The organism is Staphylococcus agnetis (assembly GCF_002901865.1).
Lineage (GTDB): Bacteria > Bacillota > Bacilli > Staphylococcales > Staphylococcaceae > Staphylococcus > Staphylococcus agnetis.
The window spans coordinates 1-57,091 of the sequence record NZ_PPQF01000025.1; the positions used below are offsets into that span (position 1 = coordinate 1).

The following is a 57,091-nucleotide window of genomic DNA, read 5'->3' on the forward strand; positions in this document are numbered from 1 at the left end:
ATGTGATACTTACAATTCCATTTTGTATGTGCTAAACTGTTTGTGTCGTTAGACATTATGGCATCTCCTCGTATAGTTAATTTTGGTTGGCTGACCAAATTTTATTCTATAATAAGGAGGTGTCTATTTTAATACAACGGTGGAACCTCTCCGGAACCATACGCATAGCGCATGGTTTACTTTTATAAAAAAAACACTTCTCGACAAGTTTCGAGAAGTGTTTTTGATATAAAAACGATATTAACGTTTTGAGAATTGTGGTGAACGACGTGCTTTTTTAAGACCTGGTTTTTTACGTTCTTTCATACGTGGGTCACGTGTAAGTAATCCAGCGCGTTTTAAAGAACCTCTGTACTCAGGATCTGCTTCTAATAATGCACGTGCGATACCATGACGGATAGCTTGTGCTTGTCCAGTGAAACCGCCACCGTGTACGTTAACTAATACATCGTAGTTACCTTTAGTTTCAGTAACGTCAAATGGTTGGTTTAAGTCTAAGATTAATGATTCGAATGGTAAGTACTCACGTACGTCACGGTCGTTAACTTTAATGTTACCTTCACCTGGTACTAAACGTACACGTGCTACTGAGTTTTTACGACGGCCTGTGCCTCTATATTCAACTTGTGCCAATGTCATTTCCTCCTTCTAATTAACCACGTAACTCGTAGTTTTCTGGTTGTTGTGCAGCGTGTGGGTGTTCAGCGCCACGATAAACGAATAATTTTTTACCTTGTTTTTCACCTAAACGTGAACTTGGTAACATCCCTTTAATTGAGTTTTCTAATAAACGTTCTGGGTTTGTACGTCTTAACTCACCAGCTGTGATTGATTTTAAACCACCTGGGTGATTTGAGTGTCTGTAGTAGATTTTGTCTGTTTCTTTGTTACCAGTGAATTGGATTTTTTCAGCGTTGATAATGATTACGTAATCACCTGTGTCAACGTGTGGTGTATAAGTTACTTTATTTTTACCGCGTAAGATAGATGCTACTTCTGATGATAAACGACCTAATGTTTGGCCTTCAGCATCAACAACATACCATTTGCGCTCAATGTTTGATTCATTTGCCATAAATGTTTGACGCATTTTAAATGTCCTCCTAGTGAATAAATGTTTCTAAGCGTGATTTCAACCAGATTTCGTACACAACCGTGAACGAAATATTTATTCCGTTAACTGTTGATCTGTCCTGCTTCTATATCTTGTAACACAATAAGTTTCCGGGGCTTATCGTGGGGTGATATAAAACAATACCGTTAACTATGATATAATTTTTACCCGTTATTGTCAATGTGTTTCAAAGAATTTTGTAATGATTTTTTCTTATGAATTCTAATATCAGGGCCGAATTTTGTGATTAATTCATCCTCCGCTAAATAGATGCGTTCTAAATATAGACCTTCAGCTGGCGCAGTATGAGGAACAAGGTTACGATCCTGCGCTTTTAAAAGTGAAGTCACCTCATGTGCTTGGCGTTTTCCCTTTCCAACTTCGATTAAAAAGGCCATAATGACCCGCACCATATTATATAAAAATCCTGATCCTGATATGACAAAATCTAGACCTTCATTGGTTGCGACTACGTAACTTTCATAAATGGTGCGTTCTTTACTTTCGACGTCCGTTTTTTGAGAACAAAACGTAGTAAAATTATGAGTTCCAATAAAGTGTTCCGCTGCTTGATTCATGTCATCAATATTTAAGCGGTCAGGGATATGTGTTTTTAAGTGTGCTTGAAATGGATCTTTGTGTACACTTTGATAGATTTTATATCGATATGTTTTACCGACACAATCGTAACGACAATGAAAGTCATTGCTTATCATAGTGACTTCATGCACATAGATATCTTCAGGCAAGGCACGATTCATCGCATATTGCCATTGTGTGGGCTCAATTTTCAATTCCGTATCAAAATGAAAGTATTGTTCTATCGCATGCACACCTCGATCTGTTCGACTTGATGGATGTATGCGCACATCATGTTTGTGCATCCGTTTTAAAATCTTTTCAAAGTAGCCTTGTACGGTACGCCCTTGATTTTGTATTTGAAACCCTAAAAATTGGCTTCCTTGATAACTTATTTTTACAAGTACCCGTTGCATGCCTGACAACCTTTCTATAAATATGTTCGAATCCAATACACTACCGCCCCTATTGGAATGATCATTAACAGTGTGATGGTATCTCTCATGTGCCATTCTAAATAGCGAAAACTTGTCCGTTCAAGAGTGGCATCATAGCCTCTCACTTCCATCGCAATTGCTAAATCTTCTGCACGTTTAAACGCGGATACAAATAAAGGAATGAGCAATGGAATAAAAGCTTTAACCCGGTGAAAGAACCCACCAGAATTAAAATCTGATCCTCGTGATTTTTGAGATTTCATGATTTTATCTAGCTCTTCCATTAAAGTTGGAATAAACCTTAATGCGATTGACATCATCATACTTAAAGCCGCGACTGGTATTTTAAAATATTTTAATGGTTTAAATAGCCGTTCAAACGCATCTGTAAGCTCTAGAGGGCTTGTCGTTAACGTCAGTATCGTAGAGGTTATCATAATAAAGGTAAGACGTAATACAATTAAAGCCCCTTCATTAAGGCCTTGACTATCGATAGATATAAATCCCCACTCAAAAAGACGTGTTCCCCCTTTAGTGACGAACATGTGCATCACAAAGGTAAAACCCACAAAAATAAAAATGGGCGTCAGTCCTTTAAATAAAAATAATAACGGCAAACGTGCTAATTTTATACCAATCAGTATTAAGCATGCCAACCACAAATACGCAATCCAATGGTGGCTTAAAAAGATGATGATAATAAATAGAAATACAAAAATAAATTTTGCTCTTGGGTCTAAACGGTGAATAATAGAATCTAATGGCAGATAACGACCGATAATCAATTTATCTTTCACGTCGCCCACCCCACTTTTCATACAATGCGACAAAATCCTCTTCAGTAAGTGCAATGTCTTCAAATGGAATACCTGATTGTCGCTCCAAATCTCTTTGTAAGCGTAAAGTATCTGGTAAATTAAGATGCAATGAACGCACCAATTGTTCCTGTTTGAAGAACGTTTCAGTATCATAAGAAGCAACCACATGACCATGTTTCATTACTTTGACTTCATGCGCATAACGGGCAACATCGTTCATTTCATGCGTCACAAGGATGACGGTTTTGCCTTCTTGCTCGTTCAAATGCTGAATCAGTGTCATCACCTGTTGCTTACTTCTTGGATCTAACCCAGCAGTCGGTTCATCTAATACTAAAATATCGGGGTTACTTGCTAAAATGGCAGTTAAAGCAACTTTACGCTTTTGACCACCTGACAGTAAAAAAGGAGACTGCTCTAATAAGTGATCAGGTTGTTCGCCCATCATACGTAGATATGTTTTCCCTTTATTCAGTGCTTCTGTTGTATCCTGATTGAAATTTCGTGGGCCAAAAACGATTTCTTTTTGAACCGTTTCTTCAAATAACTGAGATTCTGGAAATTGAAATACCATTCCAATACGTCGACGTATAGACTTAAATGCACGATCTTTCGTTTTACGGTCAACTTTTAAATCAAAAACTTGCAGTTTGCCTCGCGATGGTTTTAATAAACCATTTAAATGTTGTATAAGCGTGGATTTACCAGAACCTGTTTTTCCAATCACCGCATAAAACTTTCCTTCTTCAAAAGTAGTGGTCACAAGGTTCAATGCTTGATATGCATAAGGGGTGTGTTGTTGGTAGGTATAAGAAACCTCATTAAACTGAATCATAATAATCTCTCCACTAATGCATCATAAGTTAATAAATGCGTGTCTAGTTTTAATTTTTGTGCCAGTCGCATTTCAAAAGGCAAATCAAGTCCTAAATCTTTTAGACGTTTCGCCTCGTTAAAAATTGTATGTACATCTCCTTGTAGTGCGACTTGTCCTTGATTCATCACAATCACTTTATCTGAATCAACGACTTCACTTAAATCATGGGTTATTGATAAAACCGTCACACCCCATTCACGGTTCATCTTTTTCATCATTTTAAGCATTTCTGCTTTTCCTTCAGGATCTAGCATTGAGGTTGCTTCATCTAAAATGATTAATTTAGGATTTAGCGCGAGTACACCTGCAATCGCAACACGTTGTTTTTGACCACCTGAAAGCGCAGTAGGCTCATGATTTTGTTTATCATACATGTCTACATCTTTTAACACTTGCGGGACAATTTGCTGCATATCTTCATAAGGTGTACAGCGATTTTCTAGTCCAAATGCAACATCATACTTCACCGTAGAACCCACAAATTGATTTTCCGGATTTTGAAAAACGACGCCAATCTGTTGTCGAAATGCGACTTGTTCTTGCGCTTTGATATATTCGCCATTCATACAGATGTCACCTTCGAACTCTGTTTCAATGCCCGTTATTAATTTCGTTAACGTTGATTTACCAGATCCATTATGCCCTACGATAGACACCCACTCTCCATGATTTACAGAAAATGTGATATTTTTTAATGTCATCGTGTCGGCAGTATCATATTTAAATGAAACATTTTCAAACGCAATGATCGGTTGCATAATTTATCCTCACTTTTTTAACTTCTTCCCTATTTTACCGAATAAACCCTTTTATGTATACTCACCGAATCGATGAATCCCCGTGTATCCATATATTTAACTTTTATCAATAAATATATATTCAACAAAAAAAGGGCAACTCCACATGGTGGAACGCCCGTAGTCAAAAAGACAAAATGCCTGTCGCTTTTCATCATTTCATGTTTTCATCCGACTGCAATAGTATTGCGTCAAATGTGACTCACAAGAAAAAAGCGCGCACCCCATCTAAATTGAGTTCACGCTTTGTCGTCAATATTTAGTTAGATGGGGTACTTTGAGCTAGACAATATTTGTATGTGGCAAACATTATCGTTGCACTCATATGCTTTAAATGTAGTAGTGTGTATTTATTAAACTAATTCGATAATTACTGTTAACGCACCGTCACCTTTACGAGGTGCAACTTTAACAATACGAGTGTATCCGCCTTGACGCTCTTGGTAACGTTCAGCGATTTCACCAAATAATTTTTGTAATGCAGTTTGTGTCGTTTCATCTTCGTTTAAGATTTCCACGTTACGTAATGTTTTAGCAGCGTTACGACGAGAAGCTAAGTCACCTTTTTTACCTAAAGTGATCAATTTTTCAACGACGCTACGAAGTTCTTTCGCACGTGCTTCTGTAGTTTCAATACGCTCATTAACGATAAGTGAAGTTGCTAAGTCACGTAACATTGCTTTACGTTGATCTGAAGTACGACCTAATTTTCTGTAACCCATGAGTTAACCTCCTTTATCAATCTTCTTTTCTTAGACCTAAACCTAAGTCTTCTAATTTGTATTTAACTTCTTCAAGAGACTTGCGACCTAAGTTACGCACTTTCATCATATCAGCCTCTGATTTGTCAGCGAGTTCTTGTACTGAGTTAATACCAGCACGTTTAAGACAGTTATAAGAACGTACAGATAAGTCTAATTCTTCAATAGACATCTCTAATACTTTTTCTTTTTGATCTTCTTCTTTTTCAATCATGATTTCAGCATTTTGAGCTTCATCAGTTAAACCAACAAAGATGTTTAAATGCTCAGTCATAATTTTAGCAGCTAATGATACAGCCTCTTTAGGTGTGATTGAACCATCAGTCCACACGTCTAAAGTTAACTTATCAAAGTCAGAGCTTTGACCGACACGTGTATTTTCAACAGTATAATTCACACGTTCAACTGGTGAATATAATGAATCTACTGGGATTACACCGATTGGTAAATCACTAGAGTTGTTTTGATCAGCTAGTGCATATCCGCGACCTTTGTTCGCAACTAAACGCATTTTGAAATGACCACCTTTAGATACAGTGGCAATTTTAAGGTCAGGATTTAAGATTTCAACATCACTGTCATGTGTGATATCTTTAGCAGTGACTTCGCCTTCTTCTTTTATATCGATTTCTAATGTTTTTTCTTCTTCAGAGTATATATTAAGCGCTAGCTTTTTAATATTCATGATAATTGTAGAAACATCTTCTACAACGTTATCAATCGCTGAGAATTCGTGTAAAACGCCTTCGATTTCGATATATTTCACAGCCGCACCTGGTAATGATGATAGTAGGATACGACGTAAGGAGTTTCCTAGTGTAGTACCGTAACCACGCTCAAGTGGTTCAACAACAAACTTACCGAATTTAGCATCATCACTAACTTCAATTGTTTCAATTCTAGGTTTCTCGATTTCTATCATTTACATATCCTCCTTAAGTACGTCGACTTGCATAAACTATAAATTTTTAGTGTTAAGTGAATAGTGACAAAACAAAAATTTAATTATACGCGACGACGTTTTGGTGGACGGCAACCATTATGTGGAACTGGAGTAACGTCTTTAATCGCTGTTACTTCTAAACCTGCTGATTGTAATGCACGGATCGCTGATTCACGACCTGGACCAGGGCCTTTTACAGTTACTTCAACTGATTTTAAACCGTGTTCCATTGCAGCTTTTGAAGCTGTTTCTGATGCCATTTGCGCTGCGAATGGTGTTGATTTCTTAGAACCTTTGAAACCTAATGCACCTGCAGATGACCAAGATAAAGCATTTCCGAATTCATCTGTAATAGTTACGATTGTATTATTGAATGTAGAACGGATGTGAGCAACACCGTTTTCGATATTCTTTTTCACTCTACGTTTACGTGATACTTGTTTACGTGCCATAGATTAATTTGCCTCCTTTACCTATTATTTTTTCTTGTTAGCTACAGTTTTAACTGGGCCTTTACGCGTACGCGCATTGTTTTTAGTTTTTTGACCATTTACTGGTAATCCACGACGGTGACGGATACCACGGTATGATGAAATTTCCATTAAACGTTTGATGTTTAAGTTTACTTCACGACGTAAGTCACCTTCAACTTTGTAGCCATCTACAACTTCACGGATGCGGCCTAATTCGTCATCAGTTAAATCTTTAACACGAGTGTCTTCTGAAACGTTTGCTTCAGATAAGATTTCTTTAGCTGAAGTTTTACCGATACCGTAGATATAAGTTAATGAAATTACTACGCGTTTATCACGTGGGATATCAATTCCTGCAATACGTGCCATATTATTTACACCTCTCTTTTAATTAACCTTGTTTTTGTTTGTGTTTAGGGTTTTCACAAATTACCATTACTTTACCTTTACGTTTAATGACTTTACATTTTTCGCAAATTGGTTTTACTGATGGTCTTACTTTCATTTTTTATACCTCCTTCAATGATGGAGTGACAATTATTTATAACGATATGTGATTCTTCCGCGTGTTAAGTCATACGGAGACATTTCTACTGTTACTTTATCGCCTGGTAAAATACGAATATAGTTCATGCGAATCTTTCCACTTACGTGAGCTAAGATTTCGTGACCATTTTCTAATTCTACTTTAAACATTGCGTTAGGTAAAGTGTCTAATACCGTACCTTCAAGTTCGATAACATCTTGTTTTGCCATGAATTAACGCCTCCTTTTCAGTTGTAAGGATCTTAATATATCAACGAGATAATAGTTGGCTTGGTTTACATTGTCAAAGCGTATCGTTATAAGACTTGTCACGAATTTTGATTACAGTTTCAAAGTTAACGACGTGTAAAGTCAAACACTTTAAACCAAGTCGTTATTATTTTAATGATTCTAAAATAGTGATGACGTCTTCTGTAACTTCATTAATATTTTTAGAACCGTCAATATTTTTAAGAACGCCTTTTTGGCTATAGAAATCTAAAATCGGTTTAGATTGTTTAATGTTCACATCTAAACGATTTGCAACTGTTTCAGGGTTGTCGTCTTCACGTTGGTAAAGTTTACCACCTTCAAGATCACATGTACCTTCAACCTTAGGCGGATTGAAAACAAGATGATACGTCGTGCCACAAATTTCACAAATGCGACGTCCAGTCAGACGGTTCATAAGTTCTTCTTCGGGCACATCAATGTTAACAACTGCATCGATTTCTCTTCCAAGGTCTTCTAAAATCGAATTTAAAGCTTCAGCTTGTTCGATTGTACGAGGAAATCCGTCAAGTAAGAAACCTTTTTTAGCATCGTCTTCAGAGATACGTTCTTTTACAATGCCTACTGTAACTTCGTCTGGTACGAGTTCCCCACGATCCATATACGATTTAGCTTCTTTACCGAGTTCGGTTTCATCTTTAATCGCTTTTCTGAACATATCCCCTGTTGAAATATGTGGAATTGGGTACTTTTTAATAATTTCACTCGCTTGAGTTCCTTTACCAGCACCAGGTAATCCCATTAAGATAATATTCATAAATGCCCTCCTATGAATTATCGTCTACCAAAGCCTTTATATTCTTTTTCATTGACTTGAGCTTCTAAACCTTTCATCGTTTCAATGGCAACACCGATAACGATAAGTAAGCTTGTACCACCAAGTTGAATGGCTTGCGGTAAGTTCATAAACTTCGTAGCAATAATCGGAAGAATAGAAATTGCTGCTAAGAAAATTGAACCTGCAAACGTTAAACGATATAAAACTTTAGTAATATATTTTTTCGTTTGTTCGCCAGGACGAATCCCAGGAACGTAGCTACCTTGCTTTTTCAGATTTTCTGCCATTTTTTCTGGGTTAACTTGTACAAACGCATAGAAATATGTGAATGCAATAATAAGTACTACATACACGACCATTCCCATATTGTTTGATGGGTCAGCATAATTACCTATTTTTTGAGCCCAATCTGCTTTAGGGAAGAACAACGTTAATGTTCTAGGTAATAAGAAGAATGCCATTGCAAAGATGACAGGAATTACCCCTGCAGAGTTTACTTTTAATGGTAAATATGTTGCCTGTGAACCAAGACGCATATTTGATTGTTTTTTTGCATATTGAATTGGAATTTTACGAATCGCTTGTAAAACGAATACAGCACCTACTGTTAGTAAAATCATACCAACAATAAGACCTATCACTTTCAACCAAGCTAACGTTACATCGTCTTGTCCAACGAATTCTTGTTGATAGAATTGCATTAATGCGGACGGCAATGTAGATAAAATACCTGCAAAAATGATAATAGAAATACCATTACCAACACCATATTGCGTAATTTGTTCACCTAACCACATTAAGAATGCAGTACCTGTTGTAAGAACAACTGCAATTAATAGATATGACCATACGCTTTGAGTTTGGACGAGTGATCCACCGAGGTATGAATTAAATTGATAAGACATACCGATAGATTGAATGAATGCAAGCACGATTGTAAAATAACGTGTTAAGTTATTTAACTTTTTGCGGCCAACTTCACCTTGTTTTGCCCATTCTGTAAACTTAGGTACAATATCCATCTGTAATAATTGCATTACAATGGAAGCAGTAATGTAAGGCATAATCCCCATTGCGAAAATGGAAAAGTTCTTCAAGGCTCCGCCACCAAATGTATTTAACAGATCAGTGACGCCTTGAGAACCTTGTTGATTATCAAATGCTGCTGGATTAACTCCAGGTGCTGGAATATACGTACCAATTTTGAAAATCACTAACATTGCAAGTGTAAAGAAAATCTTGTTACGAACTTCTTTTGTTTTAAAGAAATTCACAAGCGTGTGAAACATTAGATCACCTCGTGAGCTCCGCCCTTCGCTTCAATAGCATCTTTAGCAGAAGCTGAGAATTTGTGTGCTTTAACAGTCAATTTCTTTTCTAATGAACCATTACCTAATACTTTAATGCCAGATTTTTCACTTTTAACTACGCCTGATTCGATTAATAATTCAGGTGTAACCTCAGTACCATCTTCGAATTTGTTAAGTTGGTCTAAGTTAACAATAGCATATTCTTTACGGTTGATGTTAGTGAAACCACGTTTTGGAATACGACGGAATAAAGGTAATTGACCACCTTCAAAACCTGGTCTAACGCCACCACCTGAACGTGCTTTTTGACCTTTTTGACCACGACCACTTGTTTTACCGTTACCAGTAGCCGCACCACGACCTACACGGTTACGTACTTTACGTGAACCTTCTGATGGTTTTAACTCATGTAATTTCATTTCGGCACCTCCTTAATTATTTTTCTTCTACTGTTACTAAGTGACTTACTTTATTGATTTGTCCACGAATCGCATCGTTATCTTCAACAACAACAGATGAGTTAAGTTTTTTCAAACCTAAAGCTTTAACTGTTTTACGTTGAGTTTCTGGACGTCCGATAACGCTTCGAGTGAGGGTAATTTGAATTTTAGCCATTTTAAATGTTTCCCTCCTTAATTATATAATTCTTCTACTGATTTACCACGTAAACGGGCAACATCTTCAGCATTTTTTAAGTTTTGTAAACCGTCTACAGTTGCGCGCACCATGTTAATTGGTGTGTTAGAACCTAATGATTTACTTAAGATATCTGTGATACCTGCAAGTTCTAATACGGCACGAACTGGACCACCTGCGATAACCCCTGTACCAGGAGCAGCTGGTTTCATGAATACACTACCTGAACCATAGCGTCCAGTGATTGTGTGTGGTGTTGTACCTTCAACACGTGGAACTGTGATAAGATTTTTCTTCGCAGCCTCAACAGCTTTTTTAATTGCTTCAGGTACCTCTTGTGCTTTACCAGTACCGAAACCAACGCGACCATTTTTGTCACCTACAACTACAAGTGCTGTGAAACGGAAACGACGTCCACCTTTAACAACTTTTGCAACACGGTTAATCGTAACAACGCGTTCTTCAAATTCTTTAACTTCTTCTTCTCTACGAGCCATTTAAATTGTCCCTCCTTTAAATTAAAATTGAAGTCCATTTTCGCGAGCTGCATCTGCTAACGCTTTAACACGTCCGTGGAATAAGTATCCTCCACGATCGAATACAACTGCTTCGATTCCTTTTTCGCTTGCTTTTTTAGCGATTGATTCACCGACTTTAGTTGCCATTTCAACTTTAGTCACTGATGTGTCGATATCGCTATCTTTAGTAGAAGCTTGAGCTAACGTTACACCTTTAACGTCATCAATGATTTGTGCATAAATGTGTTTGTTTGAACGGTATACGTTTAGACGTGGCTTTTCGCTAGTACCTGACAATTTCGTACGAACACGTGCATGTCTTTTTAAACGTACTTTGTTTTTATCAATTTTGCTGATCATGTCAATACTCCTTTCTATAGAGTTTATTTATTATTTACCAGTTTTACCTTCTTTACGGCGTACGTATTCACCTTGGTAACGGATACCTTTACCTTTATAAGGCTCTGGTGGACGTACATCGCGAATTTTAGATGCTGTAGCACCAACTAATTCTTTGTCGATACCTTCAACTTTTACAGTTGTATTTTTCTCTACTGAGAAAGTAATACCTTCAGCAGCTTCGATTTCAACTGGATGAGAATAACCTACGTTTAATACAAGTTTAGAACCTTGTACTTGAGCACGGTAACCAACACCGATAAGTTCAAGTCCTTTAACGTATCCTTGAGATACACCTTGTACCATATTATTAATTAACGCACGAGTTGTACCATGAATTGTTCTATGTTCTTTAGAATCTGATGGTCTAACAACTTCAAGTGTGTTTTCTTCTTGTTTGTAAGTCATTTCTTCGTTAAGTGTTTGTGATAATTCACCTTTAGGTCCTTTAACAGTAACTTTGTTACCTTCGATTGTTACAGTAACGTCACTTGGGATCTCGATAATTTTTTTACCAACACGGCTCATGCTGTGGCACCTCCTTATTTATTTAATGATTACCAAATGTAAGCTAATACTTCGCCACCAACATTACGTTTTCTAGCTTCTTTATCAGTGATAACACCTTCTGAAGTAGATACTAATGCGATACCTAAACCGTTTAATACTTTAGGTACTTCGTTCGCTTTAGCGTATACACGTAAACCTGGTTTAGAAATACGTTTTAATCCTGTAATAACACGTTCGTTATTTGAACCATATTTTAAGAATAAACGGATTACACCTTGTTTATCATCTTCAATATATTCTACATTTTTAATGAAACCTTCATTTTTAAGGATTTCAGCAATTTCTTTTTTAATGTTTGATGCAGGTAATTCTAATTTTTCGTGACGCACCATGTTTGCGTTTCTCACACGAGTTAACATATCTGCAATTGGATCTGACAATGTCATAGTTTGTTGCCTCCTTTCAAGAGTTAAATTTTTACCAGCTAGCTTTACGTACGCCAGGAATTTGACCTTTATAAGCTAATTCACGGAAACAAATACGGCAAAGTTTAAATTTACGATATACAGAATGTGGACGTCCACATTGTTCACAACGCGTATATTCACGGACTTGGAACTTTTGTTTCTTTTGTTGCTTAGCAACCATTGATTTTTTAGCCACTTAATTAGCCTCCTTTAGAGATTATTTTTGAAATGGCATACCGAATTGTGTTAACAATTCACGAGCTTCCTCGTCAGTGTTAGCAGTAGTTACGATAACGATATCCATTCCTCGAACTTTTGATACTTTATCATAATCGATCTCAGGGAAAATTAACTGTTCTTTAACACCTAAAGTGTAGTTACCGCGACCATCAAATGCGTTTTTAGAAACACCACGGAAGTCACGTACACGTGGTAATGATACAGAAATTAATTTGTCTAAGAATTCATACATTCTTTCACCACGTAATGTTACTTTAGCACCAATTGGCATACCTTCACGTAAACGGAATGTCGCAACTGATTTTTTAGCTTTAGTGATTAAAGGTTTTTGACCAGTGATTGCTGTTAATTCCTCAACTGCTGTATCTAATACTTTTGAGTTTTGAACTGCATCACCAACACCCATGTTGACTACGATTTTATCGATTTTTGGTACTTCCATTACTGAGCTATAGTTGAATTTTTTAACTAAGTTCTCACTAACTTCAGAGTTGAATTTTTCTTTTAAACGGTTCAAAGTGGATCCTCCTTTCAACTTTTATTATTTATTAGACTTGATTTCTTCGCCTGATTTTTTAGCGATTCTTACTTTTTTACCATCAACAAATTTGTAGCCTACACGTGTAGGTTTGTTTGTTTTAGGGTCTAATAATTGTACGTTAGAAACATGAATAGCTGCTTCAGTTTCTAAGATTCCACCTTCAGGATTGATTTGAGTTGGTTTTTGGTGTTTTTTAACGACGTTTACACCTTCCACAACGACGCGGTCTTTTTTAGGTTCAGTTGCTACAACTTTACCTGTTTTACCTTTGTCTTTACCTGCGATAACGATTACGTTGTCACCTTTTTTAATATGCATGTGGGCACCTCCTTGAATTGTGATTTAGATTTTATAAATTATAGTACTTCTGGTGCAAGAGAAACAATTTTCATAAAGTTTCCTTCACGTAATTCACGCGCTACTGGACCGAAGATACGAGTACCACGTGGTCCTTTGTCGTCACGAATGATAACACATGCATTTTCATCAAATTTGATGTAAGAACCGTCTTTACGACGTACGCCTGATTTAGTACGTACAACAACAGCTTTAACAACATCGCCTTTCTTAACAACGCCTCCTGGTGTGGCATTTTTAACAGTTGCTACGATGACGTCACCGATGTTAGCTGTTTTACGGCCAGATCCACCTAATACTTTGATTGTAAGTACTTCACGAGCACCAGAGTTGTCTGCTACTTTTAAGCGTGTTTCTTGTTGGATCATGATTAAACCTCCCTTATCTTTAAATAGTCATTAAATAATTACTGATTCTTCGACAATTTCTACTAAACGGAAACGTTTTGTCGCTGATAAAGGACGAGTTTCTTGAATTTTAACGATATCTCCTAGTTTAGCTGAATTGTTTTCGTCATGTGTTTTATACTTCTTAGAATATTTAACACGTTTACCATATAGTTTGTGCGTTTTGTATGTTTCAACTAAAACAGTCACTGTTTTGTCCATTTTGTCTGAAACGACTTTACCAACGTAAACTTTACGATCATTTCTTTCGCTCACTTTAGTAACCTCCTCTTTCAACTATTATTGGTTAGCTTTTCCTTGTTCTAATTCTCTTTCACGCGCAACAGTTTTAAGACGTGCAATTGTTTTTCTAACAGTTTTAATACGTGCAGTCTCTTCTAATTGACCTGTAGCTAATTGAAAGCGTAGGTTAAAAAGCTCTTCTTTCGATGATTTGATTTGTTCTTCGATTTCAGAAGTGGTTAAGTCTCTAATTTCCTTAGCTTTCATTTGTTTCACCACCCAATTCTTCACGTTTTACAAACTTCGTTTTAACTGGAAGTTTGTGGCTCGCTAAACGTAATGCTTCACGCGCAACTTCTTCAGATACGCCTGCAACTTCAAATAAGATACGACCTGGTTTTACAACTGCGATCCAGCCTTCTACCGCACCTTTACCAGCACCCATACGTACTTCTAGAGGTTTTTTAGTATATGGTGTATGAGGGAAGATTTTAATCCAAACTTTCCCGCCACGTTTCATGTAACGTGTCATAGCGATACGAGCTGATTCGATTTGACGAGAAGTGATCCAAGATGTTGTTGTTGCTTGTAAACCAAATTCGCCAAATGTTACGTAGTTACCGCCTTTAGAACGACCTTTAGTGTCAGGACGATGTTGACGACGATATTTTACACGCTTTGGTAGTAACATAATTATTTTCCTCCTTCACTATTTTTCTTAGTAGGAAGAACTTCACCACGATAGATCCATACTTTAACACCTAACTTACCGTAAGTTGTGTCAGCTTCAGCATGTGCGTAATCAATGTCAGCACGTAATGTATGAAGTGGTACAGTTCCTTCTGAATATTGTTCAGCACGCGCGATGTCAGCGCCACCTAAACGACCTGATACTTGTGTTTTGATACCTTTAGCACCAAGTTTCATTGCTCTTCCGATAGCTTGTTTTTGTACACGACGGAATGATGCACGGTTTTCTAATTGACGTGCAATGTTCTCAGCTACTAAACGTGCATCTAAATCAACTTTCTTGATTTCAACCACGTTGATGTGTACTTTTTTGTCAGTTAATTGGTTTAACTTGTTACGAAGTTTCTCGATTTCTGAACCGCCTTTACCAATTACCATACCTGGTTTACCAGTGTGGATTGCGATATTGATACGGTTAGCAGCACGTTCGATCTCTACGTGAGATACTGATGCATCTTTTAATGCAGTATCGATAAATTTACGAATTTTTAAGTCTTCGTGTAATAATGATGCGAAATCTTTTTCAGCAAACCATTTTGCTTCCCAGTCGCGAATGACACCAACACGAAGTCCGATTGGATTAATTTTTTGACCCACGGTGTTCCCTCCTTAGTATTTATTAAGCTTCTTGTGCTTCTTCTTTACCGTCACTTACTACGATAGTAATGTGGCTTGTTCTTTTATTAATTGCGCTTGCACGTCCTTGAGCACGTGGACGGAAACGTTTTAAAGTTGGTCCTTCGTTAGCGTATGCTTCCTTAACAACTAATTCGTCAGTGTTCATACCGTAGTTGTGCTCAGCATTAGCTAAAGCGGACATTAATAATTTTTCTACAACTGGAGAAGAAGCTTTGTTAGTTAATTTTAAAATAGCTACTGCTTCTCTTACGTCTTTTCCTCTAATTAGATCTAATACTAATCTAACTTTACGAGGTGCGATTCTGATCGTTCTAGCAACCGCTTTTGCTTCCATTCGTATTTCCTCCTCTACTTACTATTGAGTGATTATCTTCTTGTTTTCTTGTCGTCTGCAGCGTGTCCTTTGAATGTACGTGTTGGTGCAAATTCACCTAATTTGTGACCAACCATATCTTCAGTTACGTATACAGGTACGTGTTTGCGGCCATCATATACTGCAAATGTGTGTCCAATGAAGTTTGGGAAAATTGTTGAACGACGTGACCATGTTTTGATTACTTGTTTCTTTTCGCTGTCGCCTTGAGCTTCAACTTTTTTCATTAAATGATCATCGACGAAAGGTCCCTTTTTAATACTACGAGCCATAGTGGCGCCTCCTTTCTTATTGTGTGCGTGCAGCTAAGAAGCCGCACACCCAAATAAGCTATTTTTATTTTTTCTTACGTCTACGTACGATAAGTTTGTCTGAATGTTTCTTACCACGACGTGTTTTCTTACCAAGCGTTGGTTTACCCCATGGTGACATTGGAGATGGACGTCCGATTGGCGCACGGCCTTCACCACCACCGTGTGGGTGATCGTTAGGGTTCATTACAGAACCACGAACTGTAGGTCTTTTACCTAACCATCTAGATTTACCAGCTTTACCTACGTTAACAAGTTCGTGTTGTAAGTTACCAACTTGACCGATTGTTGCGCGACAAGTTGAAAGAATCATACGTACTTCACCAGAACGAAGTCTTACAAGTACATATTTACCTTCTTTACCTAATACTTGAGCGCTTGCACCAGCTGAACGTGCGATTTGACCGCCACGACCTGGTTTTAATTCGATATTATGAATAACTGTACCTACAGGAATGTCTTTTAATTGAAGTGCGTTACCCACTTTAATGTCAGCTTCAGAACCACTTTCAATCATTTGACCTACTTGTAAACCTTTAGGTGCGATGATGTAACGTTTTTCACCATCTGCGTATACGATTAATGCAATGTTTGCTGATCTGTTTGGATCATATTGAATAGAATCAACTTTACCTGGGATTCCATCTTTATTACGTTTAAAATCAATCACACGGTATTGACGTTTGTGTCCGCCACCATGATGACGTACAGTCAATTTACCTTGGTTGTTACGACCCGCTTTTTTCGGTAGCGGTTGTAATAATGACTTTTCTGGTTTCGTTTCAGTGATTTCAGCGAAATCTAAAGTAGTCATATTACGACGACCATTTGTAATTGGCTTATAATGTTTTAATGCCATTGTCGCTTACCTCCTTATTGGTATATTTTTTAGTTGAATAAGTCGATTTGACCTTCTTTTAAAGTTACGATAGCTTTACGGCGTTTGTTTGTATAGCCTTGGTAACGGCCCATACGTTTCTTTTTAGGTTTGTAGTTAATGATGTTAACATTCGCTACTTTTACATCGAAGATTTCTTCAACAGCAATTTTAACTTGCGTTTTGTTGGCACGTACATCTACATCGAAAGTGTATTTGTCCTCAGCCATTGCTTCAGATGATTTTTCAGTGATTACGGGGCGCTTTAGAATGTCTCTAGCTTCCATTATCCGAGCACCTCCTCAACTTTTTTAGCTGCTTCTTCAGTGATTAAAACACTGTCAGCATGTGTTAAATCTAATACGTTTAATCCTTCAGGTGTAGTGATTTGAACACCAGGGATGTTACGTGCAGATAATTCAACGTTTACATCTTCTCCAAGAGTTACAACTAAAACTTTCTTAGGTAATTCTAAGTTTGTTAATGTTGTTTTGAAATCTTTTGTCTTTGGAGCGTCTAAGTTGAAGTTATCAACAATTTTAAGTCCATTTTCTTGAACTTTGTAAGATAATGCAGAGCGTAATGCTAAACGACGCATTTTCTTAGGCATTTTGTAGCCGTAGCTTCTTGGTGTTGGACCGAATACTACGCCACCACCACGCCATTGTGGTGCACGGATTGTACCTTGACGCGCACGTCCAGTACCTTTTTGTCTCCATGGTTTACGTCCACCGCCACGAACTGCTGAACGATTTTTAACAGCGTGTGTTCCTTGGCGTAATGAAGCGCGTTGTAAGTTAATCGCTTCGAATAATACTTCGTTGTTAGGTTCGATTGCGAATACTGCATCGCTAAGTTCAACTGAACCAGCTTTAGATCCGTCAACTTTTAATACATCATAATTTGCCATTATGCATTTCCTCCTTTCGCTACTTATTATTGGTTAGCTTTAACAGCTGTTTGGATTTGAACAAAACCTTTTTTAGGGCCAGGTACGTTACCTTTAACTAAAATTACGTTGTTTTCCGTATCAACTGCAACAACTTCTAAGTTTTGAACAGTGACAGTATTACCGCCCATACGGCCTGGTAATTTTTGTCCTTTAAATACGCGTGACGCATCTGACGCCATACCGATTGAACCTGGTGCTCTGTGGAAATGAGAACCGTGTGACATAGGTCCACGTGATTGGTTGTGACGCTTGATCGCACCTTGGAAACCTTTACCTTTTGAAGTTCCTGTTACGTCAATGATGTCGCCTGCTACAAATGTATCAACTGAGACTTCTTGACCTACTTCGTATTCATCAACATTAATGTTACTGAATTCACGAATGAAGCGCTTAGGTGCAACGCCAGCTTTTTTAGCATGACCTTCAGCTGGTTTGTTTGCGTATTTGTTTGATTTGCTATCTTTTTTATAAGCAAGTTTGTCATCGAAACCGATTTGTACTGCGTTGTAACCATCGATTTCTTCAGTTTTCTTTTGTAATACTACGTTTCCTTTTGCTTCTACAACTGTTACAGGAATTAAGTCTCCGTTTTCACCAAATACTTGAGTCATTCCAATTTTTCTTCCTAAGATTCCTTTGGTCATCGAAAGTCCACCTCCTAAAATTTTCTATTATAATTTAATTTCGATGTCTACACCTGATGGTAAGTTTAAGCCCATTAAAGCATCAACTGTTTTTGGTGTAGGGTTCACAATGTCGATTAAACGTTTGTGTGTACGTTGTTCGAATTGTTCACGAGAATCTTTGTACTTATGCACCGCACGGATGATTGTGTACACTGATTTTTCTGTTGGTAATGGGATTGGTCCTGATACGTCTGCACCAGAACGTTTCGCAGTTTCAACAATTTTTTCAGCTGATTGATCAATTACACGGTGATCATAAGCTTTTAATCTGATTCTGATTTTTTGTTTTGCCATAATTTACCCTCCTTATTCGTCTTCATTAGTGATAAGACTTCTCCACGAAAACTATCTCACACAACGCCATGGCAAAGCGGCCGGGTGTGTCAGTAACCTTTCGCTTCATCGCATTAAAAAGTCCAACATTAGACATTTTACACGAAATGTTTGAGTACTTCAACCATTTTATGTAAAATCTTTTGTCTAATTCACATACCCCATTATTTTACTCTAAATAAGAGGCTACATCAACACTTTTTTATGAATTTCTTTAATCTTTTTATATCATTGAAATGCGTTTCAAATACTTTATGTATGTACAATTGGTTGAAGATACATTTTGATTAAAATGTGGTTAATCAGTTCAATCATCTATCTTAATGTATGTTTCTTCATAATTTTAAAAAACAGCCTCCCCTACGTGTATAAAAAAACTGTCACTGAATATTATTGTTCAATGACAGTTTCAATATTTTAACCATGTACAAATACGAAATATAAAATAAATATAACAAGTAAAGCATACATAATTGGATGTACTTCTCTATGGCGCTTTGTCAAGACCATCGTTATTGGATAAAAGATAAAGCCACATGCGATACCTGTAGCAATAGAATATGATAAAGGCATCATAATGATGGTTACAAATGCTGGTACTGCTACTTCAAAGTTTTTCCAACTGATAGAGGCAAGGTTTGATGCCATAAGCACACCGACAACGACAAGTGCTGGTGTTGTAACAGCCGGTGTCACAACTGCCATTAATGGACTAAAGAATAGTGCTAATAAGAAACATATTCCCGTAACGATACTTGCAAATCCCGTACGTGCACCTACCGCTACACCTGACGTTGATTCAATGTACGATGTTGTTGTTGTCGTACCAAATACCGCACCCACCATTGTTGCTAACGAATCTGAAAACAGTGCACGACCTGCGCGTGGCAAACGATTGTTTTTCATAAATCCAGCTTGAGAAGCTACAGCAACGATAGTCCCTGCTGTATCAAAGAAATCAATAAATAAGAACGTTAAAATAACAATTAAAAACTGTACTGTAAAGAGTTGTGCTGGGTCTTGAAAAGCTTCAAATGCTGCACCAAATGTTGGTGCGATGCTTGGTACTTTACCAATGACACCAGATGGTGGAGCGATTTGTTGCGTGATAAGCCCCGCTATTGCTGTTATCACCATACCAATAAAAATTGCACCAGGAACTTTTTTAGCATAGAGCACAATTGTAATCACGATACCAAATACAGCGAGTAAGACATGTGGTTCCGTCAATTTACCTAATGTTACTAACGTTGCATCTTGGTTCGTAATAATACCTGAACTTTGTAAGCCTACAAAAGTAATAAATAAACCTATACCTGAAGATACAGCCATTTTCATTTCAAATGGAATGGCATTAATAATGGTTTCACGTAGACCCGTTGCGGTTAAAATTGCAAATATAAACCCTGAAAATAACACACCTGTCAAACCTGTTTGCCAAGGGATGCCCATTGTTAATACAACTGTAAATGCAAAAAAGGCATTTAATCCCATACCAGGGGCGAGGGCTATCGGATACCTAGCGATGATACCCATGAATAAACACCCTACAAATGCAGCAAGGGCCGTAGCAACAAAAATCGCACCTTGATCCATTTTTTGGTCAGCTGGTACACCATCAACTCCAGCCAAGCTTAACACTTGAGGATTGACTGCTAAAATATAAGCCATTGATAAAAATGTTGTTAATCCACCTAAAATCTCTCGTTTGAAATTAGTTTGATGTTCATCAAAACGGAAGTATCGCTTCACTTTAATTAGCTCCTTTAATCAAAATACTTACATATTTTAATATGTTTCCTTAGCGATTTCAATACAAATTCCGAACTTTATAATTAGAAAAATGCTTTAAGTTCGATTTTTAGCTACAATTTCAATCCTTTTAAAGCGTCTTTAAACGGATTGTTATCTAATTCATCATCTTTCATATATTTTTTCATATCTCGATGCGATACTTTATCTTTTCCTTTAGACTTTAAACGTTGATTCATTTGCGCTTGTGTCTCTGTATGGCCACATACACAACGGTATGTTGCTTGTCCTCCTGTACCAAATTTAGTCAGCCTTTTTTTACATTTTGGACAACGTGCTTTCGTTTGGGTTTTGACGTCTTTCTTTGTTTTACATGATGGGTCTTGACACACAAGCATTGAGCCATTTTTTGTTTTTACTTTTAACATAAACTTACCGCATGTTGGACATTCCGCTGATGTTAAGTTATCATGCTTATATTTTTGATCACTTTCTTTTATCGTTTGAATGACACGGATTGTAAATTGTTTCATTTCATCGATAAATTGTTGACGTTGATATGTGCCCTTTTCTATCTTCAATAATTTATCTTCCCATTCTGCGGTAAGTAGCGGCGATGTTAATTCTTGTGGTGCTAATGATAAAATTTGGGCACCTTTTGATGTCACTTTTAACTTTCCATCTTGGCTCTCAATCGCATTCATCTTAAATAATTTTTCGATGATGTCTGCTCTTGTCGCAACGGTACCTATGCCACCAGTTGCTTTTAATGTTTCAGCAGAACGCTTGTCATTTAAATTAAAAAATTGGTCAGGACGTTCCATTGCTTTAAGGAGCGTTCCTTCATTAAAGTATGCGGGTGGTGTCGTTTGATGTGACTGCACATTCACATTTGACACTTTCACATGTTCTCCTTGATGAAACGGTATCTTTACTTGCGTCGTAGGTGCATCATGGTGTAATGCTTTAAAACCGAGTTGTTTCGTTTCAATGCTTTTATATAAAAACGAAGCGTGTTCCATTTCCCCTAGTATTTGACGTTCACTATAAATATAAGGATCTGATAAAACTTCAAGAAATCGTTGTACCACAAGTAAATATATTCTTTTTTCGTTTGCACCTAAATCATCCATGTATGGACGGACTTCTGTCGGTATAATGGCGTGGTGGTCTGATACTTTTTGATTGTTAATACATGAGAGTCTAGACGTAAACTGCTTTTTCATCAGTGTTTGCGCATAGGTTTTATATTCCGTACCCATAACCGCTTGAAGACGTTCTTTAAGTGTCCCAACCATATCTGTCGTTAAATAATTCGAATCAGTACGTGGATACGTCAATACTTTATGGCGCTCATACAGACTTTGTAAGGCATTCAGTGTCTGTTTCGCACTTATTTTGTAACGTTGATAGGCTGCTTGTTGAAGATCCGTCAAATTAAATAAGCGACCTGGATATGATTTTTTCTCTTTATCTTTAATTGTTTTTATCACCATGCTTTGATGTTTGAGTTTCTCGCCAAATTGCTCTAATTTTTGCAGATCATACTCACGCTGTGTTTGAACAAGTTTAAATGGCACATCATTCACTTTAACTTCCATTGTATAGTAAGTTTCAGGTTTGAAATTTTTAATTTCTTCTTGACGTTGTTGAATTAATTTTATTGTCGGTGTTTGAACTCGACCAAGAGATAGCTGAGCATCATAGCGTGTTGTCAAAGCTCGCGTCGCATTAATACCAACAATCCAATCCGCTTCACTACGCGCTAACGCCGCTTGATATAAAGGATAATAGTGTTTTGCATCTTTTAAATTGCGAAAGCCTTGTTGAATCGCTTTTGTCGTTACAGAACTTATCCATAATCGTTTTAACGGTTTTTTAACACGAACTTTATCTAGAATCAAGCGCGCTACCAATTCACCTTCTCTACCTGCATCGGTAGCAATAATAATTTCCTTCACGTCATCTCTTTTTAATAAATGCTGAACGGTATTAAACTGCTTACGTGTTTTTCCAATTACGACCGTTTTCATATGTTTTGGAATAATCGGTAAGGCTTCTAAACGCCATTGTTGATAAGTTTTATCATATTGTTCTGGTGTCGCATTTGTGACTAAATGCCCTAATGCCCATGTAATAATATAATGTTGATTTTCGATATATCCATTTTTTTCATTAGAAACATTTAACGCCTTTGCGATATCTCTACCGACTGAAGGTTTTTCTGCTAATACTAAAGATTTCATCATTTTACTCCTGTTTAAACTTTATAATATTGTTATTGTACCATGCCTCTAATGTGGATACTTCCATTTCATCATAAAACAACTTATAATTAGCTTAAAGAAACTATTAAGGAGGGGCACTATGAAGGTCAGTCAAGTCACTTCCGTTGATCGTATTTCAAACTTTATTAAGGAAAATATATCAACTTCACAGTCTTATACAAATAAAATTCCTGTTCATTATCATACAGCATATGATATGTATCTCAACGAGGCATTGAATACGACGGGTATTTTTATACTTGAAGAAAATGACGACATACAAATGGCGCTCATGTATATACCATATCTTGAAAATCGTTTTAAAGTCATTGGACCTATTACCAAAAAAGACTATATCCCTACTGGAGACGCCTTTGAAAAACTATTTAGAGAAGCGACACAACATAACGCGCCACACGCGACCTATTATTTTTCCTACGCTGCTGAAAATGAACACATTAAAGCCTATATGAAAACGATTGGTGCATCCTATACATTTACAGATTACCATCTTTCTACACAGACAGACTTGGGAGAAACTGAAAACATTCATCATATCATCGATTATAAATCAGCTTACTTCAAATATTTCAAAAAACTACATGAAGACACATTTTCTCACAATGCAATGCGTGCTGAAGAAATTACGGAAACTTTAGATGACAACCACCGCCTTATGTTATATATGGCTGAAGGATTACTTAAAGGGTATCTATATTTAATTCTTAACAAAGACCAAGGTCATGCAGAAATTCGTTATTTTTCATCACATACCCACTATCGTCTTAAAGGGATCGCTTTTGATCTCATTCAACACGCGATTCACATCGCACTGTCTCAAGAAGGCATCGATAACGTATATTTCAAAATACGTAGTAAAAATCATCGATTAGTTGAACGTTTTCATGAATTTGGGTTTGAAATGACATCTGAATATCGTAAGTTTAAGCTTGTAAAGTAAACTTTGGTCTTTATTAAGGCATAACCCCATGCGTCTTAATTTAAAGATGATGGAAAACGCCTTCAGCGTAAAAGAATACGTTGAAGGCGTTTATTTTATATTAGGATAAACCACTTAAGGTACTGCAATAAAGAAATGTTGATACATATATAGAATCCCTATACTAATCACTACAGTCATGTTACTCGCCATGGCAATCATCGGCAATGTGCGATACTGAAACTGTACAGCATAAGATAGTGTGGCTACCCCAACAGGTAATAACCAAATCAATATCAATGTTGTTTTAATCATGTCATCAGAAACTGGTAAAAAGAAATAGACGAGACTCCCAAACAAGAGCCCTAAACCATAATGTATACCTACATATTTAAACGTCAATGGTAGATAACGACGTTCAATTTTAAAATCTAATAATACACCTAATAACATCATCGATAATGGTAAATTGGCTTTTCCAAGCAAGTCAAAGAAATCGATGATAATGGGTGGAATTTTAATTGTTAACAAACAAAGAGAAATCATCACGATATAAGTCATTAATGGGATAGAACTTAAACATTTTAAAACGATTGTCTTAATGTTTAATGTACTTTCCGCATTTTTGAAATATCCTGCGATGATATATGTAACACCAAACATGAGAATGGCACCACCGATATCAGCCATACCAAAATACAGTAAACCATATTTCGGCCACATTTGTTCTACAAGTGGATATGCAAATATCCCAATATTTAAAGAAGCCATCAGCATCGCCACAGTACCTCTTACTTCATTGTTATATTTAATAAACAATATGATGACTATCAATTTAGTTATAATGCCGTACAATATCATCAAAATGGGCAACAAGGATAGTGAAGGTGTTAACGTGGCACCATTTAAATTTACAATAACGACTGCGGGTAATGTAACGTTCAGAACAATTGTCGTCATCACTTTTGCTTCCGACCCCTTAACATATCCAATACGTTTCAAAATATATCCTAGTGCTATGAGTAATAAAATCATTATAAAACGCTCTGTCACACCATCCCCCTCTTTCGTTAATTATTGATATAATTTAAATGAATCAATACATCATTTATCATATTCATTTCATTATCCTTATTGATGCATGTTATAATGTTGAAGACAAAAGGAGGCTAGTTTTATGAATTTAGAAGCCCAACTACAAGAACTCAAATTAGATTATGTTCGATTACAAGGTGATTTAGAAAAACGTGAATCTATGGGACAACATATTGACCCTTTAATCAAGCAAATGGAATCTATTGAACATAAAATTTCTGAAGTACGGTTGAAAATGGAACAGGACTGTTTCCCACAATCACATCAATCGTCTCATCAATAGATTTAGAAAGGACAAACCAATGCTCATATACTTCCTTTTATTGCCGATATTATATTTAGTTATCAGTTACATTAGCATATTTAAAATGCAAGTAAAGTTAGCAACAATTTTACGTCTCTTAATGGGACTCATTTTAATAATTGTCATTGCAACTTCATTAATTTATTACACATGGATGACATGGTGGGTGTTTGTCGTGTTACTCTTATTAGTTGCTAACGTAGAGACAACTGCATTCAAACACGGAAAAAATGATAAAAAAGGCGTAGACATATTAAATATGATGACCGTACTCATAGTTGTTATTTATGTCATTTTAGCAATTGTACTTTTATAAATGACGCTTCATATTTAACGTCCCTTTAATATTCACCTTAAAAGTTGTGATTGAGGTATCAACTTTTAAGGTTTTTTCTATATCTTCTCCACTTTATACTCATTTATCATGTTCAAGAATGGTAGCATTCAGCAATAGATGTCAGTCGACGCAGTGCTTCTTTTAACTGTACTTCATCAATTGCAAAGGACACACGCACATAACCTTCCCCTTGTATGCCAAACGGATGACCCGGCGCTACTAAAATAGAACACTTTTTTAATAAATATGCTACAAATTGATCACTCGTAAACCCTGGAGGGCATGGCAACCACAAGAATATGCCACCTTTAATTGGCTCAAAAGGAATTTTCGCGACCGTTAGTGCTTTCTCTATAATATCTCTTCGCTTTTTAAACGTTTGTGCTTGAAGACGCAACACATCGTCACATTCATTTAACGCAACGGTGCATGCATCTTGTAACGCCCCATACATACCCGCTTGTGTATGTGTATGATATTTTTTCAATTGACGTATCATATCTTCATTTCCTACTGCAAAACCTACACGATACCCCGACATGTTATAGCCCTTTGAAAATGAAAACACTTCAATCGCACGTGTTTTCGCACCTTTTGCTGCAAGAATACTAGGATTGGCTGCATCAAAACCAAAAGCCTGATAAGCAAAATCATGGACAATCATCGTCTCTGTACCTTCAAAATGATTTATTGTCTCTTGAAAGAATTCGGGTGTCGCAACAGAGCCAGTAGGGTTATTCGGATAAGTTAAATACACTAACTTAGCTTGAGAGGTGTCTAACTTATCCCATTGCGGAAGATACCCATGTTCTGGATACAATTTCATCGCATGTGGCTGACCATGAGCAAGTAAGACACCCGCTTCATAATCTGTATAACCTGGATCTGGTAATAATACCTCGTCCCCTGGCTCAATAACACAAGTAGGTAGCGCCACCAAACCATTTTTTGTACCATAAAATAAACACACTTCCGTTTCAGGATCTAACGACACATTAAAATGACGTTGATAAAAACGGACGATAGCTTGTTTAAATGTACTTTTACCTTGAAATGCCAAATATTTTTGATTCTCTGGTACCCGGATGGCATCTGTGAGTGCATCTAAAATACGTTCAGGCGTATTGGCGTCCGGAATACCTACTGCCAAATTGATCAAAGGCAAAGGTCCATGTTCCACCGCTTTCCCCATCGTTTTTCCAAAGTAACTTTCTGGAATATGCTTTAAAATTGATGTTTCTTTCATAAGATGTCCCCCTTTGAATATCATGTTAAATGGCGTAATGATACATAAAAGGGAAGAACATGACCTCTTAAGGATGCACGCTTCCCTTTTATGGTTAACGCATAATTTAGGCTGAAACAAGTGATAGACTATATGGCAATACTACAATATAGTAGTCAACGTATTTCTAATAGCCTACCAAAATCATAAGAATTCGTCAATTTGCCTTTTTACGCGTAAATTTATTTTTTAAAGTAAACAAGATTTCGTATATCACTGGGACTACGATTAACGTTAATAATGTTGAAGATAATAGTCCTCCAATGACTGTGGCAGCTAACCCTTTAGAAATTAATACTGAGCTATTTTGTCCAAAAAGTAACGGCACTAATGCGCCAATCGTTGCAATTGCAGTCATTAATATAGGTCTAATACGCGTTCCACCCGCTTCTATTAATGCTGCTTGCATTGGCATGCCTGACTTTTCATTATTGATGACACGATCAATCAATACAATTGCATTCGTGACAACGATCCCGATTAACATCAGTAAACCAATCATACTAGGCACCGAAAGGGTTTCTCCTGTCGCTATTAACGCAATCACCACACCAATAACGGTATATGGTAATGAAAATAAAATTGTAAACGGCGCAAGTCCACCTTTAAACGTTAGCACTAATACTAAATAAACAATAATGATTGCTGCACCCATCGCAAGTAACAATTGAGAAAATGCTTCAGTGATATCATCATTGGTGCCACCAACTTGAGTTTTAACATTGTGCGGTGTGTCCATTTTTGAAAGTTTTTGAGAGACTTCTTGTGTTATCGTTCCGACATCTTTACCAGAAAAATTCGCAGTAATCGTACTCGTGTAATCCCCTTTTTCTTTCACAAGTGCATTTGGCGTCGTCGTTTGGTGTAATTGCGCAATGTCACTCAATTTAAGATTTGGATTCTGAGGTGACGGTATCGGTGTATTTTCGAGTTTTTTCTGCGTCCATTGCGTCTCTTTGTTTTGCTTAACAACCACATCATATGTTTGACGGTCAGCTTTAATTTTTGAAATGGTCATATCTGGTATATTTTGATTCAGTAATAGTGCAAGCTGTCCTGCTGTGATACCATTTTCGCTTGCACGTTGTTGATCTATCTTCACTTCATATTGCGCATAAGTTTCGGTTAAATCTGATTTCACATTTGTTAAACCTTTCACTTGAGCCATGCGTTTCTCAACCTTTTTTACAGTACCTTTTATCGCTTCTGTAGATGGGCCTGTAACCTGAACTTCGAGCTGATTGGAGCCTGTTCCTGTACTCATATCAAGATTTTGCCAATCTCCTGCATGATGATATGAGGCAATATGTTTTAATACTCGCTCTGGTTCTGTTTTGAAATTCGGTGTATCACTATCATATTCGACCATTAATGCGGTACTGTTCGTACTTCCTGTAGGGTCAGCCGGAGAAGGGCCACCCACTGAGTACTGTACATTTCTCACATGTGGTTTATGATTCAAATACTTTTGAACTTGTTCAGCATTTTTTAATACATCGTCTTTGGTTTCACCTGGTTTTGGCTTATAGGTTAATGCCATAAATTTATCTTCACCAGTAGAAATAAAGCTCGTACCGATTTTCATACTACCGAGCACCACACTACCGATTAATAGCAGAGTACTTAAAATAATAACAATCCACTTATGATTCAGGCTCCATGATAAAACACGACGATATCCCTGTCCTAACTTTCCAAGATGATGTTTCGGTTGCTTTCTTAAACCATTTTTAAAAAATACTGATCCTAGCACAGGTACGATTGTGATAGATACAAGTAATGACGCGAGTAAACTGAATGTTACCGCATACGCAAATGGTCTAAACATTTCACCTACTGAACCTGTTACAAAGGCGAGAGGTAAAAAGACCACGATGGTCACTATCGTTGATGACATAATCGGGATAAATACTTCTTTCGTCGCTTGAATGATTAATGGGTCACCTGTGAGCTTTTCATCCTTTTTCGCTAATCGTCTATAGATATTCTCAATGACAACAATTGCATCATCAATCACTCGGCCGACTGCCACAGTTAAAGCACCTAATGTTAAGATATTTAATGAAACATCCGTAAGCTTTAATGCAACCATTGCAATCAGAATAGACAATGGAATCGATACGACAGAGATGGCAGTCATCTTGATATTTCTTAAAAATAGCAATATCACTATAATTGCAACGATGGCACCTAACAATGCTTTTTCAATCATCGTCGATAGCGCATCTTTAATTGGCTTTGCAGTATCCATGATCTTGACTGTTTTAAGGTTGTCCTGTGTTTTAACAAAGTCTTTAATCGTTTGATCCACTTCATTCGCTACAGCTACTGTATTGGCATCTTGAGCTTTAACAATTTGGACGTCCACAGCATCTTTTCCATTTGTTTTTGATATAGATTTGCGTTCATCTTGAAGTTTTATAGTTGCAAGTAATTTTAATGGTACCGTTTCCTGTGGTGATGAATTGTTCCCGCCTTGGGATGCAACCATAGGAGGGGAATTTGTCCCATTCTCGCTTTGCCCTTGATTTTTATTATCAGATTGCCCCATAGATGAAGGCGGTTGCGATGCAATTGCCAATGGTATTTCTAGATTTTCAAGCGCATCCATTGATGTAAATTGACCATCTATGACTACTGATTTTTCAGTATTGCCAAATTGAAATAATCCTAAAGGCGTTTCTTTCGAAGCATTTTTAATATAGTCGGAAACTTGTTGCTGGTTTAATCCGACTTCTTGGAGTTTTTGATCATTAAACGTTATTGTAGCTTGACGTGATGTCTGACCATTTACCGTCGCTCGTTGCACACCTTTAATTTCTTGTAATTTAGGAATCAACTCATCCTCTACAGCCTTTGTCGTTGCTTTTACATCATTATGTTGATTTATAAATGAATACGCGACAACAGGAAATGCATACATTGAATTCCGCTTAATCTCAGGGTCTTTCACACCATCAGGGAAAGACATTTTTTGAAGCGTTTTTTGTAATTCTTGCTCAGCTTTATCTAAATCAGTTTGATCATCAAATTTGACAGTGATCAACGATGCGTTAGATAAAGATTCTGTTTTTACACTTGTTACATCCGCCATTCCCCTAATTTCTTCATCTATAGGATTACTGACTTCTTTCATCACCGTCTCAGGTGTAGCACCTGGCATTGTGGTTGTAATTGTCATCATAGGTGGTTCAGTATCTGGCAACAATTCTAATTTCATTTTGAAACTAGAATACCCCCCGCCCAAAATAACGAGCAATACCATTAACATAATTGCAAATTGATTTGATAGTGAAAAATCTATCAACTTTTTAATCACTTACATCGCCCCTTTATTCCTCTAAATGCTTTATTTACCTATCTATATACTCAAAACGTGATGATTTATGTGCACTGAATCACAACACTATATATAAAAAACGATGAAGTATGTTTCATTTGAGGTCACTTCATCGCTTTATCTATCTACTTATGAATTTTTCAACTTACGTATGATTTTGATTTTTAATTGTGTTAATTGCGGTTTAAACTGTTCTACTGCTTTATATACAATCGGGTTTAACACAAAATCGAATTCACCTATTTTTTCGCTTAAATAAGTACCCCAAGCTTTTTTAAACGTCCATAAGCCATAATGACTTGAATCTTTATCTGGATTATTATCTGTTCCGCCAAAATCATATGTTTTAGCACCTTTTTCACGCGCATATTGCATCATCTTAAATTGCATATGATGATTTGGTAAGAAATCACGATGATCATTAGATGACGCGCCATATAAGTAATAAGATTTATGACCACAGAACATTAAAAGGGCACCAGATAAATATCGCCCTTCAGGATGTGTTCGCTCCAGATTTTCTAAATCCTGAATTAAACTATCCGTTTTTTGTTGTTTATTTTTCAAATCATTGATTTTATTCAATGTTTTTTTATCTTGTTTTTTGGCTTTCAATCTTGCTTCTTCTTTATCTTGTTCTTGACGTTCTGCACGTAGTTCTTCTAAAACAGGTTTCGGTTCAAGTTTTACTAAAAACAATTCTGCATCACCATCTTCATGTAACGCATCGTAAATTGTTTCAAAGTAAGAGACATCTCGCGTTAAAAAGCCATCACGTGCACCCGTTTCTTTCATCAAATCCGCAAAAATCTTTAAATCTTCACGGCCCTTACGTTCTACTTTTGTTCCACGTTTTAAAGCTAAGCGCACTTTAGAACGATTACGGTTGTCGAAGCTTTTAATTAAAGCATCGTCCGTTTGATCTAATGGTGTAATCATAGTCATACGTGGCTGTATATAATCTTTAGAAAGACCATCTTTAAAACCTTTATGCTTAAACCCTAAAGACTTAAGACTGTTTACAACTGAATGTCCCTCGTCCACCTCTACATCTGGATCAATTTTAATTGTATATGCCTTTTCAGCTTTAGCGAGTTTGATGGCTTCAGCTAACAATGTTTTCACAGCTAATGTTTCTGAATAATCCACGACAAAACCGCGAGAAGCGTAACATAGTGTGAAAGGTGTACGTGGTATTTTTTTGAAAAGAAGTTGAGCGACGCCTTTGATATCTCCATTTTCACCTACTGCGATACGTTTTGCATACCATCCTGTTAATTTTTTTGTTTCACCCCACTTTGTGAGTTGAAGCAAATCACCATTTGGATGATTTTTCACAAATGCATCATGTTCTTGATCCGTGATATTGATTAATTTCATATCTACTGACTCCTTTAAATCTGCTTTGCCCATATTTATTTTAACCTAAGCGGTATATCCATTTCTTATATTCATAAAAGGATATGCTATACTTAAATTGAAAATGGAGGCCTTCACATGAGAAATATTGTTTTAATTATTTTAACACTCATTCAACTTATTGTATTCATGATTTCAATGATTTATATGATTAAAATAGATTTCTTGAGTTTGCGTATTATGCTAGTAGCTTTAACGACTGTATTAGCTATTTTCTTTATTTTATTGCATGAATCGAAGTGGCAATTATATATAGCATGCATCGCACTCATTTTAGCATTGATTCATATAGGTTGGTTAATTCGAACGATTTATCTTGTCATCTACGCTTAATTTGGAATAAATTGATAATTTGCGCCATGCGTGCGTATTAAAACAGGTGCCTCTATCGTTGTATCTGTGATATATACCGTATCTATCACATCTTGCCGGCCTTCAGTAATTTTAAATTTTACTTTTTTAGCTGGACTGTATAAAACCGTATGTTTATCAGTTTCTTCAATGGTTTCCATATCAAACCACCGTTTCCAATTATAAACCATTGTTTGACGTTGGTGCGTTTTAAACTCTACCATATCAATGTTCAAATGAGATTGAAATACATCTTTTAAGTCTTCGTAGCGACTTTCATCATCTTGGTTCCATTGAATGAAAAAGGGCATCATCATATCATACGCATGGTCGTTAACATAGAGTAATTGCCATTCTATAAGATGGCCTTTTTTATTATATCGCGTCATTTTTACAGGACCAACCGTTTGCAACCCACGTTCTTGAAACTGTGTTTTTAATAGGTGAATATCTTTTGTACGAAAACAAATTTTTTTAAACCCTTGTTTGTAACCATTCTTCATAACAGCAGTTGCAAAAGACAATTTACCCTCTTGTGTTTTAGATTGGTGCTTTATTTTACCTTTATCAAAAACATCTATCAGTTCTATGTACGATAGGTCGATTTGGACTAAACGGTTAAATGTCCCTAACTTTTCATGTTGCCCGCCTTTGTGAATTTTTAGAAATTCTCCCGGAAATTCAAAATGATTGAGCCCTTTTACATAATGAATAATATGATCCAGTTCGATATCGACCATATGTGCTCCTCCTCAATTACGTCTTACTTTCTATTTTATCAAAGTTTTACCATAATAGCTCTTACGTATCATTTACCATTACCTTAAATCTTAATTAGTATCAAAAGCGCTTTCCAATATGCATGATATAATACGATTAACGTTAATACTGAAAGGAAGTTATCTATGAAACCTTCATTACTTTTTGACAGTTTCACTAAACTTTACCGTCCTTATATAAAAATGGTTCAACCTATAATGACCGACTATGACTTACATCCTGCGCAATGGTTGATTCTTAAAGATATCGCAGTCAACGTTGATACAACACTTGTACAAATCTCAAAACGTCGGTCCATTGAAAAACCAACCACACGTAAAATTTTAAAAGCACTTGAAGCACGTGAATGGATTGTTGCACGAACTGGGGAAGATCGTAGAGAAAAATTACTTCAACTCTCACCTAAAGGACAGGACGTTTATGAACACATGACCTCTAAAATCGCGACGCTACAACAACAACACCTTGAAGCGTTAAATATTTCAGAAGAAGAATATTGTCGGACAGTTGAGATACTCGATCAACTATACGATTCAATGATTTCTCATATCAAAACACAACATACATCATTTTAATATGCATGCTTGAAAGCCTAATGTGGCTTGCGTACAGTACTCATTAAAGCGTGCTAACGGCAATCAATGACGTGATACATTATATCTATCGCACACGCTATTATGCGCCAAGAGTATTTGATTTCTACATCAATACCCGTTTTGTCGTCTTATTATGTGAATAAACCATTGTATTTATGATAAGCGACGCTCAAGACCCCTGTGCTTAAAACCCTAATTTTAAAATGATTTTACCCTTTTTTTACATGTTTTTAATCTAAATAAATATTGATACTGATATACTTAAATAAATTAATAAATTGTTAGGAGTGTTATTTGGTGAAGAAATTATTTGTTTCCTGTCTTTCTATTGGTTTAATAAGTTCTACAATCGCTTTAACACCTATTGATGCGCACACATCAACGAAACTTCAAATTCACGATATCCAAGGCGATACATATGTATCAAAATATGCAAATCAGCATGTAGATGGCGTTGAAGGAATTGTCACATTTCAATATACGCTTAACGGACAGCATTACTTTCATTTACAAACGCCTGACCATTTAGCGGACAATAACCCAAACACGTCTGAAGGTATTATAGTTTTTGCGGGTAAAGAAAAACCTCGTGTCAAAGTTGGAGATGCTGTTGAAGTTTCGGGCCTTATATCTGAATACCCCATTGAAGGGTATAAAGAAAAACAAAAAACGGACCAACCTTTAACTGAAATCGATGCAAGATATAGTAAACAAGGTAAAATCAAAGTGATTCGTAACAATCAACCTTTACCGAAACCTATAAAAATTAAACGAGTACCATCTAAAATAGCCTCTACAGATGGACGCTTTAATCCGAAAAAATATGCATTAGACTATTGGGAATCACTAGAAGGTATGCGCGTTCAAGTAGATAATGTTCGTAGCGTCGGACCGCAAGAGCATGGAGATATTTTCACTGTAAAGGATAATGTACGTAAAGAAACCATCCATGACGGCATCTTATTAAAAGAACGTAGTGCCAAAGGGCAACGCATTCCTTTTAAAGTACATGGCCCTTTACAACAAACACGTAACTTTGATGTGTCAACAGGTGATCAATTCAAAGGACCACTCATTGGATATGTCAACTATGGCTATCAAAATTACAAGATTAATATTGATTATGATACTATGAAAAAAGCGCATGTCAAAGGTCCCGCACAGCCACAAGGCACATCATTAACGCCTTCAAAAGATAAATTGACAATGGCATCTTATAATCTTGAAAACTTTTCTAACAATCCCAACTCAACGACGGATGATAAAGCACAAAAGTTAGCGCATGGTATTGTCAGTCATATGAAAAATCCTGATATTGTTGGGGTAACCGAAGTACAAGATAATGACGGTCCTGGTGTTGGAGGTCCTGAAGCAAATGAATCCTACCAACGCTTAATTGATGCCATTAAAGCAGATGGTGGTCCAACATATGCTTATAAAAGTATAGATCCAGAAATGAACCAAGACGGGGGTCAACCTAATGCAAACATTCGTGTTGGTTTTCTATATCGTCCTGATCGCGTCTCTTTCAACAAGAATATTAAGCCTGGAGATGCCAAAACAAGCGTGAGCTATAAAGACGGACATTTATCACATAATCCTGGTCGCATAGCACCATCGAATCTAGCATTTAATAATTCTAGAAAACCACTTGCAGCTGAATTTACATTTAAAGGTAAACAAATTATTGCAATTGTAAATCATTGGAATTCTAAAAATGGAGATGATCCATTATTTGGTAAAAAACAACCTGCTGAGCGCCGTAGCGAAATACAACGTGTGCAAATGGCTAAAGCTGTAGGAGAATTTGTACAACACGTCCAATCTCAAAATCCGAAAGCCAACATCATCTCTGTAGGAGACTATAACGATTTCCAATGGTCGCAAGCGCTTAAAACATTCGAACAATATCAAATGGTGAATCTCGTGAACAGCGTACCCTCAACATCACGTTATTCTTATAATTACCAAGGAAATGCGCAGACGCTAGACCATGTTTTTGTATCTAAGCATTTAAAATCACGTTCTAAATTAGACATGATACATGTCAACAGTGATTTTACTGATATGTCAGGTCGTGCCAGTGATCACGATCCATTGTTAGCACAAATTGATTTTTCCAAAAATAAACGCTAAGATGATTAAGTCTATCCAAGGTATCGTTCTATCAAGGCATGATTGCCGCATTATTTAGGAGCTTACCTTTATTCATATCAATGCACTTATGCCTCACAAATTATCATTAAAAAAGAGCAATGAACACATTGGAAATAAAGTGTACTCATTGCTCTTTTGTATTATAGTGATTAACCACCAATATAATTCATATTGATTTTTTTCTTCCGTCGATTTTCTACTGTTTGCGCTGTTCGTTCATCTGAGTAACGGTCGTCGCGCAAGTGCCAAAGCTGTTTCACTTTAGCTCCAATTTCATCGTCATCAAGACCACTACGTAACAGTTTTCGAATATCATAACCTTCAACCGAACTAAAGAGGCAACCGTAAAATTTTCCATCTGATGATAGTCTCGCTCTCGTACAAGTCGAACAAAATGAATCTGATACACTTGTAATCAAACCAAATTGAGATGTCGCACCTTTATGTCTATAATATTTCGCCACCTCACCATAATATTTAGGTTGAACTGGTTCAATATCAAAATGCGTTTCTATCATTTTTAACATCTCGTCTTTTGTAATTACTTTAGAAAAGTCCCATCCATTATCATTACCTACATCCATAAATTCGATGAAACGTATTGTAACGCGTTTATCTTTAAAATAGTCTAACATTGGGATGATTTGGTCGTCATTAACCCCTTTTTGAACGACCACATTCACCTTGACTTGAAATCCTATAGAAACAGCATAATCAATTTGTTCTAAAACGGTACGTGCTTTAATATTACGATTATTGATTGATTGAAAAATAGCATCATCAATTGCATCTAAACTCACATTGATCCTTCTTAGACCAGCATCATACAATTTTTGACCATGTTTTTTTAATAATAAGCCATTTGTCGTCAATCCAATGTCTTCAATACCATCAATGCGCGTCAATAATCGAATCAAATGATCTAAATCACGACGTAATAAAGGTTCCCCACCCGTAATGCGTACTTTTTTAACACCTAGGTAGGCATAAATTTGCGTAATTCGCGCAATTTCTTCAAATGTTAAAAGTTGATCTTTAGGTAAAAATACATAGTCATCCCCAAAAATTTCTTTAGGCATACAATAATCACATCTGAAATTACATCGATCTGTTACGGAAATGCGCAAATCACGGATAGGACGTCCTAATTTATCTAAAATTTGATCGGTCATTATTGCGCCTCCCCTCTCGTTTATCGATTGATTTCTGTTTTTAATGCTAAAAGGTCTTCTTGATAATTAATATTCCGATACCAATACGATGGTGCCTGAACTTTCGTCACATCTAACCAATCTGTAGAAACAGCTTGATATACACGACGCATACTAAAATCTTCCCCATGTAACGCCGCTTCTATTTCAGGCAATATGGCCTTATGATAAAACGCGATCGTTGGTATTGGATGGCCATCGGCTTTGAATCCTGCAACCACTAATTGAGATTCAATCAAATTAGAAATTAAAAATTGGTACAATAGGCTAATGGCTTTATCCGTAATCATCGGTGTATCGACGGACACCACAAAATATAAATCTTCATCTGTTTGAGACATGACTGAATATAAACCACTTAGCGGCCCTTTACTTTTGTGTTGCGGTACATCTGTAATAACCGTAAACGTGTCAAATTGCGGTGCTAACGTGTCATTTGAACTAATAATAATTTCATTAAACATATTGGTCGACACGAGTGTGTGGTATATTTTTTCAATAAATGTTTGATTGTCTATTTTTGCAAATGCTTTAGGTGTACCGAAGCGCGTGGATTCGCCTCCAGCTAAAATAATGGCTTTCATTGGAATAGCTTAACCTCCACTTACTGGTGGTATCAATGCCACCACATCATTCGGCTTAATCACTTCATCTGCTTGAACGAATTCTTCGTTCACAGCAACTTGAAATTTCTTTCCTTGAATTACAGGATACGTTTGATATAAGTGAGATTTTAATGCTTCAACCGTTACTTCATAATCAAAATGAAAATGATCTTCTGACCGGTCTAGCAATTCTTTAATTTCAGCAAAATATAATATTTTCACGATTGGCCTCCTTGGTTGATTGCGTCATCATGATAGCCTCGCTGATGCCCTTGCCACTCAGCACCATCTTCCCATATTTCTTTCTTCCATATCGGAACAACTTCTTTAATGCGTTCAATCGCATACTCATTTGCGCGATAGGCATCTTTTCGGTGTGGCGAAGATACGCTAATTACAACAGCGATATCTTTTATATTTAATGCGCCAATACGGTGTGCAATGGCTGTAATCGTTCCAGGCCATCGTTCTTGAATTTCATCACCAATTTGCGCTAGTTTTTTCTCTGCCATCGGTACGTAGGCTTCGTATTCAAGGTGCTCTGTACGAATGCCTTTAGTCCATTCACGAACATGACCTGTAAACACAACAACTGCACCTTGATTTTCATTTAACGTCCATTCCCGATACTGTTCAGGATGGAGGGATTCTGATGTCACTTCGAATTGTTTCAAGTTAATCATCCTTTGCTTCTGATAACCACGTTTGTAACACTGCATCAACATGACTATAATCGATGTCAGTATCTGATCGTTGAATACGATATTTAACGTTTGATAATTGTGTCAATGCATGTAACTCAGCTTCATTACGATATAAAATGATTTTATCATAAGGCGCGTGCTTATAACCTTCAATTAAAATGATACTGTTTTTTATCGTAACACAGTCTTTTATTAAAGTCTCTAAGGCGATTCCCTCATTTTTTTGTATTGTCTCAATAAAATCATGACCTTGTACAATACTTTGATCTGCACCCGCCATAAAATGTTTCATATGATCGACGTTGTTAGTGGGTAATGTAATTTCCTCAGCTTCATGACCATGGTGTTTAATCGTAACTACGGGGTAACCTTGTGCTTTGAAAAAACGTACGGCATGTGCGACAAGTGTGGTTTTCCCACTGTTTTTATAGCCTACAACTTGTAATATCATACGTATAAATCCTGCTGATAATAATCCGTTGCTGTTAACAAGGCCTCTACACGTTGTCCTGTTGTATATCCGCGTGTACCGCTTGGCAATACCATTATCGCATTGCTATGCGCAATAGCTACAACAGCACCTGATTTATTAAATCCTGATGGCTTCACAGTCGCTTCTTTTCCATTTAATGTTGCCGTTGCACGTACAAAACGCGTAAATGGATTAGGTTTTTTAAAATCTTCCATTAATGTAGCATTTACCATTGCTGGGTAGTAATGCGTCGCACCCATCATCCGATATATTGAAGGTTTCACAAACAGCTCAAAACCTGTATAACATGCCGAGGGATTACCTGAAAGTCCAAATAAATACGTGTCTTCCGTCACAGCTACCGTCGTCACACTACCAGGACGCATTGCAACTTTATTAAAGAGTACGGTCGCATTTAGCGCACGATAAATATCTGGAAGATAGTCAAAATCACCGACGGATACACCACCAGTAGTAATCACAATGTCATGTTTTTGCACCGCTTGACGCACCGCATCTAAGCTACTTTCAAAATCATCTTGTTGAATTTTATAGACATATGACGAGATATTTTCTGCTCTTAATAATGCATGTATCATAGGACCATTAGAATTACGTATTTTACCAGGTTCAAGTTCATCTTCCACATCTAACAATTCACTGCCTGTCGCAATGATGGCAACCGAGGGTTTCGTAAATACGGGTACATGTCGGTATCCAAAAGTTGCTAAAACAGCTATGCCCCCTGCATTAATACGTTGTCCTTGTTTCAGTACAATATCACCTGTCGTCGTTTCTTCACCTTTTAAAGCAACATTCTCATGGGGTGTAAAAGGTTTCCGTAACGTAAAGCCTTCATCAGTTTGTACCGTTTGTTCTAGCATCACAACCGCATCTGCACCTTGTGGCATTTCAGCACCAGTCATAATGCGCACAGCTTCTCCTTCACCTAATGTTGCTTCAGAGATTGATCCTGCACCGATATGATCAATCACTTTAAAAGCAATACGATTTGTGCCACTTGCACCAACAGTATCTTGACTTCTTATCGCAAAGCCATCATAGGGTGATTTATTAAACCTCGGAATGTCGTATGTGGCTACAATATCTTCAGCGAGGATATATCCATCTGCTTCATATAAATCAACTCTTGTTTTAGGTAGACGTATCTGTTCTTTTACACAACGCTGTATCGCTTCGATAACAGGAATTGGTTGTCTTTTTTCAAGTGTCATAATGTACACTCCTAACATTTATTGTATTTCATGCTATACTATCCTTGATTTAATAAGGAGGTATAACATGACGGAATTTACGCATATTAATACACAAGGCAATGCAAAAATGGTGGATGTTTCCCACAAAGATATAACGAAACGTACTGCCATTGCGCATTCAAGCATTCAAGTCAATGATACAATTTATAATCAAATCATTAACAATACAGCTAAAAAAGGGAATGTGTTAAATACAGCTCAAATCGCAGGTATTATGGCTGCAAAGAACACTGCTACAATCATTCCTATGTGTCATCCCCTTCCACTTACAGGTATAGATATCCAATATGAATGGCGTCAGGAGGACACACACTTTACACTTCATATTACTAGCACAGTTTCTACTACTGGTAAAACGGGTGTAGAAATGGAAGCATTAACAGCAGCCTCTATTACAGCTTTAACCATTTATGATATGTGTAAAGCCGTTGATAAAGGGATGATTATCGGAGAGACATACCTTATTGAAAAAACAGGTGGCAAATCCGATTTTAATCGTTCATCCTCACAATAGCACACTGTATAATGACATAAAGAAAATGCGTTGGGACGTCAAATCTACCTGCTATCATCCGATTTTCGTCCCACTTATTGTCTTATAGGTACTACTTATTCAATTCGTGAACAAGATGATTGAGTTCTGGCATAATTAATTTTCGCATGCCTAATGTCACCGCACCTGTAGAACCAGGTAAGCAAAACACCAATTGTGACCCTACAGAACCACCTATAGCACGTGATAACAAAGCCCTACTTCCTACATCTTCTGCATAACTTAAATATCTAAATAACTCTCCAAAGCCTTCGATTTCTTTTTGTAATAACGGTTTAACAGCTTCAATGGTGCAATCTCGTTGTGCAATTCCTGTGCCACCAGTTGTAATAATCACTTCAACACCGTCATTTAACCATGTTGTTACTTGTGATTGAATTGCAGATTGGTCATCTTTTACAATTTTGTAGCAATCTTCCGAAATGTGCGTGTTCAGTTCATTGAGCAATTGTATGACTAATTTGCCACCTTTGTCCGTCTCTTGCGTTCTTGTATCTGAAACGGTTAACACCGCACATGAAATATCTCTACCTATGTTCACATTTGTATGCATTGTTTGTCTCCTTATCCGAATAGTTGATTGATGATTGTATACGCCTTATCCGTTTCTTTTATGCCGTGAATTAACAGACGACCACTTTGAAACGCAATCATGCGATGATGTTGAAATTCAAATTGCACCATATAGCCATTACTTTTATATGCGATATGACGCTGTTCCAGAAATTCAATTAATGTCTTGATATCTAATTCAGGGTGTTGGTACTGAACTGTATCACGACCACACAGGGACGCAATATGAGATTGTTGTTGCTCCAAATATGGGTACGTTGGATGTTGCCCACATGTGGGACAGTCGTCACGTTGTAATTTACTAAAACCAAACGTGTGATGTGTCCCTTCCCAAATGTCACCATATGTCAACTTAGGTTTAAAGGGTGTTTCAGTTAAAATTTTCAAAGCATCTTTAAGTTGAAAACTTGTCGTCATGGTTACAGCTGGTTGAATCACACCCACCGTATCACATGTTAAATTCATTGACGGTATTTGAGGCACTAAGCATTGGAAACATGGTGTTTTTCCCGGAATAAATGGGGCCTCTACATATGTACTACGAACGACGCCGCCATAAATCCAAGGAATTTGATGCTTGAATGCTACATCATTAATTACCATTCTAGTCTCGAAGTTATCTGTCGCATCCATAATGAGATCGACACCATCAATAAGCGCATTTAACGTGTATACATCTGCATGATCAATGACTGCTTCAATTAAAACATCTGAACGAATCGCTTTTAATACGCGTTCAGCAGCGACCACTTTAGGTATCGCATGATGCGCGTCTTCCTCAGTAAACAACGTTTGACGTTGTAAATTAGATGCTTCAATGTAATCGCGATCAATGATGCGTAGTTGTTTTACACCTGCCCGAACTAACCCTTCAGCAAGATGCGTACCTAACGCACCCATTCCGACGATTAAAACAGTCTTCGAATTTATTTTATGTTGTCCCTCTGTTCCAATTTCTTGGAATAACATTTGTCTTGAATAACGATTTTGCATCATATTATGTACCTTTCTAACATCATCTATGTTATCTATTATAAAGTTAAGTTGAATCGGTCTCAAAGAAATGACTTTATAATCAAGTTTTCTCTATTTAATACTAATGTATATGATAAACAAAACAAATTCATCCCGTAAAAGCACGCTTTTTAAGGAGTAAAATCCCTATATGATGCTAAATAGAACAAGTGGCTCCAACATAAAATAAAAGCCCTCAAAATTCGATACTCTGAATTTTGAAGGCAATTGAAGTCATATATAGATGTTTTATTTTGACACAGAGATTTTAATGACATGATTCGCCAATTGGGCCGCTTCGTATTTGGAATGGGTTACAAAGATAATCGGAATGCCCCACAAATGATATATTTGCTTGATGAGCGCAATACTTTCTTCTTTAGTCTCATCATCCAAACTTGATAAAGGTTCATCTAAGAGCAAAAGGTCTGGCTTTTGACTGAGCGCTCTCGCTAAAGCAATACGCTGCTTTTCGCCCCCAGAACATTGATGCGGATATGCATCCAATAAATGATCAATTTTCAGTGATTGGCAAAGCGTCTGAACGTGAGAGGCATCAGGATGCATAAAATTAATATTTTCAAGCGCCGTCATATGTGGGAACAATTGATAATCTTGAAATAAATACCCGATATTTCTTTGTTGTGGCGCAAGGTTTACATTGTTCTGCGTATCAAGAATCGTATGTTGACCGAGTATAATACATCCCTCTTCTGGCGTACGTAAACCTGCAATCATATTCAATAATGTTGTTTTTCCTACTCCTGATACCCCTTCAAGAGCGTAGATTTGCGGATAAGACGTATCAATATTGAGTTGAATCATATGGTCATTAATATGATGTTTGAGTTGAATACGTAACATCTAATCCCTCTCTTTATATGCATCTTTATTTAACAAATTCATAGTACCGATAATCGTAATTGAAAATGCGACCAATACGACAACCCATAACCATGCTTGACTTTCGCGACCTTGTTGTACCAAAAAGTATATTTCTAAAGGTAATGTATTTGTCCGACCTGGAATATAACCAGCCACCATTAACGTTGCACCAAATTCACCTATCGCACGTGCAAAGGCTAACATTGCTCCTGAAATGAGTGCGCGTTTTGAAAGTGGTAATATTAACTTCAAAAATATTTTTGATTCAGAAGCGCCCATTGTACGCGCTGCATTCAACATTTGGGTATCGATAGTGCGAAAACCTTGGACTGCATGTTGATACATTAGAGGAAAGCTCACAATTATCGAAGCGATCGTAGCGCCTACAAGAGAAAACACAATTTGTATCCCTAAATTGTCTGTAAGTAAATGCCCAATGGGGCCCTCTACTGAAAAAACAATTAATAATAAGAAACCGAGTACAGTTGGCGGTAAAATAATGGGTAAAAATATGAAACTTTCAATTAAACGGGTCCAAATATTTTGCTTATTATATAACAATTTTGCCAATGTTATACTTAAAAACACAACAACGATCGTACTGATGCATGCAATGCGTAACGAAATCCATAATGGCGTTAAATCAGCCATAATATCACCTATTATTCAAAATGGTATTGCTTTAAAATTGATTTTGCTTCTTTAGATTTCATAAAAGTAACCCATGCTTTACTTAAATCGTGGTCAGAAATACGCCCCATCTCATAAGTAATCGGTTGATTGATTGGTGTCACTTTTACTTTCTCAACGTTTATATCCTGTGTATTGCCAGCATATAAATCGGTTTGGTATACGAAGCCATAATTCGCATTCCCTTTATCTACATAGTTTAGCACTTCACGCACATCTTTTGTATAGACCACATGTGGCTCGACTTTATCCCACAGTCCGTGTTTATCTAAATACATTTTGGCATATTTTCCTGCGGGAACAGAGGCCACTTCACCCATCGCAACATGGTCATCACGCTTTAATTGGTCTAGTGGTGGCGTCTTTTTTCCGCGTCCTTTTATTAAAATTAATTGGTTATGTGCATAATCATATGTATCTTTAATTTTGCCTTTTTGATGTAAGACCTTTACATCTTTTGTATTCGCAGACATAAAAACATCAACCGGTGCCCCTTTTTCGATTTGTTGTCTTAAAGCACCAGACCCACCATAATTGAAATCAATGTTAACATTTGGGTGTTCTTTTTTAAACGCTTTTTCGAGCTCTTTCGTGACATCTGTTAAACTTGCAGCAGCAGAAATCGTTAAATGTGCCTTCTCATGATTATTTTGCGATTGATCACGACATCCCGATAAAAGCACACCGAGACTGATGATTAAACATAAGCATACAACCCTTTTCATTTATAACAATCCTCTCCGCGTATGAACTTATCAGTATATATTATCCATGAAACAATGCTGAATTGCACGTTAAAACGTATATCATTCGACATCTTAAAACATGTGAATTCGGCCTAATAGGTTTAATATTTTTATATTTAAGCGTAAAATAAATACAAATGTGTAAAGGGGGCACAGGGGTGAATCAAGATATACATTACAACCAAAAAATCATCAGATATGAACACGGTCAACTCCACGAAACATATGATGATTATGTGACGGAGTTCCCATTAACAATTATGATTAATGGTGAAGAGTTTGCTACAGTTATTTGTAGTCCAACACACTTAAATGAGCTCATTTTAGGATTTTTAGCATCTGAAGGTGTGATTTTAAAACGTCAAGAGTTAAAACAAATAGATATTGATGAGAGTAAAGGTTTTGTACATGTTGAACTCACCTATAATGTACATGACCGTATTCAACTTTCAAATAAAAGATTGGTCGCATCTTGTTGTGGCAAAAGTCGCGAGTTCTATTTTCAAAATGATGCGGCTATAGCCAAAACATCGATGTCAAAAATTCAGTTACATCCTGAACAAGTTTTAACAATGATGCACCGTCTTCAAGACGAAAGTGAGACATTTCAAGCTACTGGTGGATTACATAATGCCGCCATTAGTGATGGAGATGCGTTTTATATTCATCGTCAAGATATCGGGAGACATAATGCGTTAGACAAATTGTATGGATACTGTATCGAAAATGAAATTTCTGTTAGAGATAAAATATTAATTTTTAGTGGGCGCATCTCATCAGAAATCTTAATTAAAGCAGCTAAAATTGGCGTAGGCATGATTATTTCAAAATCAGCACCAACGACCCTTGCTATTCAACTTGCTAATGATTTAAATATTACTGCCATAGGCTTTGTGCGTAATCAACATTTTAATATTTATAGTCATGCCCATCGCATCACTCATCCCAAAAGTTAAACACACATCCATCAAACATGATTCAACATTGACGTGAACACCATATAAAACACCCTCAAAATAGTTCACAAATTCGTGAATTTTGAGGGTGTCTCCCATTTATAATCTATAAAATTTTAGTTTAGGCATGCTCTAATAGTGCACTATAGCGAAAATGCATGTATGTGTAACCTTGTTTAATATACATATCTTTTACAGTATCTTCAGCATCAGCAACTAAAATAACCGAACGTTGGCCTGCACGTTTTCCAATTTCGGCTTGGATACGTTTACCATAACCTTGCTTTTGATACTCAGGTTTTACTGCGAAACCGTCTAATTCAAGTGTAGTTTCACCTTCGATTAAGTTTAATATCGCGACAGGCACATCATTCTCATAGGCCACATAATAGTCTAAGTCACCTTCTCCATGGCTAACCTGTTCTCGAATATAATTACACGCTTCATTTACATAAATAGTACCATAAGGTGTACTTAATTCACTGAAGATTTCAAGGTAATCATTAATACGATGTGAATTGACTTTAACTAAATGTAGCGTTTCCTCTGAAAGTGCTTTTAAAGCAACGCCATCTATTGCATACATTTCAACACACCCTAATTCGAAGCCTTCTGTTCTTAATAGACGTAGCATTTCTGTTGATAATGCCATATCAGCTGGAAATTCAAAATAAAGGTGTGTTGATGAAGTTTGCATGTGTTGCTGCCGTTGTATGACCATATCATGTTTAAATGTTAATGTATCCGGCATTATATGATACCGCCATTTGTTCCCATCAAATTTATGAGGATGTTGAGGTGTAAGAAAACGCGTATACCGTGAATAACTTTCAATAACTTGAGCATCTGTATAAATCGTTTCCATCGATATAGGCATCCCTATCATCCCCTTTATGTTTTTATAGATGTGTTTGTTTTAAAACACGTGCAGTTACTGGATTTTTAAGAAGCGCTATTGCAAAAAATGATGCAATCACCGCTTTGATCAAATCTCCCGGTACAAACACTAACGAGGTATAAAGCGCTTTAGACACAGGTATATGTGTGATAAAGCCCATCACGATAGCGCCAACAAAGTCTAATAATACTACACCAATAATGAAAATAATGAAAAATACTTTAAGTACATTGAGCTTCTCAAATTGACGGTCTCTCACCCAACCAATTAAGAATGCGACAACTGGATACATGAATAAAAAACCTGCGCTCGGGCCCATAAAGACACCAATGCCACCACGTCCACCTGATAATAATGGTGCTCCACAAGCGACAAGTAATAAAAATACGATAACACTTAACGTCCCATATTTACGCCCTAATAATATACCAGCTAAAAAGATACCAATATTTTGGAGTACAATAGGTACGGGTATAAACGGCAATTGAATAGGCGTGACAAACCCCATGACAGCAATTATTGCCGTCATTAAGGCAGTATAAACGAGTAATCGAGTATGATTCACTTTACTTCCTCCCTAAAGATATTAAAGATGTCACAAAACATATGACTTTCTTTAAATAGTCATCATAAAAATATAACCATTGCCGTATTATACATGATTGTAAACATTTTTTCTAGAGTGTTTACAATTTTGAAACCGCACCTATTAGTGCAGCATCATTGTGTAGTTGTGCAGTTTCAATTTTAGCATGACCATAATGAGGAGGTAAAAACGATTGAACGTGTGGTTCAATGTATTTTAGCAAGTCACGTTGTTGTTTAGAAATACCCCCACCAATGATGATATGCGCCGGATCGTACATGATTTGTACTTCAGCAATACCTCGAGCTACTTCACGTCCCCATGTATGCAGAAGTTTTTGACTTGCTTCATAGTGGTGTGCATCTTCAAACAATTGAATAACATTATCATGACCGTAGTTTTGAGCTACCATCAGTTTTTTCAGCGCGCGTGTCGATGCACGGTCTTCATAGTTTGTTTTTGTTTCAAAATCATAAAGGAGATTACCAATTTCATTCGCACGGTGTCGTGCACCTACCATTAAACCGTTTGGTTCTTGGAAATAACTTCCACCAATTCCTGTGCCTAATGTTAAACAAAATACGCTTGCCAGTGATTGTTTACGGTAACTTAATTCGCCTAACAAAGCGGCGTCTACATCATTATAAACATTCACATGTGATGCGCATCGACGTAACGCTTGTTTAAAATGCGTTCCTGAATAGTTTAAAATATTATCGTTTGCATAAACGATTGTGCCTTCCGCTTGATTTACCGCACCTGCTGTCGAAATACCAATCCGTACCTCTTTAAGATGGAACGTGTGCATATATGTCTTTACACGTCGCAATATTTCGTTTAAAATCGCGTCATTTTCATTTACTGGCGTAGGCAACTTTTGATAGCCTTTCAAATTAAATTCAGAGTCAACGATGGCAGATTTTAAAAATGTTCCCCCAATGTCAAATGCAATTTTCGTCATAAAATTGAGCACCTCGCAATAAATGTTGAGTTAATAATGCTTTTGCTTTTGTGAACTGTTTGGCTTTTAAAGCGTCAAAAATCGCTTGATGATCATCAATACTCAATTGATTGTCTATCATTGATGATTTAATGGGTGTTTGATAAAAATAGGCATGAACAACAGCGCTCATTTGTTTAAACAATGGTACATTGACCGCTTCTAATATACTTTGATGAAATGCTTTATCATCTGCAATACTAAACGAAGATGCGTCATTTACAAGTACGCGTTCAATGGCCTCTAAAGATGTTTCATCGCGTTCGATCACATCAATTGCAGCAAGTTCAAAGGTTAATCGCAACATCATTAAATCTTTTAAATTCCCACGATTTACTTGAAAGCTAAATAAAAACCCTTCTATTAAGGGTGTAATATCTTGTGCCTTTACAAGCGTACCTTTCCCTTGAACACTTTCAGTCACGCCGGTGTTTTCTAAATAACTTAAGGCCTCTCGAACCACCGAGCGACTCACTTGATATACTTCGGCTAATTTACGTTCAGTAGGTAATTTATCTCCGACCTTAAGTTGTTCTTTTAAAATATAGTCTTTAATATTTTTTACCATTTTTTCTTTTAAGCTTTGACGACCGTTCATGCCTTCCATCTCTAAGCACTTCCCCTTTCATAACGATTCAAGTTTATCATACATTGTCATATTACTATAAAATGATATATTGACCTCGTAAATGATAGCGCTTACAATATAAGTATAAATTGGTCTGACCAATATTTCAATAGCTATAGGAGGATAACAATGAAAGACGACTTAAAAGGTTTATACGCTGCACTATTAGTGCCTTTTGATGAACAAGGTAACATTATCGAGAGTGGATTGCGTGAGGTGGTTAGAAACGCGATAGATACACAACAACTTGACGGTTTATATGTTAATGGTAGTTCAGGTGAAAATTTCTTAATGAATACAGAGCAAAAGAAGGACGTATTTCGGATTGTTAAAGATGAAGCACAAAATGATGTTCGCTTAATTGCCCAAGTCGGTTCATTAGATTTAAATGAGGCAATTGCATTAGGTCAATATGCAACAGAACTCGGTTACGATGCATTATCTGCAGTTACACCGTTTTACTATCCATTTACTTTTGAAGAAATACGAGATTATTACTTTAAAATTATCGAAACAACTCAAAATGACATGATTATTTATGCGATTCCAGGATTAACAGGCGTCAATATTACAATCGAACAGTTTGACACGCTGTTTAAAAATGAGCGTATTATTGGTGTGAAATATACAGCGCCAGACTTTTTCTTACTTGAGCGCTTACGTCATGCTTTTCCAGATAAACTCATTTTTTCAGGGTTCGATGAAATGCTTGTTCAAGCGGCAATTTCAGGCGTTGATGGTGCAATCGGGTCAACTTATAACATTAATGGTGTCCGTGCACAAGCCATTTTTAAAGCAGCACAATCTGGAAATGTAGAAAAAGCTTATCAATTACAACGTGAGTCAAATGACATTATCGAACAGGTTTTAAAGATGGGATTATATACAACTTTAAAAGCCATTTTAAAAGAAAAAGGCATCGAAACAGGCTATCCTAAAGCACCTTTTCATCCTTTTAATGAAGCACTTAGACCACAATTAGAAACACTCGTTCGAACGTATCACTTATAACTTTTGGCACTTTGAAACACGTTTAGCGTATTTACCGCATTCATCATGAATGAGAGAGGGGTTATGATTATGAATACAATTGGGTTTGGTTTTTGGAATTGGGTTGCATTGATATTATATTTATTGCTCATGCTTATGATTGGCGCCTATTTTACACGTCGTGCTGGAAAAGATACTGAAAGTTTTTTCACTGCGAGCGGTCGCTTGCCCTCTTGGGTAGTGGGCTTTTCAATTTACGCAACAACTTTAAGTGCAATTACATTTATGTCCACACCTGAAAAGTCTTTTCTCACAGACTGGTCTTATATCGCTGGAAATATAGCGATAGTAGCAATTATCCCGTTATTAATATACTTTTATATTCCATTTTTCAAAAAGTTACATGTCACTTCAGCATATGAATATTTAGAGGCGCGTTTCAATCCTGCAGTGCGTGTCATTGGTTCATTATTATTTGTGCTATTTCACTTAGGACGTATTGCAATTGTGATTTATTTACCAACACTTGCAATCACTGCTGTTTCCGACATTAACCCATATGTTGTAGCTTGCCTAGTAGGTATTTTATGTATTATTTATACATTTCTTGGTGGATTTGAAGGTGTGGTTTGGAGTGATTTTATCCAAGGGGTGATATTACTTGGCGGTGCTATTGTTATTATTGTCATGGCAATCAGTCAAGTCGATGGTGGTTTCTCCACAGTTGCACACGATGCCATTCAAAATAAAAAACTGATCAGTGCAGATAATTGGAAGCTCAGTGCTGCTGCAGCTGCGATTCCGATTATATTTATAGGAAGTGTATTTAATAACTTACAGCAATATACTGCAAGTCAAGACGTTGTTCAACGTTATCAGGCTTCAGAATCGATGAAAGAAACGTCTCAATCCATTTGGACAAATGGTATCTTAGCATTAATCTCTGCACCCATTTTTTTTGGAATGGGTACCGCACTCTATGCATTTTATGAACATCAAACAGCACTACCTAAAGATTTTAATACCTCATCAATTGTTCCGTATTTCATATTGACACAAATGCCTCCATTTGTAGGCGGATTATTGATTGCTGCGATATTTGCAGCTGCACAATCGACAATATCATCAAGCTTAAATTCAATTTCAGCTTGTCTGTCAATTGACATTAAGCAACGTTTCTTTGGCAAACAACTTGAAAAAGCTGAAGTACGTTTTGCGAGAATAATTACCATCGTGGTTGGTTTGATAAGCTTAATGGCTTCACTGTATTTAATTGCTTCAAATTCTAGTGACATGTGGGATTTATTTCTACTCATTACAGGATTATTTGGTGTACCGCTCGCTGGTATATTTGCTGTCGGCATTTTTACAAAACGTACCCATGGCATTGGCGTGATAGTAGGTCTCATTGTAGCAGTTATTGTAAGTTACTTCCTCCAAGGTGTCGGTGGAGCTGGATCACCATTCTATACATCAATCATTGCGTTCTTTATCGCTTTTGGAACAGCGTATCTATCTAGCTTGATCATTCCACATGCCAAAAAAGATATTACAGGCCTTACAATTTATGAAAAACATAAAACGAGTACGTATATTAGAAAATAAATCACTATCATCCATGTATATGTTAAAAACATTTCAAGCTTTACATTCAGAATGAGCACGTGCTTTTTAAAAAGTTAAGCCTTCAAAATTCATGTTGAGATGAACTTTGAAGGCTTTATCAATTGTTTTATGTCAACTTAGCAATCACTTAAATGCGTCATATTTGAATTGAATATACAGGGTGAAATGCTAATATGCAATGTTTAATTCTTTAGAAATTTTTCTTTTAAATCTTTACGAATCACGTCTAGAGAATAAGGGTCATTGTACCAGTAAATACTTGAATCCACATCAAATACATGCTTTGCTTTGACCGCTTTTAAATTAGACCACATTGCAGTATGGGTAAATTCTGGTTGCGCCGCTTTTGGTGCTTTCGCTTTAACGATATAATCACCCGCATATGTTTCAATTTCTTCTTTAGAAATTTCTTTCCAACCTTCTTTTTGAGTTGCTTTTTCTAATTCTGTCGGCATTTTTAAACCAAATGCTTGGTAGATGACCTCACTACCGCGTCCCCAGTTTTTACCATAAGCATAAATTTTCTTCTCAAAATCTTCGATGATTGAAACAGTCGCATCTTTTCCAATGGCTTTTTTAATCTCCGTACCATCTTGTTTTGTCTGTTTCACCCAATTTTCTTTCCATTCTGCTACTTCTTTTTCTTTATTCATAATTTGACCTAGAAGTTCTTGTTGTTCTAGATAATTGTACATACCATAATTGATAGCTAAAGTAGGCGCAATTTTTTCAAGTTTTTTTGTATTTTTATCCGTGTTATATGTAACAATTAAATCAGGTTTTAATGATGCCACTTGTTCTACATCGTCATTGCCAACTTTATCAATATCTTTAAAATGTTTCTTCAAAATTGGACTTTGATCTACTTGATTAGATACACCTACTATATTGGCATCTAAATATTTTAAACCACCAGCATATGTAGGGGCTAGTACGACGATGCGTTTAGGTGTTTGTGGTATTTTAACATTTTGTTTACCCTCTGCTGTCTTTAGCGCTAACGTCTTAACATCCGATTGCGCAGATTGTTCCTCTTTATTTTGACCACAAGCAGCTAATAGTAAAATCATAGCTACTAATGGAATGAACCATTTTTGCATGTTTTGTTCCTCCAATTGATAATGATTATCATTATTATATACACTTTGGGCTGTTAAAGCAATACGTTTAATATCATCAAAGATTTTAAAAATACTACTTTATGAACAATTATTAAATCGCAAACTGTCAAAGCGCCGTTTTGAGCTCATTTCATCTTCATATGTATTTTTTAGGTGATCACTTAGTTTTGCAGGTCAAGCACAAAAAACGTCCCCAAAATGAATGACTTTCCATTTTGAGAACGTAATCGTAATACATGTATTAATCATTAACTCTTGTAAGTTAACTGTCAAAATTGCTTTTCTTTTGATGATTTTTTGGCAACGTGCGCACCCATGTAAATAATACAATGGTTTGAATGATGACCATAATGACAAGTCCCACTCTAATCAATGCAATATCAACAGCCCAAATTGAAAACCCTACAACAATATACAAACTAATAAGCAATTGGATTTTCTTCTTCATAGTATAGCCGCGATACAATTTAAAATCTTCAACATAGGCTTGATAGACTTTCGTTTGAACAAGCCAATCATGAAACCTCTCTGAACTTTTAGCAAAACATATAACTGCTACAAGTAAAAATGGCGTTGTGGGTAACAAAGGTAACACTGCGCCAGCAAAACCAAGTAACGTAAAAATGACGCCAATAGCTATTAATACATAGCGCATGATGCTCGTCTCCCTCTTTCGTATTCCGTTTCATTATAAAGAGGGTTTTCTTTTCTTTCAATGACTACACTTCATAAGCCATTATATTTTAATGAATTTGTAGTGCACGAAGCCCAATGTCCGCAATTTGATGATACGCCATATCTTCCATCGGGGGATTGTGTAATCCGGCGCGCATATCTCGGTAAAAGCGTTGTAGTGGTCGTGACATTTCTAAACTTTTTGCGCCAACAATGCGCATCGCTAAATCGATAACATCTAATCCCTCATTCATAACAACTACTTTACTTGCACTCAATTCAGACTGAATGGACTGATTTTGACATTTATATTGATAAGCATGCGCTGTACTCCATAGTAAATGTCGTGCTGTAATCAGTTTAGTGTCCATTTTTCCAAGGTTTTGTTGCACAACGGGTAAATCACTAATAGTGCCATCTATACTATTCGGCTGATATGAAGCTGCAAATTCATATGCATAATCTCGTGCTGCTTGAGCAATTCCCAAATACGTACTAGGTATGTGTAAGAGCCACCCATTTTCAAAAGCTGGTGCTTCTCCTTTGATTTCAACAAGATGCGTTAAAGGCACTTTTACGTGATCAAGTAGGATATCATGACTTTCAGTTGCTCTCATTCCTAACATATCCCAATTGTTCGCAATGCTCAATCCTTCAGTATCTTTTTTAACAAGAAAGAAACCTACACGTTCTTTTTCAGGTATATAAGCTGCAACCACAATATGCGTTAAAGCAGGACTCATTGATGTAAATGTTTTAACACCGTTTATCACATAATAATCCTCTTGACGTTCAGCATATGTTAATGGTTTACCGCCCCTAGTGGGACTGCCAGTTTCAGCTTCACTTACAGCACGATTAATGAGTGCCCCTTGCTTAACATCTTCAGCCAGTTGGCATAATTGACTGTGCTCCCACTTGTTTGATTCAAACAACTCGCCTATAAAACTTAAATGCCAGCCAATAGAGAGTGCTGTGGCACCATCTATTGAGCCTAACACCGTTTGTAAAATCACCATATCTTCAAGTGACGCACCATACCCTCCATATGATTTAGGTAATGTTAATTGCGTATATCCACTATCAATAAGCCATTGAATATTCTCATGTGGAAATCTACTTTGAATATCATTTTGTGCTGCATTGGCTTTAAATTGTGCTTTTTGTGCTTCTAATTTTTGAATCCATTCTTTTTGTATGTCTGATTGAATTAAAATAGATTGCATCACCATCACTCACTTCCGCTCACATTTCTTAGTACTTCACTCAACATTATAGTATAAATGTTAAGACTTTCCTATTTTTTGGAATTAAAAATAAGCGAGATAGAAATGCGCACATTTCTTCATCTCGCTTGTGAATTTAGTCGTTTTGTCACTCTTTATGATGTGTAAACATTAACGATGGTATTGATTTAAAATTTAGATTCGATGTCTTCAAATAATTGATCAATCTTTGCATACTGTTCCTTAGAAATTTCAATAATAACAGTACGTTCATCTTGTTCATTTCTCTTTTTAGATAAATACCCATTTTCTTTTAGTTTTTGAAGCGCTTTTGTAATATAGTACGGTTTAAACTTTGATACTGTGATGATATCTTTGACATTATATGCAGGCAACCTTTTTTCATGTACATGTACAAGAATAAAGAGCTCTTCATATGTCAATGCATATTGCTGCTTAATATTACTGGAGATTTCTTTAGTTGTGCGTGAAACGGCAATAAACTCTTTCATGTTTTTAATTGGAAACTTCTTCATTTAATCACCTCAGTAGTTGCTATCCAAGATGCATACATAACTTTCTGTGTTTCTAAAAACTATATTTACTTGGAAATTTAATTTCTTAATAATTGTATTCTAAACCTTTACCGCGCTTTTTTCAATTACTTCTTGAAAATATATTCGATTTTTTTCAAAACGCTTGCTTTTTATGCCTCCCACACAGACATAAAAAATAGGAACTATAACAGCATAATGTCATAGTTCCAAATAACAAAAACAATTTATTATTTAAATTTTTAATTATTTTTTGCTTACTAATGTGTCAGCAAGACTCAAACCTGCCATAGAAACTAAATCAATTGCGTGTTGCGCGCCTTCTTTACCGTGACCAGCTTGAAAATGTTTTTGAATCGCTACACCCAATACCACAATAGTGATTAATGATCCAAGTTGTGATAAACGTTTACTAAAAATACTTAATCCAAATAATACTGCAGCTGCTGTTTCAGCCGCTCCGACAACGCGCACGAGGTCTGGTGATAAATTAAAAGATTCAAATGCGTCTCTTAACCCTTGGTCATTTTTTAATTTTGGTTTTGCAGCGTTCACTAATTCTTTTGCTACTTTTAAATTTGCAACATATCTTAAAATCATAAATCAATCTCTCCTTATCACTAGTTATTTATCTTTAAAATACGCATCCACTATAGGTTTTACTTTTTCTCCAAATAAACGTATTGATTTTAATGTACATTCATGTGGAATTGATCCTATTGGTAAATGTAACATAAATCGAGTTAATCCTAACGCCTCTACAGTATCAATAATTTTTTGTGCAACCGTTTCTGGACTTCCAACGTACATAGCCCCGTTTGGTCCTATTTCACGTTGGAAGTGTTCATACGTAAAGGGTGGCCAACCACGTTCTTTAGCGATGATATTGTGGTGTGCTTCAGTAGCTGGCATATACTGTGCTTGAGCTTCTTCATCCGTATCAGCAACATATCCCCACGAATGAGATGCAATTTGTAATGTTTCTGGTTGATATCCATTGGATTCCGCCATCGCTTTATACATTGCTACATTTCTTGCAAAACGTTTAGGATTACCTCCTATGATAGCATACGTAATGGGTAATCCAAGTGAACCGGCTTTTAATGAAGATTCTGGTGTTCCCCCAGTAGCCAACCATATCGGTAATGCTTTATCAGCACGTGGATACACACCTAACCCATCAATATTGGGTCTTAAACTCCCTTCCCAATGAACGATTTCATGTTGATTAATTTCCATTAATAATTGTATTTTTTCATCAAACAGTTGTTCATAGTCATTCAAATTATATCCAAATAATGGAAATGATTCGATAAATGAACCACGTCCTGCCATAATTTCTGCTCGACCGTTTGATAGCGCATCAACTGTTGAAAATTGTTGATATACGCGAACAGGATCATCAGAGGATAACACCGTTACCGCTGAAGACAATTTAATATGTTTCGTTGTTGATGCTGCAGCAGCCAATACCGTTGCTGGACTTGATACAGCATAATCAGGACGGTGGTGTTCCCCAAGACCATATACATCTAACCCTACTTCATCAGCCAATTGGATTTCTTCAACAATGTTACGAATCCTTTCTGCATTGGTAATTGCAGGATAAACATTATCTTCTGTATAAATGTCATGGTTGTCTGCAAAAGAAGTTAACCCTAATTCTACTTTCATTGATCTCTCACCTCGACTTCGGTATAAATTTTATATTTGAATTATAACGCCATAAAATAGGTGAGTCAATCATTTTATCTCGAATTAGAAATATTTTTCGATTTTTTGTTTTATAGTGATGCGCATGCCGTATTTACATCTATTCAAAGCGCCCTAAAATGTCATATTCTAAGCATAAAACCTTATATTTCAAATAAAAACCTTCAAAATTCATACAAAAATGAACCTTGAAGGTGATTAGAGATACTATAACATTCATCTATAAATGAGGTTGCAGTTTGATAGCTGCTTGAAATAAAACTTTAAATACAATGTTTTAATATTGGTAGATGGAACAGTTTAATTTGAACTGTCCTTAAAAGCAAGTTGCGATGGTACTTTTTATAAAATGCTTTTAGACACATCATTTAATGTATTGCTGTACATAATCTATAAATGGTTGGACGTCTGCCGTTTGAATGTCTTTCATCGCTACTTTACCTACTTCAAACCCAAACAACAAGACACCATTTTCATATGAAAGACTAGAAATATCTTCATACGGAATATTTCGGTAGTAGAACTGACCATTCATGTCTACATTCATAATAAGTCGCTCATTTGTCGCAATATATGCCCCTTCATACTCTCTTTGACCCTGTATTTCATATTCAATCGTACCTAGTACAGCTGGTCCCGCTGTCTCAGTTGGAAATAAATCTTCAGGATTCACACGGTCAAGAATCATCACAATCCGCCCCTTTAAAATAGTCTTAACTTCATTATAACAAGTGCTGTTTTAAATTACTTGGAATGTGATTAATGTTCAAATGCTAAAAATTTAACATCCATCAAATTTGTCTAAATATAAATTTAAGCCTTATAAATGATTTCCTAAATGTGC

The 57,091-nt window shown here is 36.5% G+C and carries 74 protein-coding genes; 10 read left to right on the forward strand and 64 right to left on the reverse strand.

All coding sequences use genetic code 11. The features are described from left to right. Positions 1-240 precede the first annotated feature (240 nt). The 37 genes from rpsI to CD172_RS04535 all read right to left on the reverse strand — a co-directional run bounded on the left by rpsI (position 241) and on the right by CD172_RS04535 (position 22,919). Complete coding sequence (rpsI, locus tag CD172_RS04355; RefSeq protein ID WP_037542446.1) at positions 241-633, reverse strand: 30S ribosomal protein S9; 393 nt, start codon at positions 631-633, stop codon at positions 241-243. A 19-nt stretch (positions 634-652) separates the two neighbouring features. Further along, a complete protein-coding gene (gene rplM / locus CD172_RS04360; protein ID WP_037567156.1) occupies positions 653-1,090 on the reverse strand; it encodes a 50S ribosomal protein L13 in 438 nt (145 codons plus the stop codon). 188 nt (positions 1,091-1,278) lie between these two features. Beyond that, a complete protein-coding gene (truA, locus tag CD172_RS04365) occupies positions 1,279-2,109 on the reverse strand; it encodes a tRNA pseudouridine(38-40) synthase TruA (RefSeq protein WP_103345581.1) in 831 nt (276 codons plus the stop codon). 14 nt (positions 2,110-2,123) lie between these two features. After that, positions 2,124-2,927, reverse strand: coding sequence for an energy-coupling factor transporter transmembrane component T family protein (locus CD172_RS04370; RefSeq protein WP_037567152.1), 804 nt, complete (start codon positions 2,925-2,927; stop codon positions 2,124-2,126). Then, a complete protein-coding gene (locus CD172_RS04375) occupies positions 2,917-3,783 on the reverse strand; it encodes an energy-coupling factor transporter ATPase (protein ID WP_103345582.1) in 867 nt (288 codons plus the stop codon). The genes CD172_RS04370 and CD172_RS04375 overlap by 11 nt, the downstream gene beginning before the upstream one ends. Further along, entirely contained in the window at positions 3,780-4,583 is an 804-nt protein-coding gene (locus CD172_RS04380) for an energy-coupling factor transporter ATPase (protein ID WP_103345583.1), read from the reverse strand. The genes CD172_RS04375 and CD172_RS04380 overlap by 4 nt, the downstream gene beginning before the upstream one ends. Positions 4,584-4,975: 392 nt before the next feature. After that, positions 4,976-5,344, reverse strand: coding sequence for a 50S ribosomal protein L17 (rplQ, locus tag CD172_RS04385; protein WP_037567144.1), 369 nt, complete (start codon positions 5,342-5,344; stop codon positions 4,976-4,978). Positions 5,345-5,360: 16 nt separating this feature from the next. Next, a complete protein-coding gene (locus CD172_RS04390; RefSeq protein ID WP_103345584.1) occupies positions 5,361-6,305 on the reverse strand; it encodes a DNA-directed RNA polymerase subunit alpha in 945 nt (314 codons plus the stop codon). Positions 6,306-6,388: 83 nt separating this feature from the next. After that, positions 6,389-6,778, reverse strand: a complete 390-nt coding sequence (gene rpsK / locus CD172_RS04395; RefSeq protein ID WP_014613235.1) for a 30S ribosomal protein S11 — start codon at positions 6,776-6,778, stop codon at positions 6,389-6,391. Between the two features lie 24 nt (positions 6,779-6,802). Next, complete coding sequence (gene rpsM, locus CD172_RS04400) at positions 6,803-7,168, reverse strand: 30S ribosomal protein S13 (RefSeq protein WP_037567140.1); 366 nt, start codon at positions 7,166-7,168, stop codon at positions 6,803-6,805. A gap of 22 nt (positions 7,169-7,190) precedes the next feature. Then, positions 7,191-7,304: a 50S ribosomal protein L36 gene (rpmJ, locus tag CD172_RS04405; RefSeq protein ID WP_002509257.1), complete on the reverse strand. Its 114-nt coding sequence runs from the start codon at positions 7,302-7,304 to the stop codon at positions 7,191-7,193. Positions 7,305-7,336: 32 nt separating this feature from the next. Next, positions 7,337-7,555: a translation initiation factor IF-1 gene (gene infA / locus CD172_RS04410; protein WP_001118443.1), complete on the reverse strand. Its 219-nt coding sequence runs from the start codon at positions 7,553-7,555 to the stop codon at positions 7,337-7,339. Positions 7,556-7,721: 166 nt separating this feature from the next. Next, complete coding sequence (locus tag CD172_RS04415) at positions 7,722-8,372, reverse strand: adenylate kinase (protein WP_037567134.1); 651 nt, start codon at positions 8,370-8,372, stop codon at positions 7,722-7,724. 17 nt (positions 8,373-8,389) lie between these two features. After that, positions 8,390-9,682, reverse strand: a complete 1,293-nt coding sequence (gene secY / locus CD172_RS04420) for a preprotein translocase subunit SecY (protein WP_037567132.1) — start codon at positions 9,680-9,682, stop codon at positions 8,390-8,392. Then, complete coding sequence (gene rplO / locus CD172_RS04425; protein ID WP_037567130.1) at positions 9,682-10,122, reverse strand: 50S ribosomal protein L15; 441 nt, start codon at positions 10,120-10,122, stop codon at positions 9,682-9,684. Before rplO ends, secY begins: the two co-directional genes overlap by 1 nt. 16 nt (positions 10,123-10,138) lie before the next feature. Beyond that, on the reverse strand, positions 10,139-10,318 hold the full coding sequence (rpmD, locus tag CD172_RS04430; protein ID WP_037567129.1) for a 50S ribosomal protein L30: 180 nt from the start codon (positions 10,316-10,318) through the stop codon (positions 10,139-10,141). Positions 10,319-10,335: 17 nt separating this feature from the next. Then, positions 10,336-10,836, reverse strand: a complete 501-nt coding sequence (gene rpsE, locus CD172_RS04435) for a 30S ribosomal protein S5 (protein WP_037567127.1) — start codon at positions 10,834-10,836, stop codon at positions 10,336-10,338. Positions 10,837-10,857: 21 nt separating this feature from the next. After that, positions 10,858-11,217 carry a 50S ribosomal protein L18 gene (rplR, locus tag CD172_RS04440; protein WP_037567125.1) on the reverse strand — a complete coding sequence of 120 codons (360 nt, stop codon included), beginning with the start codon at positions 11,215-11,217 and terminating at the stop codon, positions 10,858-10,860. 30 nt (positions 11,218-11,247) lie between these two features. Further along, complete coding sequence (rplF, locus tag CD172_RS04445) at positions 11,248-11,784, reverse strand: 50S ribosomal protein L6 (protein ID WP_037567123.1); 537 nt, start codon at positions 11,782-11,784, stop codon at positions 11,248-11,250. Between the two features lie 29 nt (positions 11,785-11,813). Further along, positions 11,814-12,212 (reverse strand): 30S ribosomal protein S8, encoded by a 399-nt coding sequence (rpsH, locus tag CD172_RS04450; RefSeq protein WP_014613226.1) that lies wholly within the window; start codon positions 12,210-12,212, stop codon positions 11,814-11,816. 31 nt (positions 12,213-12,243) lie between these two features. Beyond that, positions 12,244-12,429, reverse strand: a complete 186-nt coding sequence (locus tag CD172_RS04455) for a type Z 30S ribosomal protein S14 (protein ID WP_037567121.1) — start codon at positions 12,427-12,429, stop codon at positions 12,244-12,246. A gap of 21 nt (positions 12,430-12,450) precedes the next feature. Next, complete coding sequence (rplE, locus tag CD172_RS04460) at positions 12,451-12,990, reverse strand: 50S ribosomal protein L5 (protein ID WP_037567119.1); 540 nt, start codon at positions 12,988-12,990, stop codon at positions 12,451-12,453. Between the two features lie 24 nt (positions 12,991-13,014). Then, the gene (gene rplX, locus CD172_RS04465; RefSeq protein WP_037567116.1) at positions 13,015-13,332 is read right to left on the reverse strand and encodes a 50S ribosomal protein L24; all 318 of its coding nucleotides are present in this window, start codon (positions 13,330-13,332) and stop codon (positions 13,015-13,017) included. Positions 13,333-13,370: 38 nt separating this feature from the next. After that, positions 13,371-13,739: a 50S ribosomal protein L14 gene (gene rplN / locus CD172_RS04470; RefSeq protein WP_014613222.1), complete on the reverse strand. Its 369-nt coding sequence runs from the start codon at positions 13,737-13,739 to the stop codon at positions 13,371-13,373. A 30-nt stretch (positions 13,740-13,769) separates the two neighbouring features. Continuing rightward, a complete protein-coding gene (gene rpsQ, locus CD172_RS04475; protein ID WP_037567114.1) occupies positions 13,770-14,033 on the reverse strand; it encodes a 30S ribosomal protein S17 in 264 nt (87 codons plus the stop codon). Between the two features lie 24 nt (positions 14,034-14,057). Continuing rightward, positions 14,058-14,267: a 50S ribosomal protein L29 gene (gene rpmC, locus CD172_RS04480; RefSeq protein ID WP_014613220.1), complete on the reverse strand. Its 210-nt coding sequence runs from the start codon at positions 14,265-14,267 to the stop codon at positions 14,058-14,060. After that, positions 14,257-14,691: a 50S ribosomal protein L16 gene (gene rplP / locus CD172_RS04485; RefSeq protein ID WP_037567112.1), complete on the reverse strand. Its 435-nt coding sequence runs from the start codon at positions 14,689-14,691 to the stop codon at positions 14,257-14,259. The genes rpmC and rplP overlap by 11 nt, the downstream gene beginning before the upstream one ends. Positions 14,692-14,693: 2 nt before the next feature. Beyond that, the gene (gene rpsC / locus CD172_RS04490; RefSeq protein WP_037567110.1) at positions 14,694-15,347 is read right to left on the reverse strand and encodes a 30S ribosomal protein S3; all 654 of its coding nucleotides are present in this window, start codon (positions 15,345-15,347) and stop codon (positions 14,694-14,696) included. 22 nt (positions 15,348-15,369) lie between these two features. Continuing rightward, positions 15,370-15,723 carry a 50S ribosomal protein L22 gene (gene rplV / locus CD172_RS04495; RefSeq protein ID WP_016426354.1) on the reverse strand — a complete coding sequence of 118 codons (354 nt, stop codon included), beginning with the start codon at positions 15,721-15,723 and terminating at the stop codon, positions 15,370-15,372. A 32-nt stretch (positions 15,724-15,755) separates the two neighbouring features. Then, on the reverse strand, positions 15,756-16,034 hold the full coding sequence (rpsS, locus tag CD172_RS04500; protein WP_014613216.1) for a 30S ribosomal protein S19: 279 nt from the start codon (positions 16,032-16,034) through the stop codon (positions 15,756-15,758). Positions 16,035-16,098: 64 nt separating this feature from the next. Then, the gene (gene rplB / locus CD172_RS04505) at positions 16,099-16,932 is read right to left on the reverse strand and encodes a 50S ribosomal protein L2 (protein WP_037567105.1); all 834 of its coding nucleotides are present in this window, start codon (positions 16,930-16,932) and stop codon (positions 16,099-16,101) included. A 29-nt stretch (positions 16,933-16,961) separates the two neighbouring features. Further along, positions 16,962-17,237 carry a 50S ribosomal protein L23 gene (rplW, locus tag CD172_RS04510; protein WP_037567103.1) on the reverse strand — a complete coding sequence of 92 codons (276 nt, stop codon included), beginning with the start codon at positions 17,235-17,237 and terminating at the stop codon, positions 16,962-16,964. Continuing rightward, on the reverse strand, positions 17,237-17,860 hold the full coding sequence (gene rplD / locus CD172_RS04515; protein WP_037567101.1) for a 50S ribosomal protein L4: 624 nt from the start codon (positions 17,858-17,860) through the stop codon (positions 17,237-17,239). The genes rplW and rplD overlap by 1 nt, the downstream gene beginning before the upstream one ends. A gap of 26 nt (positions 17,861-17,886) precedes the next feature. Beyond that, positions 17,887-18,546, reverse strand: a complete 660-nt coding sequence (rplC, locus tag CD172_RS04520) for a 50S ribosomal protein L3 (RefSeq protein WP_103345585.1) — start codon at positions 18,544-18,546, stop codon at positions 17,887-17,889. Positions 18,547-18,573: 27 nt separating this feature from the next. Next, the gene (gene rpsJ, locus CD172_RS04525) at positions 18,574-18,882 is read right to left on the reverse strand and encodes a 30S ribosomal protein S10 (protein ID WP_001118667.1); all 309 of its coding nucleotides are present in this window, start codon (positions 18,880-18,882) and stop codon (positions 18,574-18,576) included. Positions 18,883-19,338: 456 nt separating this feature from the next. Next, complete coding sequence (locus tag CD172_RS04530) at positions 19,339-20,673, reverse strand: NCS2 family permease (RefSeq protein ID WP_103345586.1); 1,335 nt, start codon at positions 20,671-20,673, stop codon at positions 19,339-19,341. 113 nt (positions 20,674-20,786) lie between these two features. After that, a complete protein-coding gene (locus tag CD172_RS04535) occupies positions 20,787-22,919 on the reverse strand; it encodes a DNA topoisomerase III (protein ID WP_103345587.1) in 2,133 nt (710 codons plus the stop codon). 121 nt (positions 22,920-23,040) lie between these two features. Between CD172_RS04535 and CD172_RS04540 the strand changes: the two genes are divergently transcribed. Next, the gene (locus tag CD172_RS04540) at positions 23,041-23,901 is read left to right on the forward strand and encodes a GNAT family N-acetyltransferase (RefSeq protein WP_103345588.1); all 861 of its coding nucleotides are present in this window, start codon (positions 23,041-23,043) and stop codon (positions 23,899-23,901) included. Positions 23,902-24,015: 114 nt separating this feature from the next. Here CD172_RS04540 and CD172_RS04545 read toward each other — a convergent pair whose 3' ends face one another. Beyond that, positions 24,016-24,933 carry an AEC family transporter gene (locus CD172_RS04545; protein ID WP_103345589.1) on the reverse strand — a complete coding sequence of 306 codons (918 nt, stop codon included), beginning with the start codon at positions 24,931-24,933 and terminating at the stop codon, positions 24,016-24,018. 124 nt (positions 24,934-25,057) lie between these two features. Here CD172_RS04545 and CD172_RS04550 point away from each other — a divergent pair, with 124 nt between their 5' ends. After that, a complete protein-coding gene (locus CD172_RS04550) occupies positions 25,058-25,258 on the forward strand; it encodes an SE1832 family protein (protein ID WP_103345590.1) in 201 nt (66 codons plus the stop codon). A 19-nt stretch (positions 25,259-25,277) separates the two neighbouring features. Next, positions 25,278-25,595 carry a membrane stabilizing protein MspA gene (gene mspA / locus CD172_RS04555; protein WP_060551608.1) on the forward strand — a complete coding sequence of 106 codons (318 nt, stop codon included), beginning with the start codon at positions 25,278-25,280 and terminating at the stop codon, positions 25,593-25,595. 112 nt (positions 25,596-25,707) lie between these two features. On the opposite strand, the gene CD172_RS04560 is transcribed toward mspA, so the two are convergent. From CD172_RS04560 to CD172_RS04570, 3 genes are all read right to left on the reverse strand, one after another. After that, positions 25,708-26,862, reverse strand: coding sequence for an aminotransferase class I/II-fold pyridoxal phosphate-dependent enzyme (locus tag CD172_RS04560; RefSeq protein WP_103345591.1), 1,155 nt, complete (start codon positions 26,860-26,862; stop codon positions 25,708-25,710). 196 nt (positions 26,863-27,058) lie between these two features. After that, positions 27,059-30,220 carry an efflux RND transporter permease subunit gene (locus tag CD172_RS04565; protein WP_103345592.1) on the reverse strand — a complete coding sequence of 1,054 codons (3,162 nt, stop codon included), beginning with the start codon at positions 30,218-30,220 and terminating at the stop codon, positions 27,059-27,061. Positions 30,221-30,370: 150 nt separating this feature from the next. Beyond that, positions 30,371-31,621, reverse strand: a complete 1,251-nt coding sequence (locus CD172_RS04570; protein ID WP_103345593.1) for a lipid II:glycine glycyltransferase FemX — start codon at positions 31,619-31,621, stop codon at positions 30,371-30,373. A 117-nt stretch (positions 31,622-31,738) separates the two neighbouring features. Here CD172_RS04570 and CD172_RS04575 point away from each other — a divergent pair, with 117 nt between their 5' ends. Then, positions 31,739-31,993, forward strand: a complete 255-nt coding sequence (locus CD172_RS04575; protein WP_060551612.1) for a hypothetical protein — start codon at positions 31,739-31,741, stop codon at positions 31,991-31,993. Here the strand turns inward: CD172_RS04575 and CD172_RS04580 are convergent. After that, positions 31,990-32,751 (reverse strand): VOC family protein, encoded by a 762-nt coding sequence (locus tag CD172_RS04580; protein ID WP_037567079.1) that lies wholly within the window; start codon positions 32,749-32,751, stop codon positions 31,990-31,992. The genes CD172_RS04575 and CD172_RS04580 overlap by 4 nt on opposite strands. 165 nt (positions 32,752-32,916) lie before the next feature. Between CD172_RS04580 and CD172_RS04585 the strand changes: the two genes are divergently transcribed. Both CD172_RS04585 and CD172_RS04590 read left to right on the forward strand, forming a co-directional pair. Then, positions 32,917-33,366, forward strand: coding sequence for a MarR family winged helix-turn-helix transcriptional regulator (locus CD172_RS04585; protein ID WP_103345594.1), 450 nt, complete (start codon positions 32,917-32,919; stop codon positions 33,364-33,366). A 315-nt stretch (positions 33,367-33,681) separates the two neighbouring features. After that, complete coding sequence (locus CD172_RS04590; RefSeq protein ID WP_103345595.1) at positions 33,682-35,523, forward strand: endonuclease/exonuclease/phosphatase family protein; 1,842 nt, start codon at positions 33,682-33,684, stop codon at positions 35,521-35,523. Positions 35,524-35,693: 170 nt separating this feature from the next. Here the strand turns inward: CD172_RS04590 and moaA are convergent, their stop codons facing one another. Genes moaA through CD172_RS04620 form a run of 6 tightly spaced genes read right to left on the reverse strand, consistent with a single transcriptional unit; the run spans position 35,694 to position 39,771 of the window. Next, a complete protein-coding gene (moaA, locus tag CD172_RS04595; RefSeq protein WP_103345596.1) occupies positions 35,694-36,716 on the reverse strand; it encodes a GTP 3',8-cyclase MoaA in 1,023 nt (340 codons plus the stop codon). 20 nt (positions 36,717-36,736) lie between these two features. Continuing rightward, positions 36,737-37,339: a molybdenum cofactor guanylyltransferase MobA gene (gene mobA, locus CD172_RS04600; RefSeq protein WP_103345597.1), complete on the reverse strand. Its 603-nt coding sequence runs from the start codon at positions 37,337-37,339 to the stop codon at positions 36,737-36,739. A gap of 9 nt (positions 37,340-37,348) precedes the next feature. Further along, positions 37,349-37,582, reverse strand: coding sequence for a molybdopterin converting factor subunit 1 (gene moaD, locus CD172_RS04605; protein WP_037567072.1), 234 nt, complete (start codon positions 37,580-37,582; stop codon positions 37,349-37,351). Next, positions 37,579-38,034 (reverse strand): molybdenum cofactor biosynthesis protein MoaE, encoded by a 456-nt coding sequence (locus tag CD172_RS04610; protein ID WP_103345598.1) that lies wholly within the window; start codon positions 38,032-38,034, stop codon positions 37,579-37,581. Before CD172_RS04610 ends, moaD begins: the two co-directional genes overlap by 4 nt. A 1-nt stretch (position 38,035) precedes the next feature. Beyond that, the gene (gene mobB / locus CD172_RS04615) at positions 38,036-38,515 is read right to left on the reverse strand and encodes a molybdopterin-guanine dinucleotide biosynthesis protein B (protein ID WP_103345599.1); all 480 of its coding nucleotides are present in this window, start codon (positions 38,513-38,515) and stop codon (positions 38,036-38,038) included. Next, a complete protein-coding gene (locus CD172_RS04620) occupies positions 38,512-39,771 on the reverse strand; it encodes a molybdopterin molybdotransferase MoeA (protein WP_103345600.1) in 1,260 nt (419 codons plus the stop codon). Before CD172_RS04620 ends, mobB begins: the two co-directional genes overlap by 4 nt. A gap of 67 nt (positions 39,772-39,838) precedes the next feature. On the opposite strand from CD172_RS04620, the gene moaC reads away from it, so the two are divergent. After that, positions 39,839-40,327: a cyclic pyranopterin monophosphate synthase MoaC gene (gene moaC, locus CD172_RS04625; protein WP_060551621.1), complete on the forward strand. Its 489-nt coding sequence runs from the start codon at positions 39,839-39,841 to the stop codon at positions 40,325-40,327. Between the two features lie 91 nt (positions 40,328-40,418). On the opposite strand, the gene CD172_RS04630 is transcribed toward moaC, so the two are convergent. The 5 genes from CD172_RS04630 to modA form a co-directional block, all read right to left on the reverse strand. Beyond that, positions 40,419-40,919, reverse strand: a complete 501-nt coding sequence (locus CD172_RS04630) for a MogA/MoaB family molybdenum cofactor biosynthesis protein (RefSeq protein WP_103345601.1) — start codon at positions 40,917-40,919, stop codon at positions 40,419-40,421. 11 nt (positions 40,920-40,930) lie between these two features. Beyond that, a complete protein-coding gene (locus CD172_RS04635) occupies positions 40,931-41,935 on the reverse strand; it encodes a ThiF family adenylyltransferase (protein ID WP_060551623.1) in 1,005 nt (334 codons plus the stop codon). Positions 41,936-42,202: 267 nt separating this feature from the next. Beyond that, positions 42,203-42,817 carry an ATP-binding cassette domain-containing protein gene (locus CD172_RS04640; RefSeq protein ID WP_060551624.1) on the reverse strand — a complete coding sequence of 205 codons (615 nt, stop codon included), beginning with the start codon at positions 42,815-42,817 and terminating at the stop codon, positions 42,203-42,205. Further along, positions 42,818-43,489 (reverse strand): molybdate ABC transporter permease subunit, encoded by a 672-nt coding sequence (gene modB, locus CD172_RS04645; protein WP_060551625.1) that lies wholly within the window; start codon positions 43,487-43,489, stop codon positions 42,818-42,820. An 11-nt stretch (positions 43,490-43,500) separates the two neighbouring features. Next, positions 43,501-44,253, reverse strand: coding sequence for a molybdate ABC transporter substrate-binding protein (gene modA / locus CD172_RS04650; RefSeq protein ID WP_060551626.1), 753 nt, complete (start codon positions 44,251-44,253; stop codon positions 43,501-43,503). Between the two features lie 179 nt (positions 44,254-44,432). Between modA and fdhD the strand changes: the two genes are divergently transcribed. Continuing rightward, on the forward strand, positions 44,433-45,230 hold the full coding sequence (gene fdhD, locus CD172_RS04655) for a formate dehydrogenase accessory sulfurtransferase FdhD (protein ID WP_060551627.1): 798 nt from the start codon (positions 44,433-44,435) through the stop codon (positions 45,228-45,230). Positions 45,231-45,351: 121 nt separating this feature from the next. Here fdhD and CD172_RS04660 read toward each other — a convergent pair whose 3' ends face one another. The 4 genes from CD172_RS04660 to CD172_RS04675 form a co-directional block, all read right to left on the reverse strand. Further along, on the reverse strand, positions 45,352-46,107 hold the full coding sequence (locus CD172_RS04660; RefSeq protein WP_158694772.1) for a GNAT family N-acetyltransferase: 756 nt from the start codon (positions 46,105-46,107) through the stop codon (positions 45,352-45,354). 22 nt (positions 46,108-46,129) lie between these two features. Further along, complete coding sequence (locus tag CD172_RS04665) at positions 46,130-46,693, reverse strand: biotin transporter BioY (protein WP_262608746.1); 564 nt, start codon at positions 46,691-46,693, stop codon at positions 46,130-46,132. Positions 46,694-46,814: 121 nt separating this feature from the next. Beyond that, complete coding sequence (locus tag CD172_RS04670; protein WP_103345603.1) at positions 46,815-47,675, reverse strand: ROK family protein; 861 nt, start codon at positions 47,673-47,675, stop codon at positions 46,815-46,817. Beyond that, entirely contained in the window at positions 47,656-48,321 is a 666-nt protein-coding gene (locus CD172_RS04675) for a FadR/GntR family transcriptional regulator (protein ID WP_060551630.1), read from the reverse strand. Before CD172_RS04675 ends, CD172_RS04670 begins: the two co-directional genes overlap by 20 nt. A gap of 150 nt (positions 48,322-48,471) precedes the next feature. Between CD172_RS04675 and CD172_RS04680 the strand changes: the two genes are divergently transcribed. Together CD172_RS04680 and CD172_RS04685 are read left to right on the forward strand one after the other, a co-directional pair. Further along, positions 48,472-49,353 (forward strand): N-acetylneuraminate lyase, encoded by an 882-nt coding sequence (locus CD172_RS04680; protein WP_103345604.1) that lies wholly within the window; start codon positions 48,472-48,474, stop codon positions 49,351-49,353. Between the two features lie 69 nt (positions 49,354-49,422). Then, positions 49,423-50,937, forward strand: a complete 1,515-nt coding sequence (locus CD172_RS04685) for a sodium:solute symporter family protein (protein WP_103345605.1) — start codon at positions 49,423-49,425, stop codon at positions 50,935-50,937. 203 nt (positions 50,938-51,140) lie between these two features. Here the strand turns inward: CD172_RS04685 and CD172_RS04690 are convergent, their stop codons facing one another. From CD172_RS04690 to CD172_RS04720, 7 genes are all read right to left on the reverse strand, one after another. Further along, a complete protein-coding gene (locus CD172_RS04690; RefSeq protein WP_103345606.1) occupies positions 51,141-52,058 on the reverse strand; it encodes an ABC transporter substrate-binding protein in 918 nt (305 codons plus the stop codon). A 283-nt stretch (positions 52,059-52,341) separates the two neighbouring features. Then, entirely contained in the window at positions 52,342-52,734 is a 393-nt protein-coding gene (locus tag CD172_RS04695) for a YbaN family protein (RefSeq protein WP_060551634.1), read from the reverse strand. An 88-nt stretch (positions 52,735-52,822) separates the two neighbouring features. Next, complete coding sequence (locus tag CD172_RS04700; RefSeq protein ID WP_103345653.1) at positions 52,823-53,980, reverse strand: acyl-CoA dehydrogenase family protein; 1,158 nt, start codon at positions 53,978-53,980, stop codon at positions 52,823-52,825. Positions 53,981-54,168: 188 nt separating this feature from the next. Then, positions 54,169-54,516, reverse strand: coding sequence for a transcriptional regulator, SarA/Rot family (locus CD172_RS04705; RefSeq protein ID WP_037567037.1), 348 nt, complete (start codon positions 54,514-54,516; stop codon positions 54,169-54,171). A 264-nt stretch (positions 54,517-54,780) separates the two neighbouring features. Continuing rightward, on the reverse strand, positions 54,781-55,134 hold the full coding sequence (locus tag CD172_RS04710; protein WP_037567035.1) for a DoxX family protein: 354 nt from the start codon (positions 55,132-55,134) through the stop codon (positions 54,781-54,783). Between the two features lie 24 nt (positions 55,135-55,158). After that, the gene (locus CD172_RS04715) at positions 55,159-56,208 is read right to left on the reverse strand and encodes an LLM class flavin-dependent oxidoreductase (RefSeq protein ID WP_103345607.1); all 1,050 of its coding nucleotides are present in this window, start codon (positions 56,206-56,208) and stop codon (positions 55,159-55,161) included. 403 nt (positions 56,209-56,611) lie between these two features. Then, positions 56,612-56,935 (reverse strand): PH domain-containing protein, encoded by a 324-nt coding sequence (locus tag CD172_RS04720; RefSeq protein WP_060551646.1) that lies wholly within the window; start codon positions 56,933-56,935, stop codon positions 56,612-56,614. Positions 56,936-57,091: the final 156 nt, after the last annotated feature.

Coding starts and splice junctions, on each gene's coding strand:
- CD172_RS04705 (WP_037567037.1), bottom strand. CDS start 54,516: ATGAAGAAGTTTCCAATTAAAAACATGAAAGAGTTTATTGCCGTTTCA.
- CD172_RS04640 (WP_060551624.1), bottom strand. CDS start 42,817: ATGTTACGTATTCAACTCAAACATCATATTAATGACCATATGATTCAA.
- rpsH (WP_014613226.1), bottom strand. CDS start 12,212: ATGACATTGTCAGATCCAATTGCAGATATGTTAACTCGTGTGAGAAAC.
- CD172_RS04630 (WP_103345601.1), bottom strand. CDS start 40,919: ATGCATACAAATGTGAACATAGGTAGAGATATTTCATGTGCGGTGTTA.
- CD172_RS04560 (WP_103345591.1), bottom strand. CDS start 26,862: ATGAAAGAAACATCAATTTTAAAGCATATTCCAGAAAGTTACTTTGGA.
- modB (WP_060551625.1), bottom strand. CDS start 43,489: ATGGCTGATTTAACGCCATTATGGATTTCGTTACGCATTGCATGCATC.
- CD172_RS04415 (WP_037567134.1), bottom strand. CDS start 8,372: ATGAATATTATCTTAATGGGATTACCTGGTGCTGGTAAAGGAACTCAA.
- CD172_RS04660 (WP_158694772.1), bottom strand. CDS start 46,107: ATGCCTATATCGATGGAAACGATTTATACAGATGCTCAAGTTATTGAA.
- CD172_RS04715 (WP_103345607.1), bottom strand. CDS start 56,208: ATGAAAGTAGAATTAGGGTTAACTTCTTTTGCAGACAACCATGACATT.
- mobB (WP_103345599.1), bottom strand. CDS start 38,515: ATGATATTACAAGTTGTAGGCTATAAAAACAGTGGGAAAACCACACTT.
- CD172_RS04710 (WP_037567035.1), bottom strand. CDS start 55,134: ATGATTTTAAGATATGTTGCAAATTTAAAAGTAGCAAAAGAATTAGTG.
- CD172_RS04580 (WP_037567079.1), bottom strand. CDS start 32,751: ATGGTCGATATCGAACTGGATCATATTATTCATTATGTAAAAGGGCTC.
- CD172_RS04550 (WP_103345590.1), top strand. CDS start 25,058: ATGAATTTAGAAGCCCAACTACAAGAACTCAAATTAGATTATGTTCGA.
- CD172_RS04680 (WP_103345604.1), top strand. CDS start 48,472: ATGAAAGACGACTTAAAAGGTTTATACGCTGCACTATTAGTGCCTTTT.
- rpsM (WP_037567140.1), bottom strand. CDS start 7,168: ATGGCACGTATTGCAGGAATTGATATCCCACGTGATAAACGCGTAGTA.
- truA (WP_103345581.1), bottom strand. CDS start 2,109: ATGCAACGGGTACTTGTAAAAATAAGTTATCAAGGAAGCCAATTTTTA.
- infA (WP_001118443.1), bottom strand. CDS start 7,555: ATGGCAAAACAAGATGTTATCGAACTTGAAGGTACGGTATTAGACACT.
- rplB (WP_037567105.1), bottom strand. CDS start 16,932: ATGGCATTAAAACATTATAAGCCAATTACAAATGGTCGTCGTAATATG.
- secY (WP_037567132.1), bottom strand. CDS start 9,682: ATGTTTCACACGCTTGTGAATTTCTTTAAAACAAAAGAAGTTCGTAAC.
- CD172_RS04380 (WP_103345583.1), bottom strand. CDS start 4,583: ATGCAACCGATCATTGCGTTTGAAAATGTTTCATTTAAATATGATACT.
- rplF (WP_037567123.1), bottom strand. CDS start 11,784: ATGAGCCGTGTTGGTAAAAAAATTATCGAGATCCCAAGTGACGTTACT.
- CD172_RS04375 (WP_103345582.1), bottom strand. CDS start 3,783: ATGATTCAGTTTAATGAGGTTTCTTATACCTACCAACAACACACCCCT.
- CD172_RS04585 (WP_103345594.1), top strand. CDS start 32,917: ATGAAACCTTCATTACTTTTTGACAGTTTCACTAAACTTTACCGTCCT.
- CD172_RS04670 (WP_103345603.1), bottom strand. CDS start 47,675: ATGACGAAAATTGCATTTGACATTGGGGGAACATTTTTAAAATCTGCC.
- CD172_RS04540 (WP_103345588.1), top strand. CDS start 23,041: ATGAAGGTCAGTCAAGTCACTTCCGTTGATCGTATTTCAAACTTTATT.
- rplC (WP_103345585.1), bottom strand. CDS start 18,546: ATGACCAAAGGAATCTTAGGAAGAAAAATTGGAATGACTCAAGTATTT.
- CD172_RS04570 (WP_103345593.1), bottom strand. CDS start 31,621: ATGAAATTAATCAATATCACGGATCAAGAACATGATGCATTTGTGAAA.
- CD172_RS04700 (WP_103345653.1), bottom strand. CDS start 53,980: ATGCAATCTATTTTAATTCAATCAGACATACAAAAAGAATGGATTCAA.
- CD172_RS04535 (WP_103345587.1), bottom strand. CDS start 22,919: ATGAAATCTTTAGTATTAGCAGAAAAACCTTCAGTCGGTAGAGATATC.
- rplD (WP_037567101.1), bottom strand. CDS start 17,860: ATGGCAAATTATGATGTATTAAAAGTTGACGGATCTAAAGCTGGTTCA.
- rplO (WP_037567130.1), bottom strand. CDS start 10,122: ATGAAATTACATGAGTTAAAACCATCAGAAGGTTCACGTAAAGTACGT.
- CD172_RS04390 (WP_103345584.1), bottom strand. CDS start 6,305: ATGATAGAAATCGAGAAACCTAGAATTGAAACAATTGAAGTTAGTGAT.
- modA (WP_060551626.1), bottom strand. CDS start 44,253: ATGAAAAGGGTTGTATGCTTATGTTTAATCATCAGTCTCGGTGTGCTT.
- rpsK (WP_014613235.1), bottom strand. CDS start 6,778: ATGGCACGTAAACAAGTATCACGTAAACGTAGAGTGAAAAAGAATATC.
- moaA (WP_103345596.1), bottom strand. CDS start 36,716: ATGACCGATCAAATTTTAGATAAATTAGGACGTCCTATCCGTGATTTG.
- rpsJ (WP_001118667.1), bottom strand. CDS start 18,882: ATGGCAAAACAAAAAATCAGAATCAGATTAAAAGCTTATGATCACCGT.
- rplV (WP_016426354.1), bottom strand. CDS start 15,723: ATGGAAGCAAAAGCGGTTGCTAGAACGATCAGAATCGCACCTCGTAAA.
- CD172_RS04690 (WP_103345606.1), bottom strand. CDS start 52,058: ATGCAAAAATGGTTCATTCCATTAGTAGCTATGATTTTACTATTAGCT.
- rplP (WP_037567112.1), bottom strand. CDS start 14,691: ATGTTACTACCAAAGCGTGTAAAATATCGTCGTCAACATCGTCCTGAC.
- rplW (WP_037567103.1), bottom strand. CDS start 17,237: ATGGAAGCTAGAGACATTCTAAAGCGCCCCGTAATCACTGAAAAATCA.
- CD172_RS04685 (WP_103345605.1), top strand. CDS start 49,423: ATGAATACAATTGGGTTTGGTTTTTGGAATTGGGTTGCATTGATATTA.
- CD172_RS04695 (WP_060551634.1), bottom strand. CDS start 52,734: ATGCGCTATGTATTAATAGCTATTGGCGTCATTTTTACGTTACTTGGT.
- rplM (WP_037567156.1), bottom strand. CDS start 1,090: ATGCGTCAAACATTTATGGCAAATGAATCAAACATTGAGCGCAAATGG.
- moaC (WP_060551621.1), top strand. CDS start 39,839: ATGACGGAATTTACGCATATTAATACACAAGGCAATGCAAAAATGGTG.
- mobA (WP_103345597.1), bottom strand. CDS start 37,339: ATGAAAGCCATTATTTTAGCTGGAGGCGAATCCACGCGCTTCGGTACA.
- rpsE (WP_037567127.1), bottom strand. CDS start 10,836: ATGGCTCGTAGAGAAGAAGAAGTTAAAGAATTTGAAGAACGCGTTGTT.
- CD172_RS04620 (WP_103345600.1), bottom strand. CDS start 39,771: ATGACACTTGAAAAAAGACAACCAATTCCTGTTATCGAAGCGATACAG.
- rplQ (WP_037567144.1), bottom strand. CDS start 5,344: ATGGGTTACAGAAAATTAGGTCGTACTTCAGATCAACGTAAAGCAATG.
- rpmD (WP_037567129.1), bottom strand. CDS start 10,318: ATGGCTAAAATTCAAATTACCCTCACTCGAAGCGTTATCGGACGTCCA.
- rplN (WP_014613222.1), bottom strand. CDS start 13,739: ATGATCCAACAAGAAACACGCTTAAAAGTAGCAGACAACTCTGGTGCT.
- mspA (WP_060551608.1), top strand. CDS start 25,278: ATGCTCATATACTTCCTTTTATTGCCGATATTATATTTAGTTATCAGT.
- CD172_RS04635 (WP_060551623.1), bottom strand. CDS start 41,935: ATGATGCAAAATCGTTATTCAAGACAAATGTTATTCCAAGAAATTGGA.
- CD172_RS04675 (WP_060551630.1), bottom strand. CDS start 48,321: ATGGAAGGCATGAACGGTCGTCAAAGCTTAAAAGAAAAAATGGTAAAA.
- CD172_RS04575 (WP_060551612.1), top strand. CDS start 31,739: ATGAGAAATATTGTTTTAATTATTTTAACACTCATTCAACTTATTGTA.
- rplR (WP_037567125.1), bottom strand. CDS start 11,217: ATGATCAGCAAAATTGATAAAAACAAAGTACGTTTAAAAAGACATGCA.
- rpmJ (WP_002509257.1), bottom strand. CDS start 7,304: ATGAAAGTAAGACCATCAGTAAAACCAATTTGCGAAAAATGTAAAGTC.
- rplX (WP_037567116.1), bottom strand. CDS start 13,332: ATGCATATTAAAAAAGGTGACAACGTAATCGTTATCGCAGGTAAAGAC.
- rpsS (WP_014613216.1), bottom strand. CDS start 16,034: ATGGCTCGTAGTATTAAAAAGGGACCTTTCGTCGATGATCATTTAATG.
- CD172_RS04720 (WP_060551646.1), bottom strand. CDS start 56,935: ATGATTCTTGACCGTGTGAATCCTGAAGATTTATTTCCAACTGAGACA.
- rpmC (WP_014613220.1), bottom strand. CDS start 14,267: ATGAAAGCTAAGGAAATTAGAGACTTAACCACTTCTGAAATCGAAGAA.